We start from the raw sequence: 57671 nt of genomic DNA on the forward strand, positions 1-57671 counted from the left end.
GTCACAGTTCCTTTGGCAGTTTGGTAATTGTAATCTGCATCATCAAAATCTGATCGACTAATTACTTGATTATCGTATAACGTCTGTTGTCTATCAAAAATCGTTTTTGTGTAATTTCTTTGGCTCACGGCATTATCATAAGATGCTTGAGCTTGTGTTAAAGCGGCTTGCAAGTTTGTTTTGTCTAACTCGGCAATAAGCTGGCCTTCTTTAACTTCGCTGTTATAAGCTACATAAATTTTCTCTACAACACCAGACACTTGCGTACCAACATCAACTTGGTTAATTGGTTCAATCGTTCCGGTTGCAGTAACTAAAGTAGTTACGTTTGCTGTTTTTGCTGCAACAGTTTTAGCTTCGATAATTATGGCATCGTCTCCTTTTATAAAACTGAAAATTCCAACAGCTAATGCAAAGAGTACAATGCTTATAATGATTATTGACTTTTTATTTTTCATGTGTGTTTGTATTTAATGTTATTTATCTCTCACATGGCACTTCCTGTAATAATTTCATTAGTATCGAAATTTAGTTATGGAAGGTTCATGCTTATTTATATTAAAGTTTGATGTCGTTTCCTTGGTAAAATTGTAATAACTCGTGGTATAAAATGTTTAAGTATTTAGACTGTAAATAATTTTGCTGAGCATTTGTAAATGTATTTTGACTAATAACCAAGTCGGTTGTGCTTAAATCACCAAGTTCATATTTTTTTTGTGCTAGGTTATAACTTTGTTCTGCGGCATTTTTTGAAGCTTCAGATGCTATAACTTGTTCTTGTGCAGATACTGCATTTTGATATGTTGTTTCTATTTTTTTATACACATCTTTTTCTGTAGTTTGCTTTTGAATTTCAGCTTTTTCAATGTTTATCGTTGCTGTTTGTACGGCAGCTTTTGTTTGATTTCTGTTGAAAATAGGAATGGTTAAGCTTAGTCCTAATCTTTGATTAAAATTAACATCAAACTGATCGGAAAATGTATTATTACTTACACTTGTGTATCCTGAACCTACACTACCAGTTAATTCTAAGGTTGGTAAAAAACCACCTTTTGCTATATCCAATTCTTTTTCATTTGCTACAATGTTTAATTGACTAGCTTTAACTTCAGGTAAAAACATAAGCGCATTATTATAAACCTCATTTTTATCTAATTCTATATTTAACAGATCCATATTTTCATCTATAGGTTCAATTTGGATGTTTTCTAAAGGAGATAACTCTAAGAGTTGTTTTAATTGAATGATATATTGCTGATAATCATTTTTTGCAGTAATAACGGTGTATTTGTTTGTAGCAGCTTGACTTTGAGCTTCAGTGTAATCACTTAATGCGATGGTGCCTGCGTCTAATCTAGCCTTAGCACGTTGTACTTCTTTTTCTGAAGCTTCAACATTATTTTCGGCTATTGTGATACTTTCTTTACTATAAAGCGTTTGTAAATACACTTCAAGAATACTCAAAACAATATTATTTTTTTCAACCTCTTCTTGAAAAGCACTTTGTTCTAAAAGCAGTTTATTTTGTTTTATTTGATTACTAATTTGATTTCCTTGAAATAAGGTTACAGAACTATTAACACCAACGTTAGTGCTATGGATTTGATCGTTTATAAAATCACTAGTAATTGGATCAATTGTACTACCGTTAGAAAAATTTTGAGATGCACTACCAAATAAGTTAGGCAGTCTTGATGATTTAGCCTTACTATAATCAACTTCTGCAAGGTTTTTATCTAGAGTAGCTTCTTTAACAGTAATGTTATGTTCTATAGCATAATCTATACAGTCTTGTAGCGACCATATTTTTGTTGAACTGTCTTGTGCTACTGATAGTTGCGTAAATAGCAGACTTCCAAGAATTAAATATAATTTCATTTTAAAGGTGTTTTTGTTTTACACTTCAAAGGTGAAACTAAACGCACTTTTATAATAACGCAATAGACGTTTGAGGTTTTTGACTATACGAAACGAGGAAATTTATCGATGAGATTTTCTATTATTTTAAAGAAACAGTATATGTTGCAACATTGAATGATATCTCAACTTATCGTTAAAAAAAAAGCTTTGTGAAAACACAAAGCTTTTAATCGCTACTAATCAACAGTTAAATTCAATAATTAGGTTTAAGGAATCTAGCTATATCTTTTTTATGAATTTCAGGATTTGCTCCCTCACTGCCTGCTACTAAAGCGCCAACAGCACAAGCATAGTCTAAAGCTTCTTGAGGCGTATTTTCTTTTAATATCATATGTATTAATGTTGCTAAAAATGAATCTCCAGCACCAACAGTATCAATGACTTTTACTGTGTATCCGGAATTCCAATAAAATCCACCATCAACGTATAAAACAGCTCCTTTACTACCTTTAGTAACACAGATTGATTTTGTTTTTGTTCGATCGGCTATAAATTTTATATTTTCTTCTATAATTTGTGAATTGAAGCCTAGCGTCTGACATATTTCAAAAATTTCATCATCATTGAATTTTATAAAATCTGCCTCTAACATTAAGTGATTTAAAATTTCCGTAGCATAAAAAGGAGCTCTAAGATTAACATCAAAAATTTTATATTTAGCCGAATTTAAAAGCGTGTATAATGTTTGTTTAGAGATAGAGTTTCTAGTCACTAAGCTTCCATAAATGAATGCATCTGCATTTTGGGTAGCTTTTATTGCTGTTTCAGTTAATTCAATATTATCCCAAGCTACAGGAGTTTCTATAACATAAGAAGCAGAACCAGTATGATCAAGTGTTACTTCTACGACTCCCGTTTTTGTTGTATTATCAATTTGTAAACTCTCAGTATTTATATCATGATCTACAACATGAAAAACAATATTCCTTCCATTCGCATCACTTCCAACTTTACTAATTAAAGATATATTATTACCTAAAGACCTTAAACGTAAGGCAACATTTAAAGGTGCGCCTCCAATTTTTTTGTGTGTAGGAAAAACATCCCATAATACTTCTCCAAAACATACTATATTTTTCATACTAATTTCATTTTAATGAGCACTGTTAATACTTTTCAAATTATCTTCAATGTTCGTATTTGTAATGTCTCCATATGCATTTACAAATGCTTTAGAAAACACAGGATTATGTTTTAATGAACCAAAAACGCTCTCTAACTCTAAAAAGGCAGTTGGATTCTGTTTTGCTTCATTTGCTTTTTCGTGTAATTCTTGTTTTAAAGCATCTTTTATATTTAAAGCGTCTCCATTTTCATTAGTACCCAAACTATAAATTGCCCAAGCAGCTGTTACAAATGCGGCTAATTTTATAGCACTATTATTTGCTATTTGCGATTGAATGGTTGGCAGAATAAAAATTGGATATTTTGCAGAAGTTTCAGAACAAATACGATCTATTTGATCTTTAATATTAATATTTCCGAAGCGCTCCAACAACGATTGTTTATAAGCCTCTAAATCGACACCTTCTAAATCTCCTAACGTTGGTGTCACTTCTTCATCCATATACTGCTTTAAAAAAGTTCTGATATTTGGATTATTAACTGCTTCATCAATGGTAGTATATCCCATTAAAGCTCCAAAAATCCCTAATACTGAATGTCCTGCATTTAATAAACTTAGTTTCATTTTCTCATAAGGCACCACGTTTTCAACAAACTGTGCTCCTACGTTTTCCCAAGCTGGTCTTCCTGCAATAAAATTATCTTCAATAACCCATTGTTTAAAAGGTTCGCAAACTACTGGCCAAGCATCATCAATACCAGACGTTTCATTGAGATGTGCAATATCTTCTGCTGTAGTTACAGGTGTTATTCTGTCTACCATTGCATTTGGAAAAGAAACATTTTCATTAATCCAATCCATTAAACCAGGTTCTGCTTTAGACACATAACTTAACAACATATTTTGCGTCATGTGACCATTACCTTGAATATTATCGCAAGACTGAATAGTAATGCCTTTTAATCCGCGTTCTTGTCTTAATTTTAAAGCTTGTGTTAGGTAACCAAATATGGTTTTTGGTGCATCAGGATTTTCTAAATCATGAATAATTAACGGATTTGTAAAATCGAATGTTTTAGTGGCTTCATTATAATTATAACCACCTTCTGTAATCGTTAAAGTGATGATTTTAACCTCAGGACTTGCCATTTTTTCAATGACTTTTGTTGGGCTTTCAGGTGCAAACAGGCACTCTGTTATTGCACCAATAACACGTTTGGTATGTGTACCATCTAACTCTTTAACAATTAACGTGTACAAACCATCTTGCTCCTTTAGTGTGTTATAGATTTTAGTATCAAAATCTAATAAAGCCACACCACAAATCCCCCAATCTTTTATGGTTTCATCATGTAATAATTGGTCCGCATAAAAGGCTTCATGCGCTCTATGAAATCCGCCAATACCAACATGTACAATACCTGTTTTAATAGTATCTCTGTTGTATGTTGGTACCGCAATTCGTTCTCCAATTGCAGAAAGGTTTTTATTATTTAATTTTATGTGTTCCATTACAGAATATATATATATTTATTTGCTTTCGAATCTTTGTAATAATACTGCGAATATGATGATAGCACCTTTAACCACTTGTTGTGGATACGAAGGCACATTTAATAAGTTTAAAATGTTACCTATTAATCCTAAAATAAGTACACCCATTAAAGTATTTATAGCCGTTCCTTTTCCTCCATTTAAACTTGCGCCACCAATAACCACAGCAGCAATAGCATCTAACTCCCAAGCCATTCCCATATTTGGAGACCCTAAATTGGTTCTAGAAGCTACAATAATAGCTGCAGTTGCAGCTAAAGCACCAGAAATAGCATAGACTAAAAATTTGTATTTATTGACTTTAATTCCGGATAAACGCGACGCTTCTTCGTTACTTCCAATAGCGATTATTAATCGTCCAAAAACGTTATAACGCAGCATAACCATTGTACAAATGACAATGATAAAAAATACGATTGCAATGTTTGGAATACCTAAAGTAGAATTATTTGCGAAGTTAGACATGTACTGACCACCAACTGTTGTAAACGTAACAGGTGATCCTTTAGAGTAGATAAAACTTAATCCTCTAGCAATAGTCATTAAGGCTAAAGTGGCTACAAAAGGTGCCATTTTTTGATAGGCAACGAGGTATCCAGAAATACTTCCTAAGCCGAAACCAATTACTATAGTCATTAAAATAGCTAATGGTAAAGCAAAAATATTGACCAAAATAGCAAAAGTAACCGCTAATAAAGCTACCATAGACCCTACAGATAGATCAATGCCACCTGTTAGAATGACAATGAGCATACCAATACTAATGATACCAATACCAGACACTTGTTTTAATAAGTTAGAAAGGTTTACGGAAGTGAAAAACACATCGGAAATTAGTGCAGAAAAAATCACTAATAATATGAAAATGAATATCGTATTATACTTGACTAAGAACTTTAATATGCCTCCAGGAGCACTAAGTTGTTGTTTTAATGTTAAAGCCATAACGTTAATGTTTAATTAGTTTAGTTATTTTGTTTTAAAGGTTCTCCAATAGAGTAACGTAAAATGTTTTCTTCTGAAAATTGTTCTTTTTGTAATTCGCCATAAATGGTACCTTCATGCATGACGAGAATACGATCTGAAATTCCCATAATCTCAGGCATATCTGAAGATATTACCACGACACCAACGCCTTTTTTAGCGACTTCATTGATAAGGTTATAGATTTCAATTTTTGCACCTACATCTACGCCTCTAGTGGGTTCATCAATAAAAATGACTTTACTATCAATACTCAACCATTTAGCTAATGCCACTTTTTGCTGATTACCACCACTCAAGTTTTTTACATTAACCTCAGAATTTGGTGTTTTAATGTTTAACTTTTCAATTAAACCCAATACCTTTTTATATTCATTGTCTACATTTATAAAACCTAGTTTACTAGAAATAGACTTGAAACTTGTTACACTAATATTTCTTCTAATAGATAGCGGTAAAAACACACCTTCTTCTTTTCTATCTTCGGAAACAAAACCAATTTGATAACCAGCAGCATCTACAGGAGAGTTTGTTTTAATCTCTTTACCTTCTAAAATTAAAGTTCCAGATTTCTTTTTATCTGCACCAAAAATTAATTTTGCAGTTTCTGTTCTTCCGCTTCCACCTAAACCAGCAATACCTAATACTTCACCAGGTTTTACATTGAAAGACACATCATGTACCATGGTTTCTTTAGCGGTTAAATTTTTCACTTGAAAGATGGGCACCTCTCCTATTTTAATATCTCTTTTTGGATATAAATCTTTTAACTCACGACCAATCATAAGGTGAATCACACCATCTTTATCGGTTTTAGAAATTGGCATACTTCCTGTATCTACACCATCTCTTAGTACCGTAACGGTATCTGCTATTTTGAAAATTTCATCTAAATGATGCGATATGTATATAATGGAAATACCTTGTTCTTTTAATCTGAAAAGAATTTGAAATAGTTTTTTAACATCTTTAGGATCGAAGACCGTTGTAGGTTCATCTAAAACCAAAATTTTAGTATCTTCTGATATAGCTTTAGCAATTTCAACCACTTGTTTTTGTACAATACTTAAGTCTTTTACTTTTGCAGAAGCATCAATTTTAAAGTCTAAAGAATCTAATAATTCTTGTGCATCTTGAATTAATCCTTTCCAGTTCATCCAAGATTTACTAGCACCTAATTTGTGTAAATAAATATTTTCAGCAACCGATAAATCATTCACTAAAGACAATTCTTGATAGACTACATTAATTCCTAAAACCTGACCTTCATGTGTGTTTTTTGGTGTAATGTCTTCGCCATCTAAAATTACTGTACCAGTATCTTTTTGGTGTACACCACTTAATATTTTAATTAAAGTAGATTTACCAGCACCATTTTCACCTAATAAAGCATGAATTTCTCCAGACTTTACTTTTAAATTCACATCTTTAAGTACAGAAACAACACCAAAACTTTTGGAAATTCCTGACATTTCTAGACGATATTCGCTTGTTGCATTTTTCATATCTATCAGGATTAAAATATTGCGTTTGGATTGTAATATTTAGCAGCATTCTCTTTGGTAATTAATAAAGGTGCTGTATATGATTTTTTATCAAAATCGGTTTTACCATTCATATACTCTACAGCATATTGCACTGCATTTTTACCAATTTGCACAGGACTATTCATAGCAGTACAACCATAAAAATCGGTTTCCATGATGTATTTAATCGCTTCTTTTTGTCCATCTGCTCCAGCAACAATTAAAATATCATCGGTTTTACCTGCTTGTGCAATTGCTTTAATAGCGCCTAAAACACAAACATCAGACTCAGTAATAACCACATTAACATCTGGATGTGCTACTAAAATATCTTCCATAGCTTTAAGTCCACCAGCATAAGACCATTCGGTATAGGCTTGTGTTTTTACATTTAAGTTAATCTTTCCAAGCGTACGTAATTGTTCTTCTGTAATCCCTTGTAATAAACCTTGTTTACGAGTACGACCAACAGGATTTCCTGCATTACCGCTTAATAAAGCGATATTCATGGGTTTGTTTCCAAACTTTTTTGCTAGCCATTCTCCAGCTAATTCGCCATTCGCTAAATTGTTAGATTGTATGGTCGTTACAAATTCTGCTTCAGGACTAATAGAGCTATCAATAATAAAAACAGGTATGCCAGCAGCTTCTGCCAATTTAGTGACACCAACCAAAGCATCAGGATCTTTAGGGTTTAATAATAAAGCATCCACGCCTTTTGTAATTAAATCTTCAACCGCAGCAATTTGTTTGTTGATATCATCTTGACCATCTGCCGACAAAAATGTCATGCCATTTTTCTCTGTGGTAGATTTTATACTTTGCCATAATGCTTGATAATAAGGCGCATTTAGTGAAGGCGAACAATAGCCAATTTTTTTACCTGATAAATCGATATTACTTTTAAAAACATCTCCAATGTCTTCGGAAGACTTAGAAGAAGCATCTACATCGTTTAATTGTTCTGCACAACTAATAAAATTAAAAACTAACAAAAGCAATAGTATGGGAAAAAACAATTTTTTTAAATTGAATGATGAAGTTTTTGTTTTCATAATTTTAAGTTTAATGATTAAAATGCTATTAAAGTTATGCCTATTTTTTATCTTTTAAAACAAGGTAACATCTAATTGTATTACTGTTTTTTCTTGTTCTGGATTCCACATTAATGTGACATCTACAGGTACGGTATGTTTAAGAACTTCAAATTGTTTATTATAAGTAGCTCCTACGTTAATAATATTTCCTGCTCCTTGTGTATAAAACGTTTTATCTGTTATAAATGACCAAGCACCTCCTGCAAATAGAGATAAGCTAGAGTCTTTATTTTTCCAAACCTTACTGCTTACTTCAAAATAGTGTGTCCAAGAATTTTCTAAGTCACCATTTTCTTGTATTTCGTAATCACCCGAACCACCGTTTATAATCGTTGCTAAATATAATAAGGTGTTTGGTGTAATATTGTAACCAAAATTTAGGTCTACAAAATTATAACCTTGCGTTTTATCGTAACTCCAGTAACTTAACTCATCTCCTCTTTCTTCTACACCTGTATAATTATTGTGTGTTACAGCTTCAATAAAGAATTTATCTGAAAACCGATATTTTGTATATATAGAAACTTCCTTATAATAGGCACTTTCGTTCTCACCAGTATTAATATTTTTTACATCTATAGTAGAGAAACTTGCGCCACCCCAAAAACCAAAAGTGAATTTTTTATTTTTAGAATTATATTCTAAACTCGTAGCAATCATTGCTCCTGGATGAACAACGAAACCATGCCAAGTATGCATGTTTTTTAAATGCGCACTAATTGTAAAAGGAGAATCAATCGCTTCAGTAATTTGTTCATTTTCAATATCTAAATCATTATCGACTTCGTCAGTTTGAGCAAATGTATGTTGACTAAAGGTAAACATAACAATTACTAAAATTGATGAAATTAAACTAAATCGTTTTCGTACAATAAGGTTCAAATGATTCTCAAATAATATGTTTACGAGTTTTTTCATTTTTAAAGCTATTAAATTATGCTGTATTTATAAACGTCATATTTACGTTTGTTTTTCAAATGTATTGTAAAAAATTGTAACAATCCTAATTATTTTGAAAAAATATATGTTAAATTATTAATTTTGTGTACTATATTGATAATTAAATTAGGATTATATCAATAAAAAACAGTAATATTGCTAATGTAAATATGACGCTTAATAAAAAAATAATAGTTTTATTTTAAAATTAATATCAAATGAAGTCAGAAAAAATATTGAACATATCTGTTGATTGTGTCGTGTTTGGTTATGATATAAATACGAAGTCTTTAAACGTATTATTAATTGAACGTTATTTGGAATCTAAGGGTAACGTTATAGTTGACGATCATGTTTTAACGGGTTACCATGTTTATACCCATGAAACTTTAGATCAAACAGCAACAAGAGTTTTAAAAGAGCTCACAGGATTAACCAATCAATACAAAAAGCAATTTAAAGCCTTTGGCAATCCAGATCGTTTAACAAATGAAAAGGACTTACTATGGATTAAAAATGAAGAGTTTAATGCTAGAACAATCACGGTAGCCTATTATTTTTTATTAAAAACAGAAGATGTCAATTTAGAAAACAACAAGAATAACGCAACATGGTTCCCTATAAACAACTTACCTAATTTAGGATTTGATCATAAAAAAATCATACAAGAAGCTTATGAGGATTTAAAGGTTAAGTGCTTATCTGAACCAATAATTTTTAAATTACTTCCTGATAAATTTACGATTAATGATGTACAAGATTTGTATGAATCTATTTTAGGAATAGAGATAGATAATAGAAATTTTAGAAGAAAACTAATTAATAAAAAATACATTATAGCTCTAGATGAAAAGCAAGTTGGAGTGTCTAAAAGACCTGCTCAGTTATATATGTTTAGTAAGGATATTTATGATAAAATCTTTCAAAAAAACTACCTCATAAGTATATAATTAAGTTATTAAAAGTCGAGTATTAATTGAGCAAACTAAAATAATACCTTTCGATTTACACAAAAAAAAAGCCCATCACATTGTGATGGGCTTTTTATTTTTGGTTAAGCGTATATTAGATAACTTTGACGTTAATTGCGTTTAATCCTTTTTTTCCTTCGGTTAAATCGAATTCTACTACATCGCCTTCGCGAATTTCATCGATTAATCCTGAAATGTGAACAAAATGTTCGGTGTTTGAACCTTCTTCTGTGATAAATCCAAATCCTTTGGTGTCGTTGAAGAATTTTACTGTTCCTTTACTCATAATTGTAATATAATTTATTTATTAATACTAACTGATATTCAAATAGTATGCCATAAATTAATTAACGTGCCAATTTCCGAAGCGCAACCCATTGTTTTAACATTTCTCTGGAGTCTACTGCAGGATAACCTAACACTGTTTTTCCTGCTTGCACATCATTCATAACTCCAGATCCTGCACCAACTGTTGCTCCAGAATGAATGGTTGTATGATCTTTAATTGAGGCACTACCTCCAATCATGACACCATCACCAAGTGTTACAGAACCTGCTAATCCGCTACTTCCTGCCATGATACAAAAACGTCCTAAAACACAATTATGTCCAATTTGAACCAAGTTATCAATCTTACAGCCATCGCCAAGAATTGTAGAACTAAATTTTCCGCGGTCAACACAAGAATTTGCTCCAATTTCTACAGCATTTCCTATGACCACATTTCCAATATGTGGGATTTTAACCAAACCTCTACCGTCATCACTAGGTCGATATCCAAAACCATCTGCGCCAATACTTACATTGGTATGAAAAATACAGTGACTTCCAATCACAGAGCGTTCTCTAATCACAGTACCAGACCAAATTGTGGTGTGATCTCCAATAGTGGTTTCATCCATAATGGTCACATTTGGATATAACACCACACCTGCACCAATAACGACATCTTTACCAATAAAACAACCAGCTCCAACTCTACTACCTTCACCAATTACTGCTGAATCATCAATATTTGCTGATGGATGGATATCTGTCTCAAAATGTGGCGCATTTGGTGTAAATTCTTCTAATAATTTAGCCATTGCTAAATCGGCATTTTTAACCTTGATGATCACACGGTTCTCTCCAGGCTCTACATCGATATTGGCATTAGCAATTGCCAATGAAGCATTAGAATCTGCCCACATTGCGGCATATTTTCGGTTTCCTATAAATGTAGCTTGATTATTATTTGCTTTCTGGATTTGTTCTAAACCTGTGATTTCGTGGGTAGTTTCTCCTAGAATTTCTCCGTTTAATAAGGTATTTATCTCTTGTATCGTTAGTGATTTCATTGATGTAATTTTAAAAATTATTTAGTTAGTGTGCACAAGATAGTAAATCGTTAGTAATGAATTCATCTTGGTTTTTAGTTTCTTTTCTACGGAAATTTTAAAGTAACAAACTATTATTTCTTAAACAGATAAATTCATTTATATTTAACAGCAACTGATACAATGACTCTAAAACCAGAATTTATTTACATTGCATTTGATGTGTTTCCTTCTCAAAAAGGAGCTGCAACACATATTGAACATTGCCTTAAAGCATTACAAGCTACATTTAAATCGGGTTTATTAATTTGTCTAGGCAATGAAGAGATGCCTACTTTTCAATTTGATGAAGAACGACAGCTCTATGTGTACCGTTGGAAAGAAAAAGTAGTTAATTTTCTAGAACGTACTCAAAAATTTCAGGATGCTGTGACTAAGATTCTCAACCTTCCGCTTTGCGAAAACATACAATTAATTCATTTTAGAGATATTTGGGGAGGAATTCCCGTTTTGCAACACACTACAACGTATAAGACGGTTTTTGAAGTTAATGCATTTCAACATATAGAATTACCAAATAGATATCCAACAATTAGCACTTCGGTTTTAGAAAAAATAAAGCAATTAGAACAGTTTTGTGTGTCACAATCTGACGTTTTAATTACACCCTCTATAGTGACTCAAAAATTCATTATTACACAGTATAAAGTAAATGCAAATAAAGTTACTGTCATTCCTAATGGTGTGACAATTTATGATGAAGACTCTAAGATTATCACTTTAAATCGCGACAAAAATTACATTTTATATTTTGGTGCTTTACAGAAATGGCAAGGCATAAAAACGTTGTTTAAGGCTATTAAGGAATTGAAAGATTTAAATATTCAATTGGTAATTTGCACCTCTATCCCAGAAAAACGTACTGAAATTCATAAACAGCTAGCTCAAAACATTGGTGTTTTTGACAGTATAAACTGGCATTATGAATTAAACAAAAAGGAATTGGCTGTTATGATTAAAAATGCCATACTTACAGTGGCACCATTATCTGCTTGTGATCGTAATATTGTACAAGGTTGCAATCCGTTAAAAATATTAGAGTCAATGTCATATGGTATTCCTGTTGTGGCAAGTGACATTCCTGTTGTGAGAGAACTTATTGAGGATAATGTTACTGGGTTTTTAGTACCTCCAGATCGACCAGAAGATTTAGGCAGAGCAATTAGAGCATTATTAGAACAACCTGAAAAACTGAAAGCTATAGGCACTCATGCAAAACAACATATTAAAAATAATTATCTTTGGATAGATCAAGAGTCAAAAATGAAAACTGTTTATAAAAATCGACTAACTTATGTTTGAAAACGCACTGTTAAAGGATGGTCAATTCTTTATTAAAAGCAAAAAAATTAATGCTAAAAGACCAAGTGAATATTGGTTGTTGTTTTTAAAACGTTTTGTATTGTCATATAAAAAACCAAGATTTCAAACATGGATGGTTATGTTTTTTGTACCACTTTTGGTTTTTGCTGTGTTATTTGTTTTACAAATAGACTCTGAGCTGACAATGGTTATCACTATTATAAGTGTTTTTCTATCTTTTTTTATTGGTTTAATATGGAAATTTAGTACTAATATTGCTTTTGTACCTCTTGAGGAATTTCACGATTTAGCAAGATTCATTATTTCTATAAAAGGTGATATTTATAAAAATATGATCAACTTACGCTTAAACACTGGAGTTATAGAAGATAAATTAAACCTTTTAAACCCAAGTGATATTGGCTTACAACGTGCTAGTGGTGTAAAATATCATCCCTATCAATTGGAGCGTTTTAAAGCTGTATTTCATTTAAAAGACGCAACGGTTTGTACCATTTCACTACATCAAATCACCTTAAGAGTCACAACTACAAAGCGTAGAAGTAGCGGAAAAACAAAAACAAAGATGAAACGCAAACACAAATACTTTCATGCTTTAACTCTAAAATTAGACGCTTCACAATATGAGATATTAAATCAAGAACGTATCACTAACACTATTGATGGCTTTTATGATATTAGAGTTAAAACAGATGCAGGATTTCATTATGTTAAAGTAAAAACTAAGCAAAAGTTGACTTCAATTTCTTCTGAAATTAAAAAACACCATGTTCATAAAGATTCTATTTTCACTGAAATGATGCACTATTTAGAATCCAATAGCATTGTTAATTCAAAACCATCTCAAATCTTAATTCAATAATTTCAGCACTATGACTTGTCAACAAAAATCTGGTGTATTTTTAAACATCAATTGCGATAACACAAAAGAAAAAACGTGTTACAGTTGTGAGAAAGAAGTTTGCCACACGCATAGTCACAAGTTAGAAGGACATGACCTCTGTGAAGACTGTTACTGGGAAATCTTTTTATTAAGTGCACAACCACAGCAAGACCATTCAATGGGTCAACATGACGATACTATCATCGTAGCAAGTACTCCACATACAACTACAAATCCAAATACGAGCACACCATCACAACCTGAAGGGTTTGGAGATGGTTTTGGAGGAGGCGGTTTTAGTGGTGGAGGCGCAGGTGCTTCTTGGACCGAAGGAGATATGCAAAGTGTAACAGATACTGATGCGATAGGAAATAGTTTCACTGCAAATGGTGATGACACATTTTTTTACAGCTAAACACTTACAATGACGATAACCTGGTTTACAGAAAATTATCCGCCAAATAAAGGAGGCATGTCTAGAAGTTGTGATCGTATCATCACAAATCTTAGAAAACATCATACCATTCACATTTACCATTTTACTAATAAATGTAATGCCTTTTCTACTAAAACTCATGAAAACGGTTCCTATACAGCAGTCCCTGTTTTTGAAGATAGCTCTCACACCCTTAACATGTTATGGGCTTTTATTAAAGATAAGATTCATGTTAAAAATAGTGATTTGTACGTAGGCTTTGGAAGTCATTTGAACATTAAAGGCATTACGCTTATTTCAAAATGGCTGCAAAAACCAATTGTAATTTGCTTTAGAGGTAATGATTTTGATACCGCTATTTTTTCTCAAAAAAAGCAAGATTTACTGTACAGTATTGAAAACGCCTCTGCCATTGCTTGCGTGACCAAAGAAAAGGTAAATCGCATTAAAAGCATGCACCTTAATCCTCATGTGTTTTTTACTCCAAACGCTATTCATTTTGAAAATTGGCAAATTTTAAAAGCAGATATTACCCTTTCCAACCGATACAAAACCGAATTACAGCTAACAAAAACAACAAAAGTTATAGGCCTAGTTGGATTTTTAAAACAGAAAAAAGGGATTGATTTTTTTATAAATTCTCTTCGGAAATCTCAACTTCTCAACACTGTTCATTTGCACATAGTTGGTGAATTAGAACTCCATATTGAGGACATGTTACAATTGTATGATATTTCGTACTCTAAAGTAATTCCAGAATCTAAAAGCGAATTAATTGCTCATTATTTAGTTTGTGACGCTGTTGCAATTCCTTCTATTTATGATGGAATGCCAAATGTTATTTTTGAAGCAGCAGCTTTAAACATTCCAGTAATAGCGTCTAGAGCTGGCGGAATTCCTGATATTTTAAACCAACACAATGCATTTCTCTTTGATGTACTTTCTGAAACATCGCTACTCCAAGCTTTATCAGCTTTTGATCAAGCTGATAATGAAAATTTAGAATCAAAAATAAAACAACTAAAGCTAACACTTCAAAATGAGTTTAGCACATCCCATGAAACTCAACATTATTTAGATATCTTTAATCACATAACATCCACAAACCTATGACAACTAAAACTTTAATTAGATCATTGTTATTAATGCTAACTATTAGTATAATAATTTCTTGTAATACGAGTACTAAAACAACTACGACTACAGATGATTCATCTCCTACAACAACTACGCAAACTCCAAGCAGTTATACGTCTAAAATGACAAAGTCTGATAAGAAAAAATATTATGATGGTAGTACAGTCGTTTATGAAATCAAATACAAGCCAGATGGTTTTAAATTAAGAACAGCATCATCTCAATTAATATGGAAACTCAAACTTTATGAGGATAAAATTAAAATTAGTGATAATGAGGAAAATTTGAATCCGTATGAAATTAAAATAACAAATAAGTATGAAGCAAAATTAGTAAAAGATGCTATTATTTTAGCGAGAACGTCGTATGATTTAGACACTAAAACACAATCTATAGCTTCAAAAGATGATGCACAACCAAAATTTTATGAAGGCTCCTATTCTGTGAGCTATTTAGTCAATAGGATTCCTGAAATTAAAGCAGATCAACAGCAAATCATCATTGAGGAATTAAAGGCTAAAGGCTACTAAATGCATGTTTTTTATGCTCAAGGTGGCGGATTAGGACATTTAACACGAGTAGACACACTTATCAAAACCTTAGATATCCCTAAACGAGAGGTGATTATCATAACGCCTTCGGTATTTACCAATTATTTTAAAGGGTATCAATTTGTGCGGTTACGTTGGGATGAACATCATTATGATTGGGCGAAGACAATTGTACACACGCTTAAAAAATATCCGGTGACAAGGTTTTATGTGGATACGTTTCCATTTGGTTTAAAAGGCGAATTAAATCTGGTATACAGCACATTTCCGAAGTTAACGTACATCTACATTTCTAGAGTTTTAAAGTGGGATTTCTATACATCAACTGTAACCCAAAAAGCGTCTATTATTTTTTACAACACCTTGCTTTTAGAACCTTTATATGACGCACATTTAAATTGGATTACTTCTCATTCTACATCTGTAACACCAATAACTTTAAAAAGAGAAAGCCTCACTCCTATTTGTTACATGAAATCGGCTTATGTTTTGGTAGTACATTCTGGAGGAAAAGACGATGTTTTAAAAATTTGTAAGCAAGCCATTGAAGATTACAAAACACAAAATTCTATAAAAATTGTAGTGTTTACACAAGTTCATGTACACATTGAGAATGATAATGTTGTTGTAAAAAACGATGTATATCCTGTATCACAATATTTTGAAAATGCAATAAAAATTTATACAGCTGGAGGATTTAATAGCATGCATGAATTAAAAAACTACAAAGAAAAACATGTTGCAGTAGCTTTAAATAAGTTATATGACGACCAAGAATTTAGAATTTTGAACTTATAGATGTTCTAACCTTGATTTAAATCCTGCTAAGTCGTTTTCAAATCCATAAACGATATCTCCATATAGATTTACATACAAAAAGCGTAGAGAGGCAATTTGAGATTTAAACTTGTTACTATTTAAATAGCGAATACAATCATCTTTACATTTATAATCTGTTATTAACTCAACGTACCAATCTTGAGTTTTTTCAATTTCGGTTAAATTAGAAGTCATCTTCTCATAAATGATATTTTCTATGTCATTAAAGTTTTTGGCATATAATTTATAGGTACTACTTAATGCAATTAATTCCTTGGATTTTTCGCTATTATCAAGGGCTGCATTATCAATTAAATTAATTGTTGTTTGATCTAAAGGCAAATCATAAACATCATATAATAAGGTGCTTATTGAATAATCTAATCCTGTTTTTAAGCTATCATAATCTCTATCGAGCGCTTTTAAATAGATATTTTGAATGGTATCTAAATCTTTTTGAAATGCTTTAGTTTTTTGAATATCTCTTTGTAGTTGTATTATGACTTTTTTTGTTAATTCATTATTGATGTTGGCTAATTGCCTATTATTATTCCAGTTATTTATTCCTAAAGCAATAAGAATTCCTATAATTACTAATAAAATTTCTCCAAAAGCATAGGTTAAGTATTTACTAAACCTTGTGCCTTTTAATAGTTGAAATCGTTTTTTGTGGAATAGTTTCATGTTTTTTTATCTTTTAAGAGCTTAATTAAGTTTTTGATTTCGACTTGGTATTCTTTAATCATGGTTAAATAATTATCAAAATACAGTGCTTCAAAATAGGTCAATCGGTTTCTATAATCGGCACTATCAAAATAGTTTAAACAGTCTTCATTACAATAGCTTCCTACATAATAATCTGAATACCAACTATAATTATCTCTAAGATATTTCATGTTATCTACAATTTCAGAAATTATGATGTTATTTTGAAAATCAAATCCTTCTTTATCGTATTTATTATAGAACCAAAGTATAGAGTCTACTTTAGCATTTAAACTTTTAGCTTCTTTATTAAAATTGCTCAGCATATTATATCCTTGCCTATTAAAATTTGAGATATTACCTGAAGTCATCAAATATCTACAATCTTGGCAGTTTCTAATGGAGTCTTGAAATTTACCGTTGTACAGGATTTTAACTATTAACTTATTGGGCTCTTTAGAGAATTCTATAATTTCAGTAGTTTCATTGAGATCATCGTTTAAATCATTTTTAACCACTTGAATGATCCGGTTTAATTCGGCTACTTCGGCTCTATTAGTTTTCCAATTATTAATTGCCAAGGCAATAAGAATACCTATAACAACTAATATAATTTCGCCAACAGCATATATAACATATTTTTGTAATCGTTTCCCTCTTAACAATTGAAATCGATTGGTATTGAAAAACTTCATTTATTACGTTGTTGGTTAATCTAATCACTCAAATATAAACAATAAAAAACACCTTCTCAATATTAGTAAGAAGGTGTTCTAATTTTATTTTTTTCTTCGGAAATTCTAATTTATTTGGGATCTAAGATCTCTTCAATACGTTTTACTAAATCTCTATAATGATACTTCGTCACTGTATTAACCTGTCTGTTTCCGGCAGCTGCCACTTGACGTTTAAGCGTATTTAACTCACCACGAACTAAGGCTCTAACATCACTTTGTGATACATTATAATAATCATCATTTCGTCTAGACTCTAAATCTTGAGTCATTAAAAACGCCATGCGATCTACATAAGCACGTTGTAAATTTCTACGGTACACATCTACATTTTTAGTGATTTTCGCTTCAGAAAACACACCTTTTCGTAAATCTTGCATCATTGTTAATGCACTGTAATTTGTAGCATCAATACTTTCGTGATCTATTAAACGTCCCAATTTATCAAAACTTAATAAACTGTTTAAATATCTGCTTTGCAAGCGTCTTAATCGCTCTGTATATCCATTATAATCAATATTTTGAAGCAAGGTTTTATCTACTAACCAACGTGGTGTTTCAAAAGCATTGTCATGTAACCATTGCATGGATTGTTGTTGTTTTAACTTCGGAACAGCTTGATAAGCAATGCCACCTTGGCTTGGTGTAATTAAATGCTCTTCAACACCACCAACATTTCCTAAAACGTGACCAACATATCTATTATAACAACCCAGTAATTCACCATACAACTCTTCTAAATCCTCATAATTATTAGTTTGACTGCTCGTCCATTGCGGAAGATTTTGAGCTACATATTTCAGATTTTTAAGCGCATAATTAGACGCTTTTATGGCATCGTTACCAATATCTTCTGTTTGCGACGTAGGGTCAAATCTAGACCGTTGCCTTCCGAAGACATATTTTGGATCACCTGCTTTATCCATTATCCATTGATCTAGCGTTGTTTTTTCAGCTTCAGCCGAAAATGTGCCAGGAATATTACGATATCCCCAATTTATGGCATAATGATCGTAAGGACCTATTTGACGAACAAACCTAATATTCTCATCTCCAGGTTGGGCTATATAATTGTAACGTGCATAATCCATAATTGTAGAGGCAATACCAAACTCTTGCGTAAAAGCACCATTTCTATAACTCTCTACATCATAAGCTTTACTCGCGCTCATATTATGAGGTAAACCTAAGGCATGACCTACCTCATGGGCAATTACCATTTTCATCATTTCGCCAATATCTTCAGCAGGTGTATCTAAGGTTCTTGCACTTGGATTTGCCGCACCTGTTTCTAACAAATATCGATTTCTATATGAACGTAAATGGTTATGGTACCATATAATATCACTTTCTATAATTTCACCACTACGAGGATCAGACACACTTGGTCCCATTGCATTTCTAGTTTCACTAGCTACATATCTAATCACAGAATACCTAATATCTTCTGGGCTAAAATCTGGATCTTCCTCTTTTGTTGGTGGATATTTAGCAATAATTGCATTTTTAAAACCTGCACTTTCAAAAGGTTCTTGCCAAAGCTCAATACCTTCTTTTATGTATTTACGTAAACTTTCTGGTGTTGCCGGATCCAAATAATATATAATAGGTTTTACTGGCTCTACCAATTCGCCTCTTGCATAAGCTTCAGGGTCTTTTGGTTCTAAACGCCATCTTTGAATGTAGGTTTTGCGATCTGCTTTTAGCTTCTCACTACCGTAGTCAACTTGACTAAAAGTAAACCAACCTACACGATCATCGGCAAAACGCGGTTGCATAGGTTTTTCTGGTAGTAAAATCATAGATTGATTCATTTGTAAACTAATCGTTTCTGCAGATCTCGCTGAAGGCGGATTAGATGCATTATATGTCATGTCTTGTACGACTTCTATATTTTGCGGAAAACTCTTCATACCATTTATAAAACTACGTGAAGCATCTAAATTTCTAACCTTATATGAACTTCTTAAATAGCTTGGCAAACCACTAATAGCCTTAACATCACTACTATAAAATTTTGTCACATCAACCACTATAGCGGTAGAGTCTTTACTAAATGCAACAATATCAAATCCAAATAATGTAGGTTCATAATTATTAGATTTTACTGAAATGCTAATTGGCAACTCTTCATCGGCCACAGCATTATACGATCGTTCTTTAATTAACACTTTATTATCAAAACGCTGCCAAGCTACAAGTCGCTCGCCTGTTTTTGAGCCTGCATTAATATAACCTCCTCCTAAATTGGCTGGGATTTTTGCTATTCTACTTACTAGGAGCATATCTTTTCCTAAATGCTCATTTGGAATTTCAAAAAAGTACTTCTCTCCTACTTTATGAACTTTAAATAAACCATCATCTGTAATAGCATCTTTGGTAATGACCTTATCATAAGGTTTTATTTTGCCTTGATTTTTTTTAGGTGCAGGTTGAGCAACTTCCGTAGTATTCTTTTTTTTACGCTTACTTTTTTTAGACTGTGCTTGATGAGTTAAAGGCATTAATGACATGAGTAATGCCAATGCATACAGAAACGTTTTTTTCATATTGATTGAATGTGATTAATTTGAATAGTTTCTAAAATTAATAAAACCAACTTAGGAAATTATGAATTTCACAAAATTTTAAGGGCTTTCTACTCCATTTAGCATATGAGATAAAAATGTTAAGGATAGCGATACTATGGTTACTTAGTAAATTGTAAGTTGGACCAAACTAAAAATATAAATTATGAAAATCAATTATGAATATAATGATGTTACGGCTAGTAAAAGCTTAGAAACATTTACAGAAGAAAAATTAGAATCTATTTTCACACGTTTTGAATTTGTTATTAGAGCTGATGTGTTTTTTAAAACTGAAAACACATCTAGTGATGAAACCGGAATGCAATGTGGTATTAGATTAAGCGCACCAGGACCACGTTTATTTGCTGAAGCTTCTCATGATAATTTTAGGGATGCCGTTTCAGAAACTGTTAACGAACTCACTAAACAGCTGCAAAAACGTAAAGAAAAAATAAAAACCTATTAAAGCAATTAATCACTTGTTATTGTGAATCTTAAACAAAATGAGATGTTTTTAATTTTCTTAAAATATTCACAATTTTAATAAATTATAGTCCGTATCGGCATTAACATCGTAAATATAATCGTAAACCAATTTTTTAAACTAATTAAACAATATGAAACGAATTTCAGTAATAGTACTATCAGCAATATTTTTCACAGCATGTGTTTCTAAAAAGAAATACTTGGCTTTAGAGCAAGATAATGGAGAATTAAAGAGTGAACTAACTAAAACTAAAGTCGCCAATGAAGAACTAGAATCTAAGTTTGCTAAAATACAGCAACGTGTAGATAGTTATAATTCTAAAATTAATGAATTAACAGATGATAACAATGCTAAATTGGTTTCTGTTGATGGTGTTGTAATTTCAGAAAACCAAAAAGTTGCAATGCGAGAATCTCTTAAAAATGTACCGCCAGCTTATATGGCTACTGCAAAAACGCTAAAAGATTCAATGAACTTAGCCATGCAATTTAACTTAAAGTCATCATTAGAAAACATTGATGAAGATGAGGATATTGCTATTAATATTGAAGAAACCGTTGTGATGATTTCAATTTCAGATAAAATGTTATTCAACTCTGGAAGTTATAAGATTAGCAATAAAGCAGATGAAATTTTACAGAAAATCGCAAATGTGATTAATTCTGAAGAAAGTTTAGACGTTATGGTTGAAGGTCATACAGATAATAAACTAATGAAAAACACAGCTGCAGTAAAAGATAACTGGGACTTAAGTGTTTTAAGAGCAACTTCTGTAGTTAGAAAATTACAAAATGAATATAATGTAGCTCCAGAGCAATTAATTGCTGCAGGTCGTAGCTTTTATAAACCATTAACAACAAATGATACAAACGAGAACAGAGCTACAAACCGTAGAACTCGTATCGTTATTTTACCAAATATTGACAAATTCTTTGCGATGATGTCATCTAATTAATACTTACTTAACCTATAGTAATTTGTGGTTAATTAATCCTGAAAAGGCCGTTGTTTCAACGGTCTTTTTTTTGTTTAATATGCTTAGTATCAAAAACTTTTTTAAATTTGAGACGAATCTAAGCTTAACCTATGAAAAAAATTACATTTTTAATTCTATTATTTTTTGCAACTTACTCTCAAGCACAACATACTGTTGCGAGAGATTGGAATGAAATGACGTTAACTGCTATTAGAGCTGATTTTGCAAGACCTACAGTTCATGCTAGAAATTTATTTCACTCATCAGTGTTGATGTATGATGCTTGGGCAATGTTTGATGCACAAGCCCAAACTGTATTTCTAGGTAAAACGTTTGGAGGTTATAATTGTAACTTTAATGGTATTGCTGTACCTGTAAATATCGACACAGCAAGGCATGAAATTATAAGTTATGCTATGTATAGATTACTCAATCATCGTTTTCAAAATTCTCCTGGAGGTTCTGCGTTATTAGATGAATTTGAATTACTTTTTACTTCATATGGTTACGACACAAGTTTTACATCTATAGATTATAGTACGAATTCATATGCTGCCTTAGGAAATTATATGGCTAGTGAAATGATTGCTTTTGGTTTACAGGATCATTCTAACGAACAAAATGATTATGCTAATCAATATTACGGATCAGTAAATCCGCCATTAATATTAGAAAACTATTACAATACAAATGATATAAACCCAAATCGTTGGCAACCTTTAGCTTTTGATGTATTTGTTGACCAAAGTGGCAACGAATACCCATTAGACACACCTCCTTTTTTAAGTCCAGAATGGGGAGAAGTCACTCCTTTTTCATTATCTGCTACAGATTTACAAATTTTAAACAATGGTTTTGACAGTTATATCTATAACGATCCTGGAGCTCCTGCTTATATTCAAAATTCAAATGAAGATGGCATTACTGATCCTTACAAATGGAATTTTGCGTTAGTCGCAGCATGGTCTGCACATTTAGATCCTAACGATCCTACATTAATTGATATTTCACCTGGTGCCATAGGGAATTATGATTTAAGCAATTATCCAGATACTTTTGCTGAATATCAAGCCTTTTATGATTTCACTAATGGTGGTGACGCGAGTACAGGACATCCTGTGAACCCAAAAACTGGACTATCATACACACCTCAAATGGTTAAACGTTCTGATTATGCAAGAGTTCTTGCAGAATTTTGGGCAGATGGACCAGACTCTGAGACACCTCCTGGACATTGGTTTACATTATTAAATTATGTGAGTGATCATCCTTCCGTAGTAAAAAAAATAGCAGGTGTTGGTGCTGTAGTTCCCGATTTAGAATGGGATGTTAAATCGTATCTAGCGCTCGGTGGAGCTATGCATGATGCAGCCATTAATACTTGGGGAATTAAAGGATATTATGACTATGTACGACCAATTTCAGCCATTCGATATATGGCAGGTAAAGGACAAAGTACAGATGCTAGTTTACCGAGTTATGATCCTCATGGTATTCCATTAATCAATGGTCTTATTGAGTTAATTGAAACTGGCGATCCTTTAAGTGGTGAGAATGATGAAAATGTTAACCGAATTAAAATTAAAGCTTGGAAAGGACCTGACTTTATTTCTGATCCAACTACAGATACTGCAGGTGTAGATTGGATTATCGGTACCCATTGGTGGCCATACCAACGAGGTACCTTTGTAACACCTCCTTTTGCTGGCTATTTATCTGGTCACTCCACGTTTTCTCGTGCAGCAGCCGAAGTGTTAACTCAATTTACTGGTGACGCATTTTTTCCTGGCGGAATGGGAACTTTTGATATTACACAAAATGATTTTCTAGTATTTGAAGTTGGTCCTAGTCAAAGTTTTACGCTACAATGGGCAACATATCAAGATGCATCAGACCAAACAAGTTTATCAAGAATTTGGGGGGGAATTCATCCTCCTGAAGATGATATTAAAGGACGAATTATTGGAGATAAAATTGGACGCGAAGCTTTTAACCTTGCTTTAGCATATTTTGAAGGTACATTAAACATCGATGATTATACTACTGAAGAAACCGTTATCATTTCTCCAATACCTTTTAGAGATCACCTTACAGTATCTACAAACCAAGCCTATCATATTGATATTTATACATTAGATGGAAAACTAGTTTTAGAAAATCAGGTTTTAAACGGTCAAAATACTTTAAACACAACACATTTAGAATCTGGACTATATTTTGCAAAATTTAGTTCTCAAACTAATAACAGTTCAATTATTAAAAAAATCATAAAATACTAGTACTTTCTGTAAGACATAAGGTAATTTTGCATAAAATATTTCACCTATGTTTTCTTTATTTAAAAGTTTCAAAATAGTAGCCCTTTTAGAAGGTATATCTTACTTAGTATTGTTTGGTAATATGCTTTTTATTAAGCCGTATTACTTAGATATTTATAATACATTGTTGTTTCCTGTAGGTATGGCTCATGGTTTATTATTTGTAGCCTATATTATTTTAGCGCTTTTCCTTTCTAATGCACTTAAATGGGATATCAAAACCACGCTTATTGTTTTAGTGGCTTCTATCATACCTTTTGGTACATTTTATATTGAGAAGAAATACTTAAAATCGCACTCATAATGGAGCAAGCACAATGTTTTTTTTACGATTATTTTATTTCTATTGGCATATCTGACTTATCTGCCAAATATTTTAATATGATGGTATTACTCCTCATATTATTAGTCTTTATTTATTTAGCCGATCGTATTACTAGAAGAATTTTGATTAATCTCTTCGGAAAATTTTCTGAGCAAACTAAGACTAATTTTGATGACCTTTTAGTAAATAATCGAGCTCCAAGTAACATTGCGCATCTTGTACCATTAATTTTAACTATAAAATTGTTTCCATTTGTTTTCAAAGATTTTCCTCAGTTTGAAACAAATATATTAATGCTTCTAAAAGTGTGTGCTATCGTACTTACACTTTGGATTATACGTAGCATACTTAAAACTTTTGAAGCGTATTTTAAAACCTTACCAAGATTAAAAGACAAACCTATTGATAGTTACATTCAAGTGGTTATGCTTTTTCTTTGGATTGTAGGTGTTGCCTCAATTTTAGCGATATTAATTAACTTATCATTCTTAAAATTCTTTACAACTCTTGGTGCTGCATCAGCAGTATTATTATTGATTTTTAAGGATACAATTTTAGGTTTTGTTGCAAGTATACAAGTTGCAATTAACGATAGTGTTAGAATTGGAGATTGGATTACCATGGAAAAATATGGAGCCGATGGTGATGTGATTGAAATAAATTTATCTACTGTACAGGTTCAAAATTTTGACATGACGATTACTAATATTCCAACTTATGCCTTGATTTCAGATTCATTTAAGAATTGGAGAGGAATGACATCATCTGGTGGAAGACGTATTAAGCGATCAATTATTTTAAAAGCAAAAAGTATTAAGTATTTAAGTAATGATGATATTGAAAAGCTTAAAAAAATTGAGTTAGTCACGAGCTATCTTACACAACGTCAAAAAGATATTAATGCGTCAAATACTGATAAAAGTGTTGACAAATCTGTTTTGATAAATGGACGAAACATGACCAATCTTGGTGTGTTTAGAAAGTATTTACAAACGTATGTTGAGCAACACAGTGCTGTTAATAAAGATATGTTTATTATGGTAAGACAGTTAGCGCCTACGTCTCAAGGCTTGCCTTTAGAAATATACTGTTTTAGTAGTGATAAACGCTGGGAAAATTACGAGTATATTATGAGTGACATATTTGATCATGCACTTGCTGCTGTACCCTATTTTGATTTAGAAATATTTGAATTAAATGCAGGACTTGTAGAGTAATTATTTATCCTCTAACCTATCTTTTACAAACTCTATTTGTACTTTGCCATGTGGTGCTGGTTTACCATCTACGCCAAGGTTTACCATAATTATATTGTCTACGGTTAAAATGGTCTCGCGAGTCATTTTATTACGCACTTCACTCTTTAGTGTTAGTGATGAACGACCAAACTTAAGAACTTCAATACCTATTTCAATAATATCTCCTTGTTTGGCTGAAGACATAAAATTAATTTCAGACATATATTTAGTTACAATCTTAGAGTTTTCTAATTGAATGATGGTGTACAAAGCTGCCTCTTCATCGATCCAGGCTAATAACTGACCTCCAAATAGTGTTTGATTAGGATTTAAATCTTCGGGTTTTACCCATTTTCTCGTATGAAATCTCATATTTTATATGTTAATGCTTTTAAAGTTTAAGACCTCAAAAGGTGTGTTATGTTTTATGTTTAGAAAAGAATGCTATTGCTTTTAACAGTTTTGAGTTTTTAAAATTTCCGAAGTAAAAATAACAGTTAAACGTCTGCTCCTCTTCAAATCAAATGTAGGCGTTTATTATGGAACCTTGTTAGTTTACTAATTAGAAAAAACTATAAATATATAGTCATACTAAATTTGTTAATAACACCGTTGAAAACATATAAGTTAGCCGTTTAATTCACCCTTACATAATCTCTATATTTAATAAAAATTAAAGCCATGAATGATCGATCTACAAACTTAAAGTCTATACGTCCTATCATTGCAACTGCTCAAGTTAATGACGCTATGACTATGGATGAATGCTTTCAAAATGGGACTTTACGCCCAATTATAAAAATGCAAAACCACTTACTTATTGTGGTTTTTAGAAACTATATTAAGAAGCGAAAAAATGTGTTTTATGATTTATCATTACCTAAACAATTGGCCTATATAGATCACACCATTACTAAAGATATTAAGTTTAGAAATTCACTTAAAGGTATGATTATTGGACAATTTACTGTTGAAGAATATGAAGTTTATATCCAAAATTCGTCGGCATTAAATAAACGTATGATGTCGATTGTAAAAGAGCGATTGGTTAGTAATATTCAATTATTTAGTCAACCGCTTGCTACAGCCATTTAGGCTATAATCATTGACGTTTAAAAAATTAAATTATTGACTCTCCGTTTAAATTTGTAGTCAATACGTCACTCATATAATCAAAAAATGGTCTAATTGCAATAAAAGAAGCATTGACATCATTTATAAATTGATCGCTAACAACTTCTTTATCTGTATAGTTTTTAGTGAAAATGAATTGTTTTTTACGTATAAGATCAATAGCAGGATGTTCTTTATCAAAATCGCGAGGTGCTGTTTTTAGCTCATCACCAACAAATTCACCCCAAACCGATGTAAATTTTTTGTTAGCAAGAATGGCTCTAATGTCTTCATCATCTTGTTCAAATTCTCGTCTAATTCTTAATAAATCTTCCTTATTTGGTTGCCAAAATCCAGTGGCAATAAATGATTTGTTATTAGGTTCGATATGAACGTAATAACCACCTCTTAAGTCTGGTTTTTTTCTACTGAAAGATCCACCAAAGTGAGTTTTATATGGTAATTTGTTTTTTGAGAATCTCACATCTCTATATATTCTAAAAAGCTTAAAACCATCTACAATGTCATGTTTGTTTAAATGATCGTAAATATGCTTATAAGCTACTTTTGCTTGAGTTTCTAGTTTTTTAAACTCTGGCTTATGGTCATTAAACCAATCTCTATTGTTATTTTTTTCTAGTTTTTTAAAGAAATCTAAAATGTCTTTAGAGAAATGAGGTGTAATCATAGAATTTTGTATTTGCTTGAATAAAAGTACAAAAAAAGCCTTGACTAAAGCCAAGACTTTTTAATAATTAGGTGTTCATCTATTTACTGATTATCTTCAGCAGCCTCCTCTATTTCTTCTGCTAAATCGTCTGCTGCATCTTGCACATCGTCAGATGCATCTTCAACATCATCTTTAACGTCATCCATTGCTGCTTCAACTTTTTCTTCAGGTGTTTTTTCGTCTCTACAACTTGTAAATACTGTTGCAAGTGAAAATATAAATACGAATGTTAGAATTATTTTTTTCATAATATTTAATTTTAATAGTTAATTTTAATAGTTAATTTTTTGTTTAATAATAGGCTATCGATTTTCTCGAGATTATTAGTTATTTGAGAATGTACTTTCTGAATTTTCAGGTGTATTAATAGATAATTTACTATCAAACTGTAAGGTTCTAATTGGGAAAGGTATGTTTATACCTGCTTTATCGTATGCTTTCTTTATCTCAATAATAGCTTTAGTTTTTGCTCTTAGTTTTTCTAGCATACTTTCAGCATCTATCCAAAATCGGCATAAATAATTAATTGAGCTATCACCAAATTCTGTATAATAAAACTCAACATCTTCCGATTTTTCTACCTGTTTAAAATGCGTAGCTATAGTTTCTTTGGTAAGCTGCTCAACAGCCTCTAAATCTGACTCATAACCTACACCACATTCTAATGTTACTCTCATTCTTGTAGTAAGCGAATAGTTTTTAATTGGATTCTCTAAAATCATTTTATTAGGTACAACTACAATATTATTGTCTGATTCTTTTAAAATGAACGTATTTAAGTTTATGTCCATAACTTCACCAGAATACCCATTGGTTTCTACCCAATTCCCTATTCTAATTCTGTTTCTAAATGATAATACTATACCTGAAACCGTATTAGACAATGTACCTTGTAATGCTAGACCTACAACCAAACCAATAACTCCAGCACCTGCTAAAAGAGATGTTAATGCTTGACTAAGATTTAATATACCTAAAGCCAAAAACAAACCTACTAAAACTGTAATTACAGAAGCTATTCTAGAAACCACTAGACTAATAGATTTCTGCTCTACTCGCCTACTTACAAGTTTTTCAACCAGCTTGCTTACATATCGTGCTATAAAAAATGCTGCAACAAAAACTAAAATTGCTAAAACTAGGTTTGGTAAATTTGCTATAATAGCATTGAACCATCCAAAAAGTTTGTCTTTAAGATTTCCAAATGCTGTATTTAATTGATCGTTCATAATATTTTTTTTAAATTTTAATTTAGGTAGACTAATATTCAGTCTTGCTTACCATACAAATAACATCAAAAAGTAGCACGTGAGTTTGCTCATATCATGAACTTTTTGATGTATATAAAGTGTATTGCTTAAAATTTAAATTATGATGATATTATATTTTTATTGAGTTTTTCTGATGTTTTTTTAGTCCAAGCGTCTAACATCCAACTCGATTTTTCTAATTCTCTAATATAGGCTCCAATTAAATCAATTGTACCTTCATCTTTAGCCTCATCTGCCTTTTCTATTACTTTACTCATTTGAGCGAGTAGAATTTTGTGGTCACTTATAATTTGTAAAACCATTTCTTGATCTGACTGTAGTGGTGACGTTTCTTTTACTTCGGAAATTTCTAAATAATCCGACAATTTACTCATTGGATGATATCTTAAAGTTAAGATTCGTTCTGCGATGTCATCAATCTTGGTTCGTGCATCAGTATACAATTCTTCAAATTTATTGTGAAGATCAAAGAAATTTTCTCCTAAAACGTTCCAATGGAAACTTCTTAATTTTTGGTAATAAGTATGGTAACTAGCTAATAAAGTATTTAGCTCTACTACTACTGGTATTAACTTTTCATCTTGCATATTCAAATAACTCATGTTGTTAGTTTTTAAGTGTTAATAATTAATTACACTATATAAACTATGGGTTTTTTGAAATTTGCCAAGCGATTTAACAGCCTTTAACGCTTAGCAAAATATGTTAACATAATTTATGTTAAAGCCATCGCTTTCTTCTAAAATAGATTAACATAAAAATGAAAAGTATAAACATAACACCCAATAAAATAAAATATCCATTATCTGTATTAAGTTCTGGCATATTCTTAAAATTCATTCCGTAGATACCAGCAATAAACGTTAGAGGAATAAAGATAGTCGCAATAATTGTAAGCACTTTCATGATTTCATTCATCTTATTGCTTATAATAGTCATATACATATCCATTAAACTCCAAATCATCTCACGATATAAATCAATAGATTCACTCACTTGTATGATATGATCGTGTAGATCACGTAAATAACTGTGCGTTTTCTCCTCAATAAAAGCAAAATCTGTTTTCTCTATGCGACTAATAACTTCACGTAAGGGATAAATTGAACGACGCATTCGTAATATTTCTTGCTTTAGTTGCTGTATTTGTCCTGGTGTACGATCATCTGCTTTATTAGACTGAAATAGCAAACCTTCTAAGTCTTCAACTTTATCACCTAAAACCTCTATAACTGTAAAATAATTATCTACGACGGCATCTAAAATGGCATACATTAAATAGTCAGATCCTTGAGAGCGTATACGTCCTTTTGCAGATTGCAATCGCTCTCTTAAATCATCAAAAACATCTCCATCTGCTTCCTGAAACGTCAACACATAATCTTCACCTACAATTAAGCTCAAGTGCTCATAATGAATTTCATCATCATTTTTAATGAACAACATTTTAAAAACAACGAACATGTAGTTTTCAAACTCTTCTAGTTTTGGACGCTGTCCTGTATTTACAATATCTTCTAAGGTGAGTGGATGCAATTTATAATGTAAACCCAAGGTTTCAATATCATTTACATTATTTAATCCATTTATATTTATCCAAGTGACGTGCTCATTACCTTTAAAATTAAAAGCCTCTTGAACAGCTCCTGTATTTAAAATTGTACATTTATCTTTTGAGTAATTTATAATCTCAATATTAGTGGCTACAGATTGCTTTTTACCTCTATAAGCTATTGTTCCTGGTGGAAGATTTGATGCTTTGTAAGATTTTTTTTTCTTTTTTAAGTTCATAAATACGATGCCATGTGTTGTAGTTAAATGTATAAAAACTTTTTGGTATTGTACACATCAATACCACAATTACTAATTACAATATAAAGCGCTGTATTGCAGGCTTTAAAACAATTACTTTTGAAATAATATTAAACAACTTGCATATTGTACTTTTTTTTATTAATATGCAGATTATATTTACAAATACAGATACATGGGAAGACCTCCAACAAGACCAATAAAATTTAGAGATGGATTTTATTTAGAAATCCGAAATAAAGGTAAAAGTACTGGAATCAAATTACACAGAGACACCAAAGAGCAAATGATGCGCACTATTAAAGAATATGAGCATAGCAAAGATGTTTATATTTTGGGTGAATCTAAAAATGGAAAATGGGTTAATAAAACACCTATTCATCATGTTGTAGAAGATTAAAGTTAATACAAATTTAAGTGTTTATACTCAACTTAGTTTTATATAGTTTATATAAAATTAGGTTGAGTTTTTTATTTTACATAGTTTATTTTATAAATTGTTAGACATTAACTAACTAAAATCAAAAAATTATGACAAATTCTTCAACTAACAAACCACCTGTTTGGTTTTGGATTATCGCAGTAGTCGCATTACTTTGGAATGCCATGGGAGTTATGGCTTATATGGTTCAGGCTTTTATTACAGACGAAATGATTGCTGAATTACCACAAGAACAACAAGCTGAAATGTTATATGAGCATCCTGCTTGGTACACTTCTGTTTTTGCTCTAGCTGTATTTTGTGGTGCTTTAGCGTGTATTGCACTATTAATTAGAAAAAAATGGGCTTACTATTTATTTATTGTATCGTTTATTTGTGCAACAGTACAACAAGTGTATTTGATGATAGAAATAGAAAATGTTAACAAAATAATGCCAATCATGATTATCGTGGTTTGTGCATTTTTAATTTGGCTATCTAAGCATGCCATTTCGAAAGCATGGATACGATAAGTATTAACCAACCCTATTTAATTAAAAAAAGGCATTAGAAAATTCTAATGCCTTTTTTAAATATATTGAATAGCGTTATGATGTTCTATAAAAACTATAAGCTTTTAGTATGATATTGTACGAGACCTTCTATTGGTCTTCTTTCAAAATTACCAACAGTAAATCCTAATTCTTCTGCTACTTCCTTGATTTCAGTTTCAGCAAAAAACGCTATTGAACCTGCAAAATGTACTGGTACAATTTTAATTTCTTCTTTATACTGAAATATCATGTTCTTGGCAAATCGTCTAATTCCTTCTTTTATTAGTTCTTTAATATACTTAGAGTCTTTATTTAAAAACATAAATTCGGCAAAATTGGCGAGATATGCATTTGGATTAGGTTGTTTGTATAGATTATACTTAATGTAATCTGCATCAAGATTATGCTTATGCTCAAATGCTATTTTAATATCTTCTGGCATATTATTAAAATAATAATCTCTTATAAGCTCTTTTCCGTAGTAATTACCAGAAGCGTCATCCATGAGTGTATAACCTAAAGATAAAACACGTTGGTGTAAACGTTTACCATCAAAATAACTACAATTAGATCCAGTTCCCATAATGCAAACCACAGCAGCTTCGTCATCACGATTTATAGTTGCTCGTACAGCAGCCATTGTATCTTCTTGAACGTCAATTTCGGCATTAATAAAAATGGATTCTAAAATTTCAGTAAGTATAACTTTGGGATTTGTAGTTCCACAACCAGCTCCATAGAAAAAAATATGCGTCACTTGGCTGCTAATCCTCATGAGGTCATCACTTTTTCTAATGATTTTTTTTAATTTCTTTTCTTTTAAAATAGCAGGATTAAGTCCTTTTGTTCTAATTTTTTCGTGAAGTTGCTTTCCATTATTATCTACAACAATCCAATCGCATTTTGTAGAACCACCATCTGTAATTAAAATCATGAGCTTGATATAAAAAATAAATCTGTAGCTTTTAAAGTAAAACTACAGATTTAAATGACATTAATATTATAAAGAATTAACCTTCTGAGCTAAATCAACTAATTTGTTAGAATACCCAAACTCATTATCATACCATGAGACAAGTTTAAAAAACTTAGAGTTTAATTCGATACATGCATCGGCATCAAAAATACTTGTGCGATCATCGCTAACAAAATCTTGAGACACTACAGCATCTTCGGTATAACCAACTACACCACTCATTGCACCTTCAGAAGCTTTTTTGAAAGCAGCTTTAATGTCATCTAATGATGTTTCAGATGTCGTTCTTACCGTTAAATCAACAACAGACACATCTGCAGTTGGTACACGAAAAGCCATACCTGTTAATTTTCCATTTAATTTAGGAATAACTTTACCAACAGCAACTGCTGCTCCTGTTGTTGAAGGAATGATATTAACAATAGCCGAACGACCTAATCTATAATTCTTTTTTGATGGACCATCAACCGTTAATTGTGTAGATGTACTTGCATGGATTGTTGTCATTAATGCTTCTTCTAAACCAAAGTTATCATCAATAATTTTTGCCATTGGTGCTAAACAGTTTGTTGTACATGATGCATTAGAAACAATATTGTGATCTCCTGTTAATTCATCATCATTTACACCCATTACAAACATAGGTACATCTTTACTTGGTGCAGAAATTACAACTTTTTTAGCTCCTGCTTGAATATGGTAGTCTGCAGTTTCTAAAGATGTAAAAATCCCTGTACATTCGGCAACAACTTCTGCTCCTGCTTCATCCCATTTTAAATTTTTAGGATCTCTTTCAGCAGTGACTCTTACCGTTTTACCATCAACTACTAGATGACCATCTTTAACTTCTACTGTGCCGTCAAAGTTTCCATGTACAGAATCATATTTTAATAAATATGCTAAATGCTCTACATCTAACAAATCGTTAATGGCAACTACATCAACATCATCACGTTTTACTGTTGCTCTAAATACGATTCTACCTATTCTACCAAAACCGTTAATTCCTAATTTTAAATTTGACATCTTATTTGTTATTTATTACTATTATTTTTCTTTTAATTTTCTTCGGAAATATTAAGTTGACATAATATCTGAGACTCTTAATAATTCCATATTTATTTCAGATTTTCCTTTGACTGCTTGATCTAAAGGTGTCACGTTTATTTTATCACTGAGTAAGCCTACCATTAAATTGGTTTCTCCTTCTAATAAAGATTCTACAGCTTTTACGCCCATTCTACTGGCCAGCACTCGATCAAAACACGATGGAGAACCACCACGTTGCATATGGCCTAAAACCGAAACGCGTACATCGTACTCGATCATGTTTTCTTCAACATAATCTTTAAGTTCAAAAACACTTTTACCTATTTTATCACCTTCTGCTACAATAACGATACTTGATGCTTTACCAGATTTCTTACTGCGACGTAATGATTCTAATAAACGATCTAACCCTAAATCTTCTTCAGGAATTAAAATTTCTTCAGCACCTGCTCCTATTCCAACATTTAAGGCTATATGACCAGCATCTCGTCCCATAACTTCAACAAAAAACAATCTGTTATGTGAACTTGCAGTATCTCTAATTTTATCTACTGCATCTACAACTGTATTTAAAGCGGTATCATAACCTAACGTATGTGAAGTTCCGAAGATATCATTATCAATAGTACCTGGAATTCCCATTACTGGAAAATCAAATTCCTGATTAAAAACCATAGCTCCAGTAAAAGTACCATCACCACCAATAGCTACTAGAGCATCAATGTTGGCATCGGTTAAATGTTTATGGGCTTTTTGTCTTCCTTCAGGAGTTTTAAACTCCATAGAACGAGCCGATTTTAAAACGGTTCCTCCTTTATTGATGATCCCTTTTACACTACGTGCATTCATTTCTTTGAAGTCGCCTTCAATCATACCTTCATAACCTCTATAAATGCCAACGCATTCAATATTATGAAAAGCACAAGTTCTAACTACAGATCGTATGGCAGCATTCATTCCTGGAGAATCTCCTCCTGATGTAAAAACACCAATTTTATTTATCTTTTTTGACATGTATTTTTATGTTTCAAAAAGTAAAGCTAGTAAACAAAAACTATAATAAAAGTGGAATTGGATTTTATTTAACAACACGATAATAATTCAAACGTTTTCGTTAATAAGTATTATTAAAATTGTTAAAAAATGATGTATTTAATTGCTTTTTGCGTCTTTTTTTGACTTGAAATTTATGAAATCCGGAGTGAGTTTTTCTTCGTTTTCTTTATTTTCGTCCTCTTTTGGCTTCTCTTCTTTTTTGTTTTTTCCCGAAAAGATAATTTGAAGTAATTCTTTGAAGGTATCAAACTCTACATTATAAGTTAAACCTGCTCCTTGAGTATAACCAATCTCTTCACCAAAATTTCTAATACTATTTTCTCTATTAAAAAACGTAGCTTTTAACGTACCATCATCATTTAATAGTACATCAATTTGAACATCTCCTGCAATCACAGTTTGGTTAACTCCTCCTATTGGCACACCTACTTTACCATTAATAAGTACACGATCACTAATTTTAGTGCTTAATGTTAAACCAAGTCTGTCGTCAGTTTGATAGTCTGTAGTTACAGCTCCTGCTTCATAATTAAAATTCACTTGTAGTTTACTATCATCATTAGATAAAAAACTATTAAACAAAGAATTCACACGATCTGATATTGTACCATAAGCTTGTTGGCCTAAACTTACTTCACTAGCAAATGAGCCTGTTGATAATAAAAAGAGTGCTTGGTTTTCTCTGCTTTCTTTGGTTTCTAACCTATAATCTAACTCAGATTTTATTGTGGTTTCAACGGTTGGAAAATTAAATGTAAAATCTGGATCTGGCTGCTCTAATTGTCCTGAGAGGTTAATTTCAACTTCAACATCAATACTCCTATTAATTGGTGCATCTAATAATACAGAAGGGTTAGCCCTTGTTGCATATACAGCTGTTAATCCTACTTGTGCCTTCAATGGATCACCTTCCCAACGTATATAACCATTGGGCTTTACTGTTAATTTTTTTTGTATTAAGCCACCATAAGCAAAATTATATGTTCCTTCTACAATTTGAAAATCTCCAAACATTTGAAATTTACCATTAGTATTAATATCGAACAATAAATTTCCGTTTCCTTTTCCTTGAATGGTACTTCCTGAGTTTTTGTCAATTACAATTTCAATATCAGCATAAGGATTTACAAAAAGATTAAATTCTAATTCTAATCCTTTTACTTCAGTATTATTAATAACTTCTCCTCTTAATCGCGCTTCTTTCTCTTCTGGACTTAAAAAATGGATATATGAATTATCTCCATAGCTTTCTAAATCGCTTAACGGAATTTTAAAAACTGTACCTTGGGCTGTACTTCCGTTAAATTCAATTTTAAGGTTATCGGTTGGTCCAGAGATTTCAGCTTTACCATTAACGAAGGCTGTACCATAATATAACTCTTCTTCTTCACCTGTAGAATCTGTATTTAAAACCAATAAACGATCTGTATCAATTTCTAAACCTAGTTTCCAATCTGAGAAATTTTGGTGTGCGATGTAACCATTTAAAATTGCTTTAGAAAAATATTCAGAATCTGTAATTTCAACTTCCTGAAACATAAATCGTTGTGACTCTAACTTTACATGAGAATCAAAATCAAAACTATAATCTACATTAAGATACGGTATAGTTAAGCCTGCATTATCTAGCAATAAATCACCACTAAATTGAGGGTCACTTAATTTACCGGTAACTTTTGCATCACCAGTGACTAAGCCTCGTATATTTGTTATGACACCTTCACCTAATGGATCTAAAGGGTCTAATAAAAACTCTTCAAAGGTGACATCCAGATCAATTACATTAGCATCAACATCAATTAATCCTCTAGCAGCTAAAGATTTTAGGTTATCATTTTTAAGTGAAACGTCGACACTATAATTGGTTAAAGAATTATTTCCATTTATACGTGCTGTAAGTTCGCCCAACTCATAATCATTTGCTTTAAAACCACTAATAACAACATTAGAATTTGGCAAGTAAACGCCCTCTTGTTGTAAAATATCTATTTTACCATTAACACGACCATCAAGTGATAAACTATCAATTCTAGGAGTGATTTTTTTAAGATCAACATCTGTTAAATCTAATTTTATATCTTTAAAGTCATCACCAATAATTTGTCCAGATAATTCAATACGTTCGTCAAAATGATTCATCACCATTTCGCTAATATCAAAGTTTTTAAAATCGCGTGTAAACGTTATTTTGTTGCGTTTATTTTTGTCTTCGTTGATTACCCATTTATTATTTTTAAAGACGGCTTCAGATTTCCTGAAACCTACAACAGATTTAGAATTTTCATCTATTGTATAAAACATATTGAGATTAAAATCATCTGAATTTTGTTTACCTCCTTTAAATTCAGATTTAATAAATAACGTATCTCTTTGGGTCACATTAATTAAACTAAATTTAGACACATCATAATATTTTGTGCTTAATGTATCAATCTCAATATAGGTATTAAATAAGGGGTTACTATTATCAATTAATACTGAAATATCATTTGCAAAATAATCAATGAGTTTTATTTGAGGTGAGTTAAACGAGAGGTTAAATTGTTTCTCATCGGTTTCTATCCTACCTTTTATAGTCGTGTTTGGTCCTAGTTCTAAATCGTGATAAAAGACTTCTACAATTTTATTATAAATTTTAAAATCGAACTCTAGATATTGATCGGTTTCAATGCTATTAGGAATAAAATTAGTATAAATACTTCCTACAGAATTCTCAACTAGTTTCCCAATATCAGCGAACTTGAAATCACCACTCATTGTACCTTCAATAATATCTGGAGAGTTTATGGTAAGGATTCGTTTATTATTTTGAAATTGAGATTCTATCTTAAAGTCTTTAAAAAAATACTCATCATTTTCATTAATGTAGGTCGTGTTTTCAAAATTCAAAGTTCCAAAGGCATCATCAAATGTAGACCCTTTCATTGAAGTAGTTACTTTTCCTCTAAAAACCGAAATACTATCTTTTGATATAAAATTAAGAGCTCTTAAATTAGCATATTCTACATTGGCATTAAAATCAAAAGCTTTGATTTCTTTTGACAAATCGGCTAATCCATCAAATTTAAACTTAAAATTTTCGTCCTTAGACACTAAAAGTCCATTAAAAATTTGATTTCCTAGTTTACCAGAGATTTCGACATCTTGATACTTATAATTGTTATAATCGACATGATATATTTGGCCATTTACTTGTGTACTCAGGTTATCTAAAGTAAAGCCTTTACCGTCAACATCTAGATTAAACGATGTGGTTTTCACTTTAGGATCATTAAGCAATTCTCCTAAGTTAAATTCATCAAAAACGACGTTACCTATATAACTGGCATTGTCAATATCATCAACATGTGTCATTTTCATATCTGACACAATTAAACCTAAATTAGTATTAATATTTAAGTTGGCATCAATAGTAGTATCTGTAATATATGACGTTCCTGTAATTCTAAAATCTCCAAGTTTTGAAAACACAGATGGAATAGATTCACCAAGAATATTGGGCAATAAAGCTCTTAAATCGTAATAATTTGAAGAAAGATTATCAAACCTTGCATTCATAGAAAAATCACCTTCTTTTGTACTTAATAAGTTTTTAAATGTGATATCGCCATAAATTTTACTTCGACCACTAGCATTTAATTCTAAGTTTTCCGCATGTAAATCATTAAGCGTTCCTGATAAGTTAACATTTAATTTTGCTGTTTGATTTTCTCCAAATTCATTATAAAATGTATTTAAATCATTGAGATATACTTCAGAATTTTTAAAATTCGCTGTGACTTGAACTTTATTTTCAAAATCACCAAAATCTTCACGGTTGTAGTCAAAACGCAAATTTCCGAGGAGATTAGATTTTTCGGTTGTAATACTTAAATTATCAAAAACCATGTACTTTGGTGTGTACTCAAAATTGGTAACTAGATTCTTTACAAAAGCACCACGGCTATCCTTAAAATTAAGAGTATTTATACGAGCATCAACATCACTACCTGCAATAACAAAATTTGTCGCATTAATATTTAAATCATAAAACTCAAGTACTTTTTGTGTCTCTTTATTTTCATCAATAAGCCTAAAAGTCCCATCATATATAGAAACATCACTAGACGATAATAAAAATGTACTCTTTTCTGGTCGTGGGTTATCTTCGTCAAATTTAGCGACGAAAATATCAAGATTAGTATCTTTTTCTCCTTTATACGTTTTAACATTGAATGTTAAATTCATTATATCAATATCACCAAAATTTAAGGTACCATTAATAATATTTCTATAGTTAACGATAGAGGTATTTAACTCATCTATAGCAATTAATGTGTCTTTTTTATAATCTTCTACATAAACTTCTTTAAGTTCAACGTCACCATTAAATTGGAGTCCTACTTTACCTATATTAATATTGGTACCATAGTCATCATTGATACGTTTTGTTAAGCGTTGACCTAAATTTGTTTGTACCGCTGGAATGGAAAGTATGAGCACCAAAATGATGAATAATAGCAAAATTATGGCTAAAATCTTCGATACTATTTTGAGGAATTTTTTGATACGCTTTGAAAGTTATAACTTTGAGCTCAAAATTAACAATTATTGTGCCTAATTTGTATTAATGACCTCACAAAATATATATATTCTTGCTATCGAGTCATCTTGTGATGATACTGCCGCTGCCGTAATGCTTAACGGTAAAATTTTAAGCAACATTGTGGCTAGCCAAAAAATCCATGAAGCTTATGGTGGCGTTGTTCCGGAGTTAGCCTCAAGAGCACATCAACAAAACATAGTTCCTGTTGTAGATCAAGCACTTAAAAAAGCTGGTATTGATAAATCTCAATTAAGTGCTATTGCCTTTACTCGTGGACCTGGATTGATGGGTTCATTGCTTGTAGGTACGTCTTTTGCAAAGTCTTTGGCCTTTGGATTAGATATTCCTTTAATTGATGTTAACCACATGCAAGCTCATATTCTTGCTCATTTTATTGAAGAAACTGATTTTAAAAAACCACCTTTCCCGTTTTTAGCGATGACCATTTCGGGTGGACATACACAAATTGTAAGAGTAGATTCATATTTTAAAATGGTAGTGATTGGAGAAACCATTGATGATGCTGTTGGTGAAGCCTTTGATAAAAGCGGGAAACTACTAGGCTTAGGCTATCCTGCTGGTCCAGAAATTGATAGACGTGCAAAACTAGGAAACCCTAAAGCTTTTGCTTTCACCAAACCTAAAGTTGGTGGTTTAAACTTTAGTTTCTCTGGTTTTAAAACTGCAGTACTTTATTTTGTACAGAAACAAGTTAAATTAAACCCTAACTTTATTGAAGAGAATTTAAACGATATTTGCGCATCTATTCAATATACTATTATTGGTATTTTAATTGACAAACTCAAACTTGCGACCAAACAAACAGATATTAAACATATTGCAATTGGAGGTGGTGTTTCGGCGAATTCAGGAATTCGTCAAGCATTAAAAGATGGCGAACATAAATTTGGGTGGACAACCTATGTTCCTAAATTTGAATACACAACAGACAATGCTGCGATGATTGCCATTGTTGGATATTTAAAGTTTTTAGAAGGTGATTATGCTGCGCAAAATGTGATGGCTTCTTCAAGACTTAAAATTTAGACACCTATTAAGTGCTTAGTATTTACCCTAATAGATGTTTTTTGTAGTTTTACAAAACACTATCAAACACTTAATTGTGGTGATATTATGCTTATAAATAATTTAATAGATGCATAATTTGAAAATTCATCATTGGTTTTGGATGTCATTGATTCCAATCTCAGGCGTATGGTTATACTTTTTCATTAATAGTGAACTACTTCTAAATATAAATACTCACGATACATATGTTGTTATTTCATATGCTGATGTATTTGTTTTAATAGCAACCTATTTTTTCGTCATCGGTAATATTTATTTTTTATGTCATTTTTGGGCTATTTCTTTGGTTATATTATTAAACAGAGTTCATAAATATGCTTCCATTACAAGTTTAATATCACTGGTTATCATTAAGCTATATTATATGAATTTTGTAAAACAAGATTTTCCTTTATTTGATAATTCTACACTCGAAACAACTTACGTAACTATTATACTTGGCGTTTTTTTAATTTCCCAATTCTTATTTTTTATTAATATTATTCTTAGTACATTCAACGAACAACTCGCAAGCAGAATTAGAGAACAACTCAGGTTTTTTCCTGATGATTTTACCGAAAAAAAAGATGTTTGGTGGTATCTCCTTTTTGCATAAAGGAAAAATGACAATTGGCGTAATGAAAGAAGATGTAATGGTAAGAATCCTCTCAAGTAAAATAGAATCCGAATTAGCAAAAGTACATGTAAGACCAATGGATTTTACCAAAAAGCCCATAAAAGAGTTTGTATATGTCTCACAAGAAGTAATAAAAACCGAAACCGAATTATTACATTATATTGAATTAGGTTTGATGCACGCCAAAAGCAAACTATAAATGGATACGCAAGCCTATAAAATAATCAACTCTATTTCCAATTTTTTAGAAGGACTCGTTTTTGGTTTTTGTATTGTAACCTTACTTGCGGTATTAGTTTATGTTTTTTATAAAAAGACAAAATTACGAACCTTTATCACCTACTCAGTTCTTGTCGCTAAAAATCTAGCTATTTTTTATGGTGTTGTTTACACCTTATCGCTAATCATTTATTACACCTCAAAAGAATTTGATGTATTCTCCCAAAGAGCTACAGGACCTTACGCTTGGGCTTATTGGCTAATGCTATTAAGACCATTAGTATGTTGTGCACTACTGCAATTATTTTGGATTAAAAAAATGAGAAAAACATTAAAATATATAACACTTATCACTTTTTTAGTGTTAATTGTTTCGCTCTTTTCAGGCACCATAATTGAACGATTTGTAATAATTACAGCTTCAATTCATAGAGATACTTTTGCAGAAAGTACGCTATCAGAAACTAACGTATTACTACTTATTCTATTATATATTATTGAAAAAACCGTGCTTTTTAGCGCACTAGTATTTGTGAGTTGGGCCATTTATAAAAATAAAAAACTTGACTAATTCTCTAAAAAACAACCACCATAATTGACTGTCTTGATTAATTCTAAAAGACAATACAAAAAGGACTACTCAAACTCAACCGCATTTAATATTAAACCAGATGCAGGAGCAACAAAATCCATAACTTCAGTACTGTCAGGTTTTAAAGAGTTTTCTATATAAGCCAAGTCAACTTCACCTCGACCCAATTTAATAAGTGTTCCCATCATGAGCCTGATTTGGTTTCTACCAAAACCTTTACCTTTTACAATAAGTGTATATGTTTTCTTCGGAAAAAAATTCGCTGTAAACAAGGTGTTATCAGTAAGTTGACAACTTTCAATCGTCCTTCTATACAAACCTTTATCTGTTGCTCTAAAACAATAGGGTTTAAAATTGTGAGTGCCCTCAAATAATTGAGCGCCTTGCTTCATAATCTCAATATCCAAATCATCAAGAATGGTTGTCATTAGAGGTGCACAAAACGGGTGACATTTATTTCCGAAGGTAAATAAATACACATATTCTTTAATTTTAGAATGCTGTATAATATTAAACTCGGCATCAACTTCTTCAATAGCTAAGGCTCGTAAATCTTGCGGAAGATTATGATTAAATAAGGCTAAAAACGCCGTTTCATCTTCAATTTTTTTATACACAAACAACTCAAAAGCCGTTTCATTTGCCGAAACCATAGCATCTGTACGTCCAGAACCTAGTGTTTTAAAAGGTTTTCCGTCGAGAATAAAATTAAAAGTTCTATCAATCATTAAATGAACCGTTTTTAATTTTGGTTGTTTTTGCCAACCATGAAAACGATAGCCTAAATATTGAATCTTTATGAGATAATAATAACGTTTGTTAAACATGTAAAACTAAAATTGATCTGAAAAATAACAAGAACGCTATTTTATGAGTGTTTACAAAATTTTTAAACGCATTGTTATTGGTAGTTCTGTTTGAAGTTATATTTTTAAACTTTAAATACATCTGTGAATACCAAATACCCATTTGATCCATCTTTAAAAAACCATGCTATAATTGCTTTGGGTTTAGCGTTATGGATATTTCTATTTCTGTTTTTTACAGAACCTATGGATGTTAACGAGTTTAGTGATATAGAAAAATTAATCTATCTTCCTCTCTACGGACTCATAATCGCAATTTGCTACTTGTGCTTTATGCCGTTGCAAACCGGTCTATTTAGAAAAAGCAAGTCTAATTGGAAAATTAAGCATGAACTCCTATTTCTGTTGAGCTTCACCCTTTTATCAATGACCATTGCAAGATTATTTTATTTATGTATCATCGTACCAAATGAGCCCAATCCTTACCCATTGTGGTATCATACCAAAAGTATATTTTTACCAGCTTTAACCGTTATTTTACCTATTCTCATTATTGGTCGTTTTGCCTTCGGAAAATATAAAAACAAAAAACTTGAGGAACAAAAAATAGAAATTCAGGGCGAAGGTAACTATGAAAGCTTACGTTTATTACTGAATGATTTAATCTGCATCCAATCATCTGATAATTATGTAGAAGTTTTTTATCTCGACGGTAACGAGCTTAAAAAAAGTTTGATTAGAAATTCATTATCAAAAGTGTCTATCGCATTCCCACAATTATTAAAGACGCATCGTAGTTTTATAATCAATCCGTTTCATTTTAAATCTTGGAAAACCGAAAAAGGAAAGCATTTTTTAATGCTCTCCCAATCCATAGAAGCTCCAATTTCTAAAACCTATCTAGTAGACGTAAAAGCTCAGCTTCATTCTACCACAGAATAGGTGCATTTCGCCCCAAACACTCATTATTATTGTATTACAAGTGATTTCTAAAATATCTTTGTTTCAGAAAGTTTAATCACATTAAAAACAATTATCATGACAAAATCACTCACAATTTTACTTGTATTTCTATTGACAATCACTTCTGTTTTTTCACAATCTAAAACCTGTGATTGTAAAACAGATTTAGATTTTCTAGTTGAGAAAATGAAAAAAATGCCATCATTTAAAAAACAAATTAAAGCTGATAAAAAAGACGAATTTGAAAATACATATCGAGAATTAGCATCACAAATGACACAATCAATACCTGTTGAAGATTGTTATAAATTATTAATACAACAAACGCTTTTAGTTAATGATGTACATTTTAGTTTAGGCTATAAAAATAAAATTCTATCTAATGAGATATTAAATGATAGTTTAAAATTAGACGCTTTTAAACAAAGTGCAGCCTTTACAAATCATCCAAAAATCGATATTAATTTGGAGGAGCTAAAACAAAAATTAAAATCAAAACCATTACATGCAATAGAGGGCATTTACAGGTATGGCGAATTTCAGAAAATAGGAGTATATTTTTCCGAAGATAAAAAAACACTTACTGGAGTTTTACTAGAAAATACTTTAAGCCAATGGGAAATTGGAGAAGTTAGATTTGTTGCAACACACATTAGTGATCAAAAATACAATGTGTATTATTATGATGCAGATACGAGAAAACCTGGCTTTGTAAAAAGTCTCTCTTTAGAAAATGGTCGCTTATGGTCTTATAAAAAAGTAGGTAATGACAACAATTATGAGTTACCAATTAAAGATCAAAGTAATTGGGCATTTAAAACCTTAACCAACGAGACTCAATATATCTATCTAGGTACTTTTGGAAACAGCAACAAGAAGAAACACCAATCGTTTTACAAAGAGGTTGAGCATAAATTAACGGCTAAAAACGTTATTGTAGACCTAAGAAGTAATGGTGGTGGTAATGATAAATTCTCAGATCCTTACGTAAAACTACTAAAAAATAAAAACGTATATATTATCACTAATTGCTTTGCTGGTAGTAATGGTGAACAATTTACTTTAAAACTACTTCAAAATAAAAATGCTAAGCATCTAGGTCAAACAACTCGTGGTATTATTGCTTACGGGAAAAATTATGGATATCACTATGATACACCTTCAGGATATTTTAATGTGACACCAACCGATATGAATTTTCATAAATTTATTGAATATGAAAGCAAAGGTATTACACCAGAAATCAAACTAGATTTTGATAAAGATTGGATAGAGCAAACTTTAGAAATCATAGCAAGTGATGCGCAATAAATTATCAAAGTTTAAGTGTTTCTAATGCGCGATTAAACTTTCTATTTTTCATTAGAAAAAAAGCCATCACAACTGTGATGGCTTTTTAAGTATAATTAATGTATAATTTATATCATAAAATTATGTTTTATAATTTAATTAATAAGTAATTTTTGTGTTCGCTTAAGGTTTGTGTCATTATTTAATTCTAATACATATATACCAGCACTTAATTGACTAACATCTAAAGTTCTATTAGTTCTATCATTTAAATTAAACGTATTAACCAAACGACCATTTACATCATATAAATTGGCATTAGTATCGCTATTTAAAGGACCTGAAACAACAATAACATCATTATTACGGTTTACATAAATTTCTAATGAATCTAATTCAGACTCTTCAGTTGTTAATGTATCTGTACCAAAACTTAAGAAAAAACGACCTGTTCCAGATAAATCTGTTGTAGGAGTAAATACATAATCCATATCTGATAATAATGTAATTGTATTATTAACATTGTCTTCTAAATAAACATCTACATTGGTAGGCATATCAGTATCTAGAATGCTAATAGTTAATTCTTGACCTTGATAAGCGTTAACACCTAAAGGAACTACTGTATTTAACATATCGTCTGGATGCGTAGATTGAATAGCAAATGGTGTTGTAGTAGTATTAGAAATTAATTGAGAATATATAGAAAATGGTGGAGGCGTACTTTCATATAAAGTTGTATCATAACCTAAATCAAAACCTTGGGTAGTATTGGTATTAAAGTACAAGTCTGTACTATAACTTGAATTAGATGTATTTGAACCTAATTTTAAATAACCATAATGTGGAGACTCAGCATTTCTTCCTGCAATAAAATCGTCTGAATCACCCATACAACGCATTGCTGTTGTAAAATCTATTTGTCCACCACCAGATTTAGCCTTCACATAAAATGCTTGTCCTGGTGCTATTAATTCTTTATGTACTGGAGAGTCAATTGCAGCTTGGTTCCAAATAGTCCATCCATTTGTAGCATCACCATCATAACCATAAATTGCTTGATACGATACGAGATCAAATTGATCTTTGTTATGCGTAAAGAACGCATTAAAATCGATATAAGAAGGATAAGGATTCCCAACCAAATTCCAACCGCCTCCAGGAGCAGTATCCAAAATTGGAATATCTAATACATCATCAGATCTAACAGTTCCTGTAAAAGTTAAAGAACTTCCAGCAATTGTTGCTGCTCTATACCCTTTTCCTGATTCAATTTCAGTTATTGCATGTGTTACAATGTTGTAATTTTGATATTCGCCAATTGTCGTATTATAAGGAGCAAAAGCTCTTATATTACCTGAAGCTGCTAGATTACCAGTATTTACAGTAGCAAATGCAAGAAATAATTCGCTTGAAACAGGCGATGCAATTAAATCATTGGTCCCAATTTGAGATGTATATCTATGATAATTGACTACACCAACTATATTTCCATTTAATATTAAACCTGAATAAAGTGCTGATGTAGAATTTAAATCAACTAGTGCAGCAGTTAAAGTTACACCTGCGTCAATAGTTACGGTAGCTCCTGGGTTTACAATGAAATTATCGCATATCGTGTTAGTCGTGATGCTTAAACTTCCAGATTCTATAATGACTGTATCTAAAGAAGTGGCTAAACCAATTGGGTTACTTGGTGACCAACTACCATTATAGGTAAAAGTAATTGGCACTGATCGCATAGATGCTCCATCATTCTCTAAAGCGTTTGGAGATGTATTGTCCTGGTTTGGATTTTGACTCACCATCTCTAAAGTATTGAGTTGGTTTTCTATGTTATTTAATCCATTTTTTTCTTGTGCTGTTGCAAAATTCAAATAAAATGAGGCAATTAAAAACAACAACGTAGGTTTTGTAGTTTTCATAAGGTTTGGGGTATTATAATTTGGTTAAACGATTAATTTCCACAAACTTATAAAAACATTAAGAACAACAAATGGTTTTTTTTGTTTTTCGATTAAAAACCAAATAAAATCGTTAAAAAGCATATTTATTCGTCGAAATGCACAATTTCATGTTTTTCACGATCTACTTTTTAAAACGTTTACGACATCATTTAACTCAAATCCTTTGGCTTTCAATAAAATAAGATAGTGAAAAAGCAAGTCTGCACTTTCATCTAAAAACAGCGTTTTATCATCATCTTTTGCCTCAATTACAACTTCTACTGCCTCCTCTCCTACTTTTTGAGCAATTTTATTAATTCCTTTTGCAAATAGAGATGCCACATATGACTTATTCTCTGATTTACTGTTTTTTCTACTTTCAATTACTGCTTCTAATTCTGAGAGGAAACCATAACTTTGAGAATTTGCAGTATTCCAACACGTATCTGATCCCTTGTGACATGTTGGACCTTTTGGATTTACCTGCACTAAAAGCGTATCATTATCACAATCTAATTTGATATTTACCAAATTTAGTACGTTACCGCTATCTTCACCTTTAGTCCATAAACGTTGTTTTGACCTGCTAAAAAAGGTTACCAAATTGGTTTCAATTGTTTTCTTTACTGCTGCTTCATTCATATAACCCAACATTAACACCTTATTTGTTATAGCGTCTTGAATGATGGCAGGTACTAGTCCGTTATTTTTTTCGTAATCTATATTCATCGAAAATTCATTTTTGCTTCTGTAAAACAGAAATCTTTTAATTATTTATTTTTATTTTATGTTAAATTCTGACTAGCTTTAATACTATCAAACTTAAGCCTTAATCGTTGTATTTAAAAAACGACAGTTACAGCCTCACTTCTATATGATGTTCTCTCAATTCTTTTTTTAATTCCATAATTTCGATTTCACCAAAATGAAATACACTAGCAGCAAGAGCAGCATCTGCATTACCTTCTTTAAATGTATCTACAAAATGTTGCACAGTTCCTGCACCACCTGAAGCAATAATAGGAATATTCAATGTCCTTGAAAGTTTCGCCAAAGCTTCATTTGCGAAACCTGCTTTTGTACCATCATTATTCATTGAAGTAAATAAAATTTCTCCTGCTCCTCTTTGCTCTACTTCTTTTGCCCAATCAAATAAATTAAGTGTTGTAGGGATTGTTCCTCCAGCTAAATGCACTATCCATTCATTATTAATTTGTTTGGCATCTATGGCGACAACTACACATTGGCTACCAAATTTTTCAGACAATTCATTAACTAACTCTGGACGTTTCACTGCACTTGAATTGATGGATATCTTATCGGCTCCACAATGCAATAAGGCATCAACATCACTTATGGATGAAATTCCGCCACCAACCGTAAACGGGATATTAACGTGCTCTGCAACTTTTAGCACCATATCATGCATTGTTTTACGACCTTCTAATGTTGCTGAAATATCTAAAAACACCAATTCGTCTGCTCCCAATTTGGCATATTGCTTTGCAAGCTCTACAGGATCTCCTGCATCTCTTAAGTCTACAAAATTGACACCTTTAACGGTTCTTCCGTTTTTGATATCTAAACATGGAATGATTCTTTTTGTTAGCATATTTACTTCCCTTGAAAATAGGAATCCTTTATTTAATTATTTATTTTTAAATACATTCATCTAGATGTATTCTCTAATATGTAATACTCAAATTTGTTTTAATTTCACATATCAATTTAAAATTTTGTTTCCAAATCCTTCAAACTGATATGACCTTCATAAAGTGCTTTCCCAATAATAGCACCTTCACATCCCAAATCTTCAAGTTTATTAAGATCATCAATTGAGGTTACACCACCCGAAGCTATAAGTTTTATATTTTTAGATGTATCTAAAATACGTTTATACAAATCAAACGATGGTCCTTCTAACATGCCATCTTTTGCGATATCTGTGCAAATCACATAAGAAACCCCTTTTTGTTCAAAGCTTTTAATAAATGGAATCACTTCCAAATCACTTTCTTCTTGCCATCCGCTTACTGCAATTTTTTCGTTATTACAGTCTGCACCTAAAATAATTTTTGTGCCTCCATAATTTTGAATCCAACTTTCAAATCGTTGAGCATCTTTAACTGCGATACTTCCTCCAGTAATTTGATTTGCACCAGAATTAAAAGCAATATGTAAATCTTCATCAGATTTTAAACCACCTCCAAAATCAATTTTTAAATTTGTTTTAGAAGTTATCTGTTCTAGTATTTTATAATTAACTATGTGCTTAGCTTTTGCGCCATCTAAATCTACAACATGTAAGTATTGAATTCCTGAAGCTTCAAACTCTTTTGCTACTTCTACTGGATTTTCATTATAGACTTTTTTGGTGCTGTAATCGCCTTTCGTTAACCGCACACATTTACCGTCTATAATGTCTATTGCTGGTATTATTCTCATAAATTAGTTTTAGATATAAAATATTTATTTTTTGCCTTCTTTAGTTTATAGGTTGATAAAATTTTTCAAGACCTGTGCTCCGGCTTCTCCACTTTTTTCAGGATGAAATTGTACACCATAAAAATTGTCTTTTTGTAATGCTGACGCATAGTCTAATTGATAATGAGTAGACGAAATAGCTTCATGGCACATTTCGGCATAATAACTATGAACAAGATACATGAATTCACCATCTTTAATATTGGTAAACAAGTTTGATGTTACGTCTGTTATGGTGTTCCATCCCATTTGTGGCACTTTTACCGTATTTGAAAAACGTTTGATATCAACATTAAAAATCCCTAATCCTTTTGTATCACCTTCTTCGCTAGAATTACACATCAATTGCATACCCAAGCAAATACCTAAAACAGGTTGTTTTAACTGCGGAATGAGTGTATCTAATTTACTTAATTTAAGCATATTCATTGCAGAACTCGCTTCTCCAACTCCAGGGAAAATAATGCGATCTGCAGATGTAATAACATCAGGGTCACTTGATAAAACTGCATCTAACCCTAGACGTTTAAAAGCAAACTGTATGCTTTTAATGTTTCCTGCACCATAATCTATAATTACTAGTTTCATTATAACATCCCTTTTGTTGATGGTAATATCATTTTTTCTACATCACGTTTTACAGCCATTTTAATAGCTTTTGCAAAAGCCTTAAAAATAGCTTCAATTTTATGATGCTCATTGGTGCCTTCTGCTTTTATATTTAAGTTGCATTTTGCACCATCTGTGAACGATTTAAAAAAGTGATAAAACATTTCGGTTGGCATTTTACCTATCATTTCACGTTTAAAATCGGCTTCCCATACTAACCAGTTACGTCCACCAAAATCTATCGCTGCCTGCGCAAAACAATCGTCCATTGGTAATGAGAATCCATAACGCTCAATTCCTAATTTATCACCTAAAGTTGTAGAAAATAATTCTCCTAAAGCAATAGCAGTATCTTCAATAGTGTGGTGTTCATCAACATCTAAATCACCATCTACTTTAAGGTCTAAATCTAATTGACCATGACGTGCAATTTGATCTAGCATATGATCAAAAAAAGCAATTCCAGTATCAATATTACTGTTACCAGTACCATCAAGATTTAAATCAATTTTAATTTTAGTTTCATTGGTATTTCGTTCAATACTGCCTGTTCTTGCATCTGTTTTTAAAAACGCATAAATAGCTTCCCAATCGTTGCTTTCTAAAGCAATAAATTCATCTAAAGCTTCGCGTTTGACGGTAATTTCATCGGTTCCTAAATTGGTATTATCATTAATAAAAATTCCTTTTGCGCCTAAATTTTTAGCAAGTTCAATATCAGTTAACCGATCGCCAATTACGAAGGAGTTTGCTAAATCATATTCCGAAGAAAAATAGCGTGTCAACAATCCAGTATTTGGCTTACGTGTTGGAGCATTGTCTTTGGCAAAGGTTCTATCTATAAATTGCTCTTTAAAAATGACGCCTTCTGCTTCAAAGGTTTTAAGCACAAAATTATGCACTGGCCAAAATGTATTTTCAGGATACACCTCTGTACCTAAACCATCTTGATTTGTAATCATTACGATTTCAAAATCTAACTCTTTAGCAATTTTACTTAAATATTGAAACACTTTTGGATAGAAATCTAGTTTTTCAAAAGAGTCAATTTGCTCATCTGCTGGCTCTTTAATTATGGTTCCGTCTCTGTCTATAAATAATACTCGCATCATGTTTATCTGTTTATGAGACCTTACAGGTTTTAACAACCTGCCAGGTCTTTTAAGGCTTTAATTAATTTTAAATTCTCTTGTTGCGTTCCAACCGTAAACCGCAAACAATTTTCACATAATGGCTGTGATGTTCTATTTCTCACCACAATCCCTTTTTCTATTAATTGAGAATAGCGCTTACTAGCTTCATCTACTTTTACTAAAATAAAATTAGCATCTGACGCGTAAACAATTTTCACAAGTTCATTTTTTTTCAATTCTGAAATGAGCCAATCTCGTTGTGTAATAATTCTATTTATTTCTTCGGAAACATCTTCGGGTTTTAGCAAGCGCTCCAAAGCTTTTAATTGTGTTAATTCATTCACATTATATGGTGGCTTTACTCTATTTAATATTGAAATTATTTCTTTTGAAGCATAACAAACACCCAACCTAATTCCGGCCATACCGTAAGCTTTTGATAAGGTTTGCGTCACAATTAGATTTGGAAAATCAGCTAATCTAGAAATCCATGATTCATTATTAGAAAAATCTATATAAGCTTCATCAATTACAACGATACCCTTAAAACTTGACACTAGCTTTTCAATATTTTTTGCACTAAAACTATTCGCTGTAGGATTATTAGGCGAACATAAAAACAATAATTTTGATTGACTTGTTGCTGATTTTAAAATTTGATCAACCTGAGGCTCAAAATTAGAATTTAATTCTACTCTAATATTTGCTACAGCATTTATATTTGCCAAAACATAATACATACCATACGTTGGTGGTAATGTTATAATTGTATCTTTATTGGGTTCACAAAACGCTCTAAAAATTAAATCAAGTACTTCATCACTACCATTACCCAATAAAATGTTCTCTGGAGCCACATTTTTTAATTTAGACAACTGCGCTTTTACTTTATGTTGTTGCGGATCTGGATAGCGATTTACTCCATTTTGAAACGGATTTTCATTCGCATCTAAAAACACCATATTCTCAGTCAACTCTTTATATTCATCTCTTGCCGAGGAATACGGTTTAAGCATTTTGATGTTCTCACGAATGAGATTGTTTATGTTGAATTGTTTCATTTTTTTCTATTTATTATTCCAAACAACGTGAGGAAACTCATTACTTAGATGCTTCGGTTCGCTCTGAATGACAGTTTACTTTAAATCATTTAATCTTAGTGTTACTGCATTTTTATGCGCTTGTAAACCTTCAGCCTCTGCCATTAACTCTATAGTTGTACCAATATTTTGAATACCTTCTTTTGATATTTTCTGAAATGTGATACTCTTCGTAAAACTATCTAAATTAACTCCAGAATAGGCTTTACTAAACCCGTTGGTTGGCAATGTATGATTGGTTCCAGAAGCGTAATCTCCTGCGCTTTCTGGTGTATAATTACCAATAAATACAGATCCAGCGTTTGAGATATTATCAACATAAAAGTCTTCATTTTTTGTGCAAATAATAAAATGTTCTGGCGCATATTCGTTAATGAGATCTAGAGCCGTTTCATCGTTCTCAACATAAATTAATTTAGAATTGTCAATTGCCTTTTGTGTCATTTCTTGTCGAGGTAACAGTTTGATTTGCTGTTCAATTTCCGAAGAGACATCATTTATAAGTTGCTTTGATGTCGACACTAAAATCACTTGACTATCTGCTCCATGTTCGGCTTGGCTCAACAAATCTGAAGCCACATAACTTGCTTTTGCGGTATCGTCTGCCACAACTAGTAATTCACTTGGACCTGCTGGCATATCAATGGCAACACCATATTTTGTAGCGAGTTGCTTTGCTACAGTTACATATTGATTACCTGGTCCGAAAATTTTATAAACCTGCGGAATGGATTCTGTTCCAAACGTTAAACCTGCAATAGCTTGAATTCCTCCTACCTTTATAATTTTTGTGACACCACATAATTGGGCAGTGTACAAAATTTCATTGGCAATTTTGCCGTCTTTATTTGGTGGAGAACATAATACGATTTCCTTACAACCTGCGATATTTGCTGGTACAGTTAGCATTAAAACTGTAGAAAACAAAGGTGCTGTGCCACCAGGAATGTATAATCCTATTTTTTGGATTGGACGTTTTTCCTGCCAACATTCAACGCCTTTTGAAGTTTTAACAGAAACGCGATTTGTTTTTTGTGCTGCATGAAATATTTCAATATTTTGTTTTGCTGTTTGGATGGCAACTTTCAAGTTTTGAGACACTAAACTTGACGCTTTTTCAATCTCTTCTGAAGAAACAATCATAGACTCTAATTGAACACCATCAAATAACTCGGTATATTTTGAAACTGCCTTATCGCCTTGTCGCTGAATATCTGTAAAAATTTCGGAAACGGTGTTTTCTATATTTTCAACGGTTTGTGTTGGCCTTTTTAATAATTCTGACCAATCTGCTTTGGTTGGGTTAAGTAGTGTTTTCATTATAATACCATGTTTTCAATTGGACATACTAAAATACCTTCGGCTCCATTTTGTTTGAGTTCATCAATAACTTCCCAAAATTCATTTTTATTAATAACCGAGTGTAATGAACTCCAGCCTTCTTTTGCTAGTGGCAAAATGGTTGGACTGTTCATTCCTGGTAAAAGATTGATGATGGTTTCTAGTTTTTCATTAGGCGCATTTAATAATACATATTTGCTTTGCCTGCCACGAAGAACAGATTGTAATCTAAACTGTATTTTGTTTAAAATTTGTTGATTTTCCGAAGAAATTAAAGGAGAAACTGCTAATACAGCTTCAGATTTTAGAAGGACTTCAACCTCTTTTAATCCATTTTTAAATAGCGTACTTCCACTAGAAACAATATCTACAATGGCATCTGCCAACCCAATATTTGGAGCAATTTCAACCGAACCGTTTATAATGTGTAAATTAGCATTTACATTATTTTTATCTAAAAATTGATTAACTGTATTTGGATATGACGTCGCTATACGTTTGCCTTCTAAGTCTTTTATAGTGTTATACGTTGTAGATTTTGGAACTGCAATTGAGACTTTACAAGATGAGAATCCTAATTTTTCTATGATGGTAATACCATTTCCTTTTTCTATTAAAACATTCTCTCCAATGATTGCTACATCAACAACACCGTCTTTTAAATATTGAGGAATATCACCATTTCTGAGGTAAAATACTTCTAAAGGAAAATTCTTTGCAGATGCTTTGAGTTGATCTTTACCATTGTCTATAGAAATCCCAATATCTTTTAGGATTTTCATAGAATCTTCATTAAGTCGTCCTGATTTTTGTACAGCTATTTTTAATTTTTTCATAGTATTTTCCTGAGAAAGCAGGAATCTTTTGTTTTAAGCTTGATACCAGTAAAGACCTTTTTAAAAACAAAAAACCCATCTGAAATATCAAACGGGTTTTTAAAATATATTTTTGAATTTATTCAATACACTTTCACCTCGCTTGAGCGATTACATGAAAATGATGATGTAAAGAAATAAAATTCATAATTGTTTTTGTCTCAACAAAGATTGCAAATTATTATTTGAAATTCCAAATCTTACAAGACGATTTATGATATTATTAATATTTAGGTCTTTATTTATAGATTACTCATATTTGAGGCAAACCGTCCAAGGATAGGCACATTGATCTTTAAAATAGAGCCAACCTTCTATCGTTTTTTTACCTACTTGAAATTGTACTTTTGCCCATAAATCACTAATTTCAATCACCGAGGTTATTTGATAGTTATTCACTTTATGAATTTTGTTTGCTTTTTTTGAAGGCAAATCATACAAATACACTTGATGATTTTCATCATAATTATCTACATGAATTATGAAGTTTTTTGAGGTCACCCAATGATTTTCATAACCATAATCTTTTAGAGTATTGGGCAACTTTTGAATATTTTTGATTTTAAACCAGCCATATTCACTGCTTATGATAGCAATTTTATAATAATCTAATGCATTCTCAATTGGCTGCAGCGTATCAACAATATTACCATTTATTTGATCATAAACGTATAAAGGTACTTTACTTTCTTTATGATGATAAGCTTCAACAAAATCAAGATAATGATGTTTGGTGTTTTCTTGAGCAGCAAGATTATAACTTATAAAAAATATGAAAATAAAGCGTCTCATTCTACTTATTGGTTACCTAAAATAATTGGCATCCCAGAATCTCCAGATCCAATTACAATGACTTTACTATTTGGTGATTCAGATAGTTTAATCGTAGCATCAATCCCTTTATCTTGCAAAATTTTATCTGTTAAAGAGGCACTCAAAATTCTATTAGATTCGGCTTTACCTTTTGCTTCAATAATTACTTTTTCGGCCTCCTTTTCAGCAGTAACTAATCTAAACTCATATTCTAAAGACTCTTGTTCTTGCTTTAATTTTCGCTCAATAGCTTCTTTAATGGTAGGTGGCAAAGTCACATCTCTAATTAAAATATTATTAAGTTGAATAAATTGTGGTTCAACAATTTTTTTAGTTTCTTCAAAAATTTCATCTTGAATCGCATCACGCTTACTAGAATATAATTGCTCAGGCGTATAACGTCCAACAACACTTCTGGCTGCACTTCTAATTGCTGGCTGTAATACTCTACTAATATACTCTCTACCTTTTTCTTTATGTAACCTACTCAAATTACTATAATCTGGTTGATATAACACAGAGGCATCTAATTTAATATCTAAACCATTTGAAGATAAAACCGACATTTTTTCTGGTAATTCCTGTTGTCTCACTTCATAATCAATGACGCTATTCCATGGTGCAACAAAATTAATACCTTCACCTAATGGTTCGCTTTCTGGATCAACTCCACCTCCTAATTGGTATAAAACTCCTGCATGACCAGAGTCTATCGTGACAACAGATTTGAATAATAATATTAATACGCCTACAATAATAATAAGTGTGATAACACCTCCTTTAGGTAATTTTTCCATAGTTTAAGTTTTTAAATAAGTCCGTTGTATTTTCTAATAAACCACTCAGCTGCTAGACTTAAAGCAATGAGTATTAACAGGTATTTCCAATCTATCAAAGGTACAACTTTTTTAGTGCTTTTTTGAATGGTTGCAAACCTAGAATCGTTTATTAAATCATCAATTAATGTTGATGTATCCTCAATAAAATAAGAGGTTGCATCACTATTAGTCGCTAAGGTTTGAAGTTTTGTTACATTAGCATTTAAAAATTGTTGCTCTACATTGTAATCTAGAATTTTAAGCGTTCCAGATTTTGAAATATTCTCATTATTCACCTTGACTGTAAATGTATAGTCTCCAGCTTCTAATCCGCTTAAATCAACTTCGTAACTAGCGTTTTTGAGTACGAAGGGCAGCGTTTTTTCATTGGTAGTTTCACTATTTTTTAATATTATGTTTAAATCTACATTGTCTTCAAATTCATAATTTTTATTAAAAAACTGAGCTGTAATTTTTACATTATCATTACCATTATAAAATGACTCGTAATTAACGTTTAAGCGTGTTCTGCGTTGATTAGTACTTAAATATTGTACTAATTTCCCTATAAAATTATCAAACGTATTGAAGGAGTTTTCATTAAGATACGCTTGGGCTCTCCATCTCCATAACCCTTCTCCTAGAATTAAGGCTTCGCGTTTATCATTAATTTCAAAAGTTGCTAAAAGTGGTTCATCAATTTGAGTTCCGTTTATGGTTTTGTACAGTATAGTTTCAAAAGGGACAGTGAAAGAGGTTTGGCCAAATGCTCCATGTAACGGCGGAAATTCGCTAAAATTTAAGTTATCAACTATAAAAGTTCCATAGTTAGGATTTAAACTTGGTTGATACTCTTCATCTTGACGAGTTATTTCTTGCTTATAATTACTTTGCAATTGATTAAGTAATGACCAATTTGTTTTTGTACCCGTAATAACAATTTTATTGAGCTTTAATTTGTCGATTTCTTTAAATAAAGCTCTAAAATTATTGGTTGGTTGATATACAATTACCAATTGATAATCATTGGATGTATTTAAAAACTCAAGTGTTGATACAATATCTGCATTGCGTTGCTCATTGCTTTCAATTGATTTTTTAAGTGCTCCTAAATCTGGATGCAATATATCTGAAACAATAGCCACGTTTGTTTTTTGATCTATAACTTCAACCGCAAAATTCTTGACGTTATTAATCGTGTTTTTTTCGTTATCTAAAGGCACAACTTGTGCTTTATAAGTTGAAACTCCTACTCTATTTGCTGGTAATGTGAAGTTAACAATTTGCGACGTTTGAGTTTTACTAAAGGTTAAGGGTTTTGAAAATACGGTTGCATTTCCTACAGAAATTTTTAATTGTGTATTAACTGTTGAGTTTCCATTATAAGTTGCTATGACTTCTACTGGGAACTTATTTTTTAAATACGCATAACGATTCACATTTAATTGTTGAATTTTCAAATCTGTATACGTTA

General features: G+C 31.5%; 57 protein-coding genes (2 of these 57 running past the window's edge). 21 read left to right on the forward strand and 36 right to left on the reverse strand.

What is annotated here, in order from left to right; all coding sequences use genetic code 11:
* From TD29_RS14910 to TD29_RS14945, 8 genes are all read right to left on the reverse strand, one after another.
* Window positions 1-458, reverse strand: partial view of an efflux RND transporter periplasmic adaptor subunit gene (locus TD29_RS14910; RefSeq protein ID WP_040281736.1) — the 5' end (the start) only. 754 nt of this gene lie to the left of the window's left edge; 458 of the gene's 1212 nt are visible here — the first part of the coding sequence; it begins with the start codon at window positions 456-458; the stop codon falls past the left edge of the window.
* Window positions 459-558: 100 nt separating this feature from the next.
* The gene (locus TD29_RS14915; RefSeq protein ID WP_040281738.1) at window positions 559-1878 is read right to left on the reverse strand and encodes a TolC family protein; all 1320 of its coding nucleotides are present in this window, start codon (window positions 1876-1878) and stop codon (window positions 559-561) included.
* Window positions 1879-2113: 235 nt separating this feature from the next.
* A complete protein-coding gene (locus tag TD29_RS14920) occupies window positions 2114-3001 on the reverse strand; it encodes a carbohydrate kinase family protein (RefSeq protein WP_040281740.1) in 888 nt (295 codons plus the stop codon).
* A 12-nt stretch (window positions 3002-3013) separates the two neighbouring features.
* Window positions 3014-4498, reverse strand: a complete 1485-nt coding sequence (locus TD29_RS14925; RefSeq protein WP_040281742.1) for a mannitol dehydrogenase family protein — start codon at window positions 4496-4498, stop codon at window positions 3014-3016.
* Window positions 4499-4516: 18 nt separating this feature from the next.
* The gene (locus TD29_RS14930; protein ID WP_040281743.1) at window positions 4517-5485 is read right to left on the reverse strand and encodes an ABC transporter permease; all 969 of its coding nucleotides are present in this window, start codon (window positions 5483-5485) and stop codon (window positions 4517-4519) included.
* 20 nt (window positions 5486-5505) lie between these two features.
* The gene (locus TD29_RS14935) at window positions 5506-7029 is read right to left on the reverse strand and encodes a sugar ABC transporter ATP-binding protein (RefSeq protein WP_040281745.1); all 1524 of its coding nucleotides are present in this window, start codon (window positions 7027-7029) and stop codon (window positions 5506-5508) included.
* Between the two features lie 11 nt (window positions 7030-7040).
* A complete protein-coding gene (locus tag TD29_RS14940) occupies window positions 7041-8105 on the reverse strand; it encodes a substrate-binding domain-containing protein (protein WP_040281747.1) in 1065 nt (354 codons plus the stop codon).
* Window positions 8106-8159: 54 nt separating this feature from the next.
* Entirely contained in the window at window positions 8160-9065 is a 906-nt protein-coding gene (locus TD29_RS14945; protein WP_241485288.1) for a hypothetical protein, read from the reverse strand.
* Window positions 9066-9304: 239 nt separating this feature from the next.
* Between TD29_RS14945 and TD29_RS14950 the strand changes: the two genes are divergently transcribed.
* Window positions 9305-10036, forward strand: a complete 732-nt coding sequence (locus TD29_RS14950; protein WP_040281749.1) for an NUDIX hydrolase — start codon at window positions 9305-9307, stop codon at window positions 10034-10036.
* Window positions 10037-10151: 115 nt separating this feature from the next.
* On the opposite strand, the gene TD29_RS14955 is transcribed toward TD29_RS14950, so the two are convergent.
* Complete coding sequence (locus TD29_RS14955; protein WP_040281751.1) at window positions 10152-10343, reverse strand: cold-shock protein; 192 nt, start codon at window positions 10341-10343, stop codon at window positions 10152-10154.
* Between the two features lie 61 nt (window positions 10344-10404).
* Window positions 10405-11394 carry a UDP-3-O-(3-hydroxymyristoyl)glucosamine N-acyltransferase gene (gene lpxD / locus TD29_RS14960; RefSeq protein WP_040281753.1) on the reverse strand — a complete coding sequence of 330 codons (990 nt, stop codon included), beginning with the start codon at window positions 11392-11394 and terminating at the stop codon, window positions 10405-10407.
* A gap of 162 nt (window positions 11395-11556) precedes the next feature.
* Between lpxD and TD29_RS14965 the strand changes: the two genes are divergently transcribed.
* The 6 genes from TD29_RS14965 to TD29_RS14990 are packed head-to-tail and all read left to right on the forward strand — an operon-like array spanning window position 11557 to window position 16561.
* Window positions 11557-12735, forward strand: a complete 1179-nt coding sequence (locus TD29_RS14965; protein ID WP_040281755.1) for a glycosyltransferase family 4 protein — start codon at window positions 11557-11559, stop codon at window positions 12733-12735.
* Window positions 12728-13618: a hypothetical protein gene (locus tag TD29_RS14970; RefSeq protein ID WP_040281757.1), complete on the forward strand. Its 891-nt coding sequence runs from the start codon at window positions 12728-12730 to the stop codon at window positions 13616-13618. Before TD29_RS14965 ends, TD29_RS14970 begins: the two co-directional genes overlap by 8 nt.
* A 10-nt stretch (window positions 13619-13628) precedes the next feature.
* On the forward strand, window positions 13629-14054 hold the full coding sequence (locus TD29_RS14975; protein ID WP_040281759.1) for a hypothetical protein: 426 nt from the start codon (window positions 13629-13631) through the stop codon (window positions 14052-14054).
* A 9-nt stretch (window positions 14055-14063) separates the two neighbouring features.
* Window positions 14064-15188: a glycosyltransferase family 4 protein gene (locus TD29_RS14980; protein ID WP_040281761.1), complete on the forward strand. Its 1125-nt coding sequence runs from the start codon at window positions 14064-14066 to the stop codon at window positions 15186-15188.
* Window positions 15185-15742 carry a hypothetical protein gene (locus TD29_RS14985; protein WP_040281763.1) on the forward strand — a complete coding sequence of 186 codons (558 nt, stop codon included), beginning with the start codon at window positions 15185-15187 and terminating at the stop codon, window positions 15740-15742. The genes TD29_RS14980 and TD29_RS14985 overlap by 4 nt, the downstream gene beginning before the upstream one ends.
* Window positions 15743-16561: a hypothetical protein gene (locus TD29_RS14990; protein WP_040281765.1), complete on the forward strand. Its 819-nt coding sequence runs from the start codon at window positions 15743-15745 to the stop codon at window positions 16559-16561.
* Here the strand turns inward: TD29_RS14990 and TD29_RS18045 are convergent.
* The 3 genes from TD29_RS18045 to TD29_RS15005 all read right to left on the reverse strand — a co-directional run bounded on the left by TD29_RS18045 (window position 16556) and on the right by TD29_RS15005 (window position 20570).
* Complete coding sequence (locus TD29_RS18045) at window positions 16556-17266, reverse strand: hypothetical protein (RefSeq protein ID WP_052467140.1); 711 nt, start codon at window positions 17264-17266, stop codon at window positions 16556-16558. The genes TD29_RS14990 and TD29_RS18045 overlap by 6 nt on opposite strands.
* A complete protein-coding gene (locus tag TD29_RS18050) occupies window positions 17263-17982 on the reverse strand; it encodes a DUF6090 family protein (RefSeq protein WP_052467141.1) in 720 nt (239 codons plus the stop codon). Before TD29_RS18050 ends, TD29_RS18045 begins: the two co-directional genes overlap by 4 nt.
* Window positions 17983-18092: 110 nt before the next feature.
* Window positions 18093-20570, reverse strand: a complete 2478-nt coding sequence (locus TD29_RS15005) for a zinc-dependent metalloprotease (RefSeq protein ID WP_040281767.1) — start codon at window positions 20568-20570, stop codon at window positions 18093-18095.
* A gap of 184 nt (window positions 20571-20754) precedes the next feature.
* Here TD29_RS15005 and hpf point away from each other — a divergent pair, with 184 nt between their 5' ends.
* From hpf to TD29_RS15030, 5 genes are all read left to right on the forward strand, one after another.
* The gene (gene hpf / locus TD29_RS15010) at window positions 20755-21057 is read left to right on the forward strand and encodes a ribosome hibernation-promoting factor, HPF/YfiA family (protein ID WP_040281769.1); all 303 of its coding nucleotides are present in this window, start codon (window positions 20755-20757) and stop codon (window positions 21055-21057) included.
* 151 nt (window positions 21058-21208) lie between these two features.
* The gene (locus TD29_RS15015; RefSeq protein ID WP_040281771.1) at window positions 21209-22033 is read left to right on the forward strand and encodes an OmpA/MotB family protein; all 825 of its coding nucleotides are present in this window, start codon (window positions 21209-21211) and stop codon (window positions 22031-22033) included.
* 131 nt (window positions 22034-22164) lie between these two features.
* Window positions 22165-24333, forward strand: a complete 2169-nt coding sequence (locus tag TD29_RS15020; protein WP_040281773.1) for a T9SS type A sorting domain-containing protein — start codon at window positions 22165-22167, stop codon at window positions 24331-24333.
* A gap of 46 nt (window positions 24334-24379) precedes the next feature.
* Window positions 24380-24676, forward strand: coding sequence for a DUF3817 domain-containing protein (locus TD29_RS15025; RefSeq protein WP_040281775.1), 297 nt, complete (start codon window positions 24380-24382; stop codon window positions 24674-24676).
* Window positions 24676-25914: a mechanosensitive ion channel family protein gene (locus TD29_RS15030; protein WP_040281778.1), complete on the forward strand. Its 1239-nt coding sequence runs from the start codon at window positions 24676-24678 to the stop codon at window positions 25912-25914. Before TD29_RS15025 ends, TD29_RS15030 begins: the two co-directional genes overlap by 1 nt.
* Here the strand turns inward: TD29_RS15030 and TD29_RS15035 are convergent, their stop codons facing one another.
* Window positions 25915-26307: an acyl-CoA thioesterase gene (locus tag TD29_RS15035; protein ID WP_040281780.1), complete on the reverse strand. Its 393-nt coding sequence runs from the start codon at window positions 26305-26307 to the stop codon at window positions 25915-25917. It lies immediately after the preceding gene.
* Window positions 26308-26616: 309 nt separating this feature from the next.
* Between TD29_RS15035 and TD29_RS15040 the strand changes: the two genes are divergently transcribed.
* Complete coding sequence (locus TD29_RS15040; protein WP_040281782.1) at window positions 26617-27030, forward strand: hypothetical protein; 414 nt, start codon at window positions 26617-26619, stop codon at window positions 27028-27030.
* 25 nt (window positions 27031-27055) lie between these two features.
* Here TD29_RS15040 and TD29_RS15045 read toward each other — a convergent pair whose 3' ends face one another.
* From TD29_RS15045 to corA, 5 genes are all read right to left on the reverse strand, one after another.
* The gene (locus tag TD29_RS15045) at window positions 27056-27736 is read right to left on the reverse strand and encodes a DUF2461 domain-containing protein (protein WP_040281784.1); all 681 of its coding nucleotides are present in this window, start codon (window positions 27734-27736) and stop codon (window positions 27056-27058) included.
* Between the two features lie 83 nt (window positions 27737-27819).
* Window positions 27820-28026: a hypothetical protein gene (locus TD29_RS15050; protein WP_040281786.1), complete on the reverse strand. Its 207-nt coding sequence runs from the start codon at window positions 28024-28026 to the stop codon at window positions 27820-27822.
* 75 nt (window positions 28027-28101) lie between these two features.
* Entirely contained in the window at window positions 28102-29007 is a 906-nt protein-coding gene (locus TD29_RS15055) for a mechanosensitive ion channel family protein (protein ID WP_040281788.1), read from the reverse strand.
* A 140-nt stretch (window positions 29008-29147) separates the two neighbouring features.
* The gene (locus tag TD29_RS15060) at window positions 29148-29651 is read right to left on the reverse strand and encodes a Dps family protein (protein ID WP_040281790.1); all 504 of its coding nucleotides are present in this window, start codon (window positions 29649-29651) and stop codon (window positions 29148-29150) included.
* Window positions 29652-29769: 118 nt separating this feature from the next.
* Window positions 29770-30840, reverse strand: coding sequence for a magnesium/cobalt transporter CorA (gene corA, locus TD29_RS15065; RefSeq protein WP_040281792.1), 1071 nt, complete (start codon window positions 30838-30840; stop codon window positions 29770-29772).
* Between the two features lie 196 nt (window positions 30841-31036).
* Between corA and TD29_RS15070 the strand changes: the two genes are divergently transcribed.
* Complete coding sequence (locus TD29_RS15070; protein ID WP_040281794.1) at window positions 31037-31261, forward strand: hypothetical protein; 225 nt, start codon at window positions 31037-31039, stop codon at window positions 31259-31261.
* Between the two features lie 131 nt (window positions 31262-31392).
* A complete protein-coding gene (locus TD29_RS15075) occupies window positions 31393-31815 on the forward strand; it encodes a hypothetical protein (RefSeq protein WP_040281796.1) in 423 nt (140 codons plus the stop codon).
* 94 nt (window positions 31816-31909) lie between these two features.
* Here TD29_RS15075 and TD29_RS15080 read toward each other — a convergent pair whose 3' ends face one another.
* The 4 genes from TD29_RS15080 to TD29_RS15095 all read right to left on the reverse strand — a co-directional run bounded on the left by TD29_RS15080 (window position 31910) and on the right by TD29_RS15095 (window position 39421).
* Window positions 31910-32770: a BadF/BadG/BcrA/BcrD ATPase family protein gene (locus TD29_RS15080; RefSeq protein WP_040281798.1), complete on the reverse strand. Its 861-nt coding sequence runs from the start codon at window positions 32768-32770 to the stop codon at window positions 31910-31912.
* A 66-nt stretch (window positions 32771-32836) separates the two neighbouring features.
* Complete coding sequence (gene gap / locus TD29_RS15085; protein ID WP_040281799.1) at window positions 32837-33838, reverse strand: type I glyceraldehyde-3-phosphate dehydrogenase; 1002 nt, start codon at window positions 33836-33838, stop codon at window positions 32837-32839.
* Window positions 33839-33889: 51 nt separating this feature from the next.
* Entirely contained in the window at window positions 33890-34876 is a 987-nt protein-coding gene (pfkA, locus tag TD29_RS15090) for a 6-phosphofructokinase (protein ID WP_040281801.1), read from the reverse strand.
* Between the two features lie 138 nt (window positions 34877-35014).
* Window positions 35015-39421: a translocation/assembly module TamB domain-containing protein gene (locus tag TD29_RS15095; protein ID WP_241485289.1), complete on the reverse strand. Its 4407-nt coding sequence runs from the start codon at window positions 39419-39421 to the stop codon at window positions 35015-35017.
* Window positions 39422-39527: 106 nt separating this feature from the next.
* Between TD29_RS15095 and tsaD the strand changes: the two genes are divergently transcribed.
* From tsaD to TD29_RS15110, 4 genes are all read left to right on the forward strand, one after another.
* Entirely contained in the window at window positions 39528-40550 is a 1023-nt protein-coding gene (tsaD, locus tag TD29_RS15100) for a tRNA (adenosine(37)-N6)-threonylcarbamoyltransferase complex transferase subunit TsaD (RefSeq protein WP_040281803.1), read from the forward strand.
* A gap of 406 nt (window positions 40551-40956) precedes the next feature.
* Window positions 40957-41187, forward strand: coding sequence for a hypothetical protein (locus tag TD29_RS18395; protein ID WP_152611536.1), 231 nt, complete (start codon window positions 40957-40959; stop codon window positions 41185-41187).
* Window positions 41188-41194: 7 nt separating this feature from the next.
* Entirely contained in the window at window positions 41195-41407 is a 213-nt protein-coding gene (locus tag TD29_RS18400; RefSeq protein ID WP_241485290.1) for a hypothetical protein, read from the forward strand.
* Window positions 41408-41998, forward strand: coding sequence for a hypothetical protein (locus tag TD29_RS15110; RefSeq protein WP_040281804.1), 591 nt, complete (start codon window positions 41408-41410; stop codon window positions 41996-41998).
* 65 nt (window positions 41999-42063) lie between these two features.
* On the opposite strand, the gene TD29_RS15115 is transcribed toward TD29_RS15110, so the two are convergent.
* Window positions 42064-42846 (reverse strand): tRNA pseudouridine synthase A, encoded by a 783-nt coding sequence (locus TD29_RS15115; RefSeq protein ID WP_040281806.1) that lies wholly within the window; start codon window positions 42844-42846, stop codon window positions 42064-42066.
* A 123-nt stretch (window positions 42847-42969) separates the two neighbouring features.
* On the opposite strand from TD29_RS15115, the gene TD29_RS15120 reads away from it, so the two are divergent.
* Both TD29_RS15120 and TD29_RS18055 read left to right on the forward strand, forming a co-directional pair.
* Complete coding sequence (locus TD29_RS15120) at window positions 42970-43767, forward strand: LytTR family transcriptional regulator DNA-binding domain-containing protein (RefSeq protein WP_040281809.1); 798 nt, start codon at window positions 42970-42972, stop codon at window positions 43765-43767.
* A gap of 96 nt (window positions 43768-43863) precedes the next feature.
* On the forward strand, window positions 43864-45099 hold the full coding sequence (locus tag TD29_RS18055; protein WP_052467142.1) for a S41 family peptidase: 1236 nt from the start codon (window positions 43864-43866) through the stop codon (window positions 45097-45099).
* A gap of 134 nt (window positions 45100-45233) precedes the next feature.
* Here the strand turns inward: TD29_RS18055 and TD29_RS15130 are convergent, their stop codons facing one another.
* The 12 genes from TD29_RS15130 to TD29_RS15185 all read right to left on the reverse strand — a co-directional run.
* A complete protein-coding gene (locus tag TD29_RS15130) occupies window positions 45234-47003 on the reverse strand; it encodes a T9SS type A sorting domain-containing protein (RefSeq protein WP_040281811.1) in 1770 nt (589 codons plus the stop codon).
* Window positions 47004-47159: 156 nt separating this feature from the next.
* The gene (gene hisIE, locus TD29_RS15135; protein ID WP_262501117.1) at window positions 47160-47783 is read right to left on the reverse strand and encodes a bifunctional phosphoribosyl-AMP cyclohydrolase/phosphoribosyl-ATP diphosphatase HisIE; all 624 of its coding nucleotides are present in this window, start codon (window positions 47781-47783) and stop codon (window positions 47160-47162) included.
* A gap of 97 nt (window positions 47784-47880) precedes the next feature.
* Window positions 47881-48636, reverse strand: coding sequence for an imidazole glycerol phosphate synthase subunit HisF (hisF, locus tag TD29_RS15140; RefSeq protein WP_040281814.1), 756 nt, complete (start codon window positions 48634-48636; stop codon window positions 47881-47883).
* 116 nt (window positions 48637-48752) lie between these two features.
* Window positions 48753-49469, reverse strand: coding sequence for a 1-(5-phosphoribosyl)-5-[(5-phosphoribosylamino)methylideneamino]imidazole-4-carboxamide isomerase (hisA, locus tag TD29_RS15145; protein ID WP_040281816.1), 717 nt, complete (start codon window positions 49467-49469; stop codon window positions 48753-48755).
* A gap of 45 nt (window positions 49470-49514) precedes the next feature.
* A complete protein-coding gene (gene hisH, locus TD29_RS15150) occupies window positions 49515-50096 on the reverse strand; it encodes an imidazole glycerol phosphate synthase subunit HisH (protein WP_040281818.1) in 582 nt (193 codons plus the stop codon).
* Window positions 50096-51229, reverse strand: a complete 1134-nt coding sequence (gene hisB / locus TD29_RS15155) for a bifunctional histidinol-phosphatase/imidazoleglycerol-phosphate dehydratase HisB (protein WP_040281820.1) — start codon at window positions 51227-51229, stop codon at window positions 50096-50098. The genes hisH and hisB overlap by 1 nt, the downstream gene beginning before the upstream one ends.
* 29 nt (window positions 51230-51258) lie before the next feature.
* Window positions 51259-52311 carry a histidinol-phosphate transaminase gene (gene hisC, locus TD29_RS15160; RefSeq protein WP_040281822.1) on the reverse strand — a complete coding sequence of 351 codons (1053 nt, stop codon included), beginning with the start codon at window positions 52309-52311 and terminating at the stop codon, window positions 51259-51261.
* Window positions 52312-52386: 75 nt separating this feature from the next.
* On the reverse strand, window positions 52387-53670 hold the full coding sequence (hisD, locus tag TD29_RS15165; RefSeq protein WP_040281824.1) for a histidinol dehydrogenase: 1284 nt from the start codon (window positions 53668-53670) through the stop codon (window positions 52387-52389).
* Window positions 53670-54527: an ATP phosphoribosyltransferase gene (gene hisG, locus TD29_RS15170; protein WP_040281826.1), complete on the reverse strand. Its 858-nt coding sequence runs from the start codon at window positions 54525-54527 to the stop codon at window positions 53670-53672. The genes hisD and hisG overlap by 1 nt, the downstream gene beginning before the upstream one ends.
* 288 nt (window positions 54528-54815) lie before the next feature.
* On the reverse strand, window positions 54816-55358 hold the full coding sequence (locus TD29_RS15175; protein ID WP_040281828.1) for a hypothetical protein: 543 nt from the start codon (window positions 55356-55358) through the stop codon (window positions 54816-54818).
* 5 nt (window positions 55359-55363) lie between these two features.
* Window positions 55364-56176, reverse strand: a complete 813-nt coding sequence (locus TD29_RS15180; RefSeq protein ID WP_040281830.1) for a prohibitin family protein — start codon at window positions 56174-56176, stop codon at window positions 55364-55366.
* A gap of 11 nt (window positions 56177-56187) precedes the next feature.
* Window positions 56188-57671 carry the 3' portion of a hypothetical protein gene (locus tag TD29_RS15185; protein WP_040281831.1) on the reverse strand. 550 nt of this gene lie beyond the right edge of the window, so the window shows 1484 of its 2034 coding nt (coding positions 551-2034); its start codon lies beyond the right edge, outside the window — the gene reads right to left on this strand; the stop codon is at window positions 56188-56190.

The organism is Psychroserpens damuponensis (assembly GCF_000826655.1).
GTDB classification, from domain to species: domain Bacteria; phylum Bacteroidota; class Bacteroidia; order Flavobacteriales; family Flavobacteriaceae; genus Psychroserpens; species Psychroserpens damuponensis.

Excerpts from the sequence above, each read along its gene's own strand:
- TD29_RS15110 (WP_040281804.1), top strand. The coding sequence starts at position 41,408 with ATGGATACGCAAGCCTATAAAATAATCAACTCTATTTCCAATTTTTTA.
- TD29_RS15015 (WP_040281771.1), top strand. The coding sequence starts at position 21,209 with ATGAAACGAATTTCAGTAATAGTACTATCAGCAATATTTTTCACAGCA.
- hisH (WP_040281818.1), bottom strand. The coding sequence starts at position 50,096 with ATGAAACTAGTAATTATAGATTATGGTGCAGGAAACATTAAAAGCATA.
- TD29_RS15050 (WP_040281786.1), bottom strand. The coding sequence starts at position 28,026 with ATGAAAAAAATAATTCTAACATTCGTATTTATATTTTCACTTGCAACA.
- TD29_RS14975 (WP_040281759.1), top strand. The coding sequence starts at position 13,629 with ATGACTTGTCAACAAAAATCTGGTGTATTTTTAAACATCAATTGCGAT.
- TD29_RS14935 (WP_040281745.1), bottom strand. The coding sequence starts at position 7,029 with ATGAAAAATGCAACAAGCGAATATCGTCTAGAAATGTCAGGAATTTCC.
- TD29_RS18045 (WP_052467140.1), bottom strand. The coding sequence starts at position 17,266 with ATGAAACTATTCCACAAAAAACGATTTCAACTATTAAAAGGCACAAGG.
- TD29_RS14990 (WP_040281765.1), top strand. The coding sequence starts at position 15,743 with ATGCATGTTTTTTATGCTCAAGGTGGCGGATTAGGACATTTAACACGA.
- TD29_RS14970 (WP_040281757.1), top strand. The coding sequence starts at position 12,728 with ATGTTTGAAAACGCACTGTTAAAGGATGGTCAATTCTTTATTAAAAGC.
- TD29_RS15060 (WP_040281790.1), bottom strand. The coding sequence starts at position 29,651 with ATGAGTTATTTGAATATGCAAGATGAAAAGTTAATACCAGTAGTAGTA.
- TD29_RS15045 (WP_040281784.1), bottom strand. The coding sequence starts at position 27,736 with ATGATTACACCTCATTTCTCTAAAGACATTTTAGATTTCTTTAAAAAA.
- TD29_RS14980 (WP_040281761.1), top strand. The coding sequence starts at position 14,064 with ATGACGATAACCTGGTTTACAGAAAATTATCCGCCAAATAAAGGAGGC.
- TD29_RS15115 (WP_040281806.1), bottom strand. The coding sequence starts at position 42,846 with ATGTTTAACAAACGTTATTATTATCTCATAAAGATTCAATATTTAGGC.
- TD29_RS14925 (WP_040281742.1), bottom strand. The coding sequence starts at position 4,498 with ATGGAACACATAAAATTAAATAATAAAAACCTTTCTGCAATTGGAGAA.
- TD29_RS15040 (WP_040281782.1), top strand. The coding sequence starts at position 26,617 with ATGAATGATCGATCTACAAACTTAAAGTCTATACGTCCTATCATTGCA.
- hisB (WP_040281820.1), bottom strand. The coding sequence starts at position 51,229 with ATGATGCGAGTATTATTTATAGACAGAGACGGAACCATAATTAAAGAG.
- TD29_RS15035 (WP_040281780.1), bottom strand. The coding sequence starts at position 26,307 with ATGAGATTTCATACGAGAAAATGGGTAAAACCCGAAGATTTAAATCCT.
- TD29_RS15070 (WP_040281794.1), top strand. The coding sequence starts at position 31,037 with ATGGGAAGACCTCCAACAAGACCAATAAAATTTAGAGATGGATTTTAT.
- TD29_RS14965 (WP_040281755.1), top strand. The coding sequence starts at position 11,557 with ATGACTCTAAAACCAGAATTTATTTACATTGCATTTGATGTGTTTCCT.
- tsaD (WP_040281803.1), top strand. The coding sequence starts at position 39,528 with ATGACCTCACAAAATATATATATTCTTGCTATCGAGTCATCTTGTGAT.
- TD29_RS15030 (WP_040281778.1), top strand. The coding sequence starts at position 24,676 with ATGGAGCAAGCACAATGTTTTTTTTACGATTATTTTATTTCTATTGGC.
- hisC (WP_040281822.1), bottom strand. The coding sequence starts at position 52,311 with ATGAAACAATTCAACATAAACAATCTCATTCGTGAGAACATCAAAATG.
- TD29_RS15025 (WP_040281775.1), top strand. The coding sequence starts at position 24,380 with ATGTTTTCTTTATTTAAAAGTTTCAAAATAGTAGCCCTTTTAGAAGGT.
- TD29_RS15130 (WP_040281811.1), bottom strand. The coding sequence starts at position 47,003 with ATGAAAACTACAAAACCTACGTTGTTGTTTTTAATTGCCTCATTTTAT.
- TD29_RS14930 (WP_040281743.1), bottom strand. The coding sequence starts at position 5,485 with ATGGCTTTAACATTAAAACAACAACTTAGTGCTCCTGGAGGCATATTA.
- TD29_RS14940 (WP_040281747.1), bottom strand. The coding sequence starts at position 8,105 with ATGAAAACAAAAACTTCATCATTCAATTTAAAAAAATTGTTTTTTCCC.
- hisD (WP_040281824.1), bottom strand. The coding sequence starts at position 53,670 with ATGAAAACACTACTTAACCCAACCAAAGCAGATTGGTCAGAATTATTA.
- TD29_RS18400 (WP_241485290.1), top strand. The coding sequence starts at position 41,195 with ATGACAATTGGCGTAATGAAAGAAGATGTAATGGTAAGAATCCTCTCA.
- TD29_RS15055 (WP_040281788.1), bottom strand. The coding sequence starts at position 29,007 with ATGAACGATCAATTAAATACAGCATTTGGAAATCTTAAAGACAAACTT.
- hpf (WP_040281769.1), top strand. The coding sequence starts at position 20,755 with ATGAAAATCAATTATGAATATAATGATGTTACGGCTAGTAAAAGCTTA.
- hisF (WP_040281814.1), bottom strand. The coding sequence starts at position 48,636 with ATGCTAACAAAAAGAATCATTCCATGTTTAGATATCAAAAACGGAAGA.
- TD29_RS14955 (WP_040281751.1), bottom strand. The coding sequence starts at position 10,343 with ATGAGTAAAGGAACAGTAAAATTCTTCAACGACACCAAAGGATTTGGA.
- hisG (WP_040281826.1), bottom strand. The coding sequence starts at position 54,527 with ATGAAAAAATTAAAAATAGCTGTACAAAAATCAGGACGACTTAATGAA.
- TD29_RS15075 (WP_040281796.1), top strand. The coding sequence starts at position 31,393 with ATGACAAATTCTTCAACTAACAAACCACCTGTTTGGTTTTGGATTATC.
- TD29_RS14920 (WP_040281740.1), bottom strand. The coding sequence starts at position 3,001 with ATGAAAAATATAGTATGTTTTGGAGAAGTATTATGGGATGTTTTTCCT.
- TD29_RS18050 (WP_052467141.1), bottom strand. The coding sequence starts at position 17,982 with ATGAAGTTTTTCAATACCAATCGATTTCAATTGTTAAGAGGGAAACGA.
- TD29_RS14985 (WP_040281763.1), top strand. The coding sequence starts at position 15,185 with ATGACAACTAAAACTTTAATTAGATCATTGTTATTAATGCTAACTATT.
- TD29_RS18395 (WP_152611536.1), top strand. The coding sequence starts at position 40,957 with ATGAATTTTGTAAAACAAGATTTTCCTTTATTTGATAATTCTACACTC.
- lpxD (WP_040281753.1), bottom strand. The coding sequence starts at position 11,394 with ATGAAATCACTAACGATACAAGAGATAAATACCTTATTAAACGGAGAA.
- TD29_RS14950 (WP_040281749.1), top strand. The coding sequence starts at position 9,305 with ATGAAGTCAGAAAAAATATTGAACATATCTGTTGATTGTGTCGTGTTT.
- hisA (WP_040281816.1), bottom strand. The coding sequence starts at position 49,469 with ATGAGAATAATACCAGCAATAGACATTATAGACGGTAAATGTGTGCGG.
- TD29_RS15175 (WP_040281828.1), bottom strand. The coding sequence starts at position 55,358 with ATGAGACGCTTTATTTTCATATTTTTTATAAGTTATAATCTTGCTGCT.
- TD29_RS14945 (WP_241485288.1), bottom strand. The coding sequence starts at position 9,065 with ATGAAAAAACTCGTAAACATATTATTTGAGAATCATTTGAACCTTATT.
- TD29_RS15020 (WP_040281773.1), top strand. The coding sequence starts at position 22,165 with ATGAAAAAAATTACATTTTTAATTCTATTATTTTTTGCAACTTACTCT.
- TD29_RS15080 (WP_040281798.1), bottom strand. The coding sequence starts at position 32,770 with ATGATTTTAATTACAGATGGTGGTTCTACAAAATGCGATTGGATTGTT.
- gap (WP_040281799.1), bottom strand. The coding sequence starts at position 33,838 with ATGTCAAATTTAAAATTAGGAATTAACGGTTTTGGTAGAATAGGTAGA.
- corA (WP_040281792.1), bottom strand. The coding sequence starts at position 30,840 with ATGAACTTAAAAAAGAAAAAAAAATCTTACAAAGCATCAAATCTTCCA.
- pfkA (WP_040281801.1), bottom strand. The coding sequence starts at position 34,876 with ATGTCAAAAAAGATAAATAAAATTGGTGTTTTTACATCAGGAGGAGAT.
- TD29_RS15180 (WP_040281830.1), bottom strand. The coding sequence starts at position 56,176 with ATGGAAAAATTACCTAAAGGAGGTGTTATCACACTTATTATTATTGTA.
- TD29_RS15005 (WP_040281767.1), bottom strand. The coding sequence starts at position 20,570 with ATGAAAAAAACGTTTCTGTATGCATTGGCATTACTCATGTCATTAATG.
- TD29_RS14915 (WP_040281738.1), bottom strand. The coding sequence starts at position 1,878 with ATGAAATTATATTTAATTCTTGGAAGTCTGCTATTTACGCAACTATCA.
- TD29_RS18055 (WP_052467142.1), top strand. The coding sequence starts at position 43,864 with ATGACAAAATCACTCACAATTTTACTTGTATTTCTATTGACAATCACT.